General features: G+C 58.8%; 40 protein-coding genes, 1 pseudogene and 1 riboswitch. Of the genes and pseudogenes, 10 read left to right on the top strand and 31 right to left on the bottom strand.

What is annotated here, in order from left to right; translation table 11 throughout:
• Nucleotides 1-186 precede the first annotated feature (186 nt).
• Together BUB44_RS10725 and BUB44_RS10730 are read right to left on the bottom strand one after the other, a co-directional pair.
• Nucleotides 187-861, bottom strand: coding sequence for an SOS response-associated peptidase (locus BUB44_RS10725; RefSeq protein ID WP_341349376.1), 675 nt, complete (start codon nt 859-861; stop codon nt 187-189).
• A 16-nt stretch (nt 862-877) separates the two neighbouring features.
• Nucleotides 878-1,522, bottom strand: coding sequence for an alpha/beta hydrolase (locus BUB44_RS10730; protein WP_073166165.1), 645 nt, complete (start codon nt 1,520-1,522; stop codon nt 878-880).
• Nucleotides 1,523-1,716: 194 nt separating this feature from the next.
• On the opposite strand from BUB44_RS10730, the gene BUB44_RS10735 reads away from it, so the two are divergent.
• A complete protein-coding gene (locus tag BUB44_RS10735; protein ID WP_073166168.1) occupies nt 1,717-2,769 on the top strand; it encodes a polysaccharide deacetylase family protein in 1,053 nt (350 codons plus the stop codon).
• Between the two features lie 23 nt (nt 2,770-2,792).
• On the opposite strand, the gene nadE is transcribed toward BUB44_RS10735, so the two are convergent.
• The gene (gene nadE / locus BUB44_RS10740) at nt 2,793-3,701 is read right to left on the bottom strand and encodes an NAD(+) synthase (RefSeq protein WP_073166171.1); all 909 of its coding nucleotides are present in this window, start codon (nt 3,699-3,701) and stop codon (nt 2,793-2,795) included.
• A 142-nt stretch (nt 3,702-3,843) separates the two neighbouring features.
• Nucleotides 3,844-4,671 carry an SPL family radical SAM protein gene (locus BUB44_RS10745; RefSeq protein ID WP_083543210.1) on the bottom strand — a complete coding sequence of 276 codons (828 nt, stop codon included), beginning with the start codon at nt 4,669-4,671 and terminating at the stop codon, nt 3,844-3,846.
• 144 nt (nt 4,672-4,815) lie between these two features.
• On the opposite strand from BUB44_RS10745, the gene BUB44_RS10750 reads away from it, so the two are divergent.
• Nucleotides 4,816-5,382: a ferritin-like domain-containing protein gene (locus BUB44_RS10750; RefSeq protein WP_073166176.1), complete on the top strand. Its 567-nt coding sequence runs from the start codon at nt 4,816-4,818 to the stop codon at nt 5,380-5,382.
• A 30-nt stretch (nt 5,383-5,412) separates the two neighbouring features.
• Here BUB44_RS10750 and BUB44_RS10755 read toward each other — a convergent pair whose 3' ends face one another.
• Nucleotides 5,413-5,871 carry a DUF441 domain-containing protein gene (locus BUB44_RS10755; protein ID WP_073166267.1) on the bottom strand — a complete coding sequence of 153 codons (459 nt, stop codon included), beginning with the start codon at nt 5,869-5,871 and terminating at the stop codon, nt 5,413-5,415.
• A gap of 91 nt (nt 5,872-5,962) precedes the next feature.
• Nucleotides 5,963-6,304, bottom strand: coding sequence for a hypothetical protein (locus BUB44_RS10760; RefSeq protein WP_073166179.1), 342 nt, complete (start codon nt 6,302-6,304; stop codon nt 5,963-5,965).
• A 324-nt stretch (nt 6,305-6,628) separates the two neighbouring features.
• Here BUB44_RS10760 and BUB44_RS10765 point away from each other — a divergent pair, with 324 nt between their 5' ends.
• Nucleotides 6,629-7,114, top strand: a complete 486-nt coding sequence (locus tag BUB44_RS10765; RefSeq protein ID WP_207545652.1) for a flavin reductase family protein — start codon at nt 6,629-6,631, stop codon at nt 7,112-7,114.
• Between the two features lie 99 nt (nt 7,115-7,213).
• Here BUB44_RS10765 and BUB44_RS10770 read toward each other — a convergent pair whose 3' ends face one another.
• From BUB44_RS10770 to BUB44_RS10780, 3 genes are all read right to left on the bottom strand, one after another.
• A complete protein-coding gene (locus BUB44_RS10770; protein ID WP_073166193.1) occupies nt 7,214-7,768 on the bottom strand; it encodes a flavodoxin family protein in 555 nt (184 codons plus the stop codon).
• 109 nt (nt 7,769-7,877) lie between these two features.
• A complete protein-coding gene (locus tag BUB44_RS10775) occupies nt 7,878-8,675 on the bottom strand; it encodes an arginase family protein (RefSeq protein ID WP_073166195.1) in 798 nt (265 codons plus the stop codon).
• Between the two features lie 91 nt (nt 8,676-8,766).
• Nucleotides 8,767-9,534 (bottom strand): sulfite exporter TauE/SafE family protein, encoded by a 768-nt coding sequence (locus BUB44_RS10780; protein WP_114362164.1) that lies wholly within the window; start codon nt 9,532-9,534, stop codon nt 8,767-8,769.
• 223 nt (nt 9,535-9,757) lie between these two features.
• Between BUB44_RS10780 and BUB44_RS10785 the strand changes: the two genes are divergently transcribed.
• Together BUB44_RS10785 and fbp are read left to right on the top strand one after the other, a co-directional pair.
• Entirely contained in the window at nt 9,758-10,303 is a 546-nt protein-coding gene (locus tag BUB44_RS10785) for a pyruvate kinase alpha/beta domain-containing protein (protein WP_073166197.1), read from the top strand.
• A 160-nt stretch (nt 10,304-10,463) separates the two neighbouring features.
• Nucleotides 10,464-11,558 (top strand): fructose-1,6-bisphosphate aldolase/phosphatase, encoded by a 1,095-nt coding sequence (gene fbp, locus BUB44_RS10790; RefSeq protein WP_027357326.1) that lies wholly within the window; start codon nt 10,464-10,466, stop codon nt 11,556-11,558.
• Between the two features lie 114 nt (nt 11,559-11,672).
• Here fbp and cobT read toward each other — a convergent pair whose 3' ends face one another.
• From cobT to BUB44_RS10805, 3 genes are all read right to left on the bottom strand, one after another.
• Nucleotides 11,673-12,740 (bottom strand): nicotinate-nucleotide--dimethylbenzimidazole phosphoribosyltransferase, encoded by a 1,068-nt coding sequence (gene cobT / locus BUB44_RS10795; RefSeq protein WP_073166198.1) that lies wholly within the window; start codon nt 12,738-12,740, stop codon nt 11,673-11,675.
• An 87-nt stretch (nt 12,741-12,827) separates the two neighbouring features.
• A riboswitch (cobalamin riboswitch) is annotated at nt 12,828-13,032 on the bottom strand.
• Between the two features lie 64 nt (nt 13,033-13,096).
• Nucleotides 13,097-13,624, bottom strand: coding sequence for a DUF2148 domain-containing protein (locus tag BUB44_RS10800; RefSeq protein WP_073166200.1), 528 nt, complete (start codon nt 13,622-13,624; stop codon nt 13,097-13,099).
• A gap of 22 nt (nt 13,625-13,646) precedes the next feature.
• Nucleotides 13,647-15,140 (bottom strand): DUF342 domain-containing protein, encoded by a 1,494-nt coding sequence (locus BUB44_RS10805; RefSeq protein WP_165611038.1) that lies wholly within the window; start codon nt 15,138-15,140, stop codon nt 13,647-13,649.
• A 299-nt stretch (nt 15,141-15,439) separates the two neighbouring features.
• Here BUB44_RS10805 and BUB44_RS10815 point away from each other — a divergent pair, with 299 nt between their 5' ends.
• Nucleotides 15,440-15,739: a TFIIB-type zinc ribbon-containing protein gene (locus BUB44_RS10815; RefSeq protein WP_027357331.1), complete on the top strand. Its 300-nt coding sequence runs from the start codon at nt 15,440-15,442 to the stop codon at nt 15,737-15,739.
• 71 nt (nt 15,740-15,810) lie between these two features.
• Here BUB44_RS10815 and BUB44_RS10820 read toward each other — a convergent pair whose 3' ends face one another.
• Nucleotides 15,811-16,083: a YgaP family membrane protein gene (locus BUB44_RS10820; protein WP_083543208.1), complete on the bottom strand. Its 273-nt coding sequence runs from the start codon at nt 16,081-16,083 to the stop codon at nt 15,811-15,813.
• Nucleotides 16,084-16,215: 132 nt separating this feature from the next.
• On the opposite strand from BUB44_RS10820, the gene BUB44_RS10825 reads away from it, so the two are divergent.
• The 3 genes from BUB44_RS10825 (at nt 16,216) to BUB44_RS10835 (ending at nt 20,861) form a co-directional block, all read left to right on the top strand.
• The gene (locus BUB44_RS10825) at nt 16,216-18,042 is read left to right on the top strand and encodes an NADH-dependent [FeFe] hydrogenase, group A6 (protein WP_073166206.1); all 1,827 of its coding nucleotides are present in this window, start codon (nt 16,216-16,218) and stop codon (nt 18,040-18,042) included.
• A gap of 103 nt (nt 18,043-18,145) precedes the next feature.
• Nucleotides 18,146-20,128 carry a glycoside hydrolase family 15 protein gene (locus BUB44_RS10830; protein WP_073166217.1) on the top strand — a complete coding sequence of 661 codons (1,983 nt, stop codon included), beginning with the start codon at nt 18,146-18,148 and terminating at the stop codon, nt 20,126-20,128.
• A gap of 76 nt (nt 20,129-20,204) precedes the next feature.
• Nucleotides 20,205-20,861, top strand: a complete 657-nt coding sequence (locus BUB44_RS10835; RefSeq protein ID WP_242655959.1) for a Crp/Fnr family transcriptional regulator — start codon at nt 20,205-20,207, stop codon at nt 20,859-20,861.
• A gap of 66 nt (nt 20,862-20,927) precedes the next feature.
• Here BUB44_RS10835 and codY read toward each other — a convergent pair whose 3' ends face one another.
• From codY to dprA, 7 genes are all read right to left on the bottom strand, one after another.
• Complete coding sequence (gene codY, locus BUB44_RS10840; RefSeq protein WP_073166222.1) at nt 20,928-21,713, bottom strand: GTP-sensing pleiotropic transcriptional regulator CodY; 786 nt, start codon at nt 21,711-21,713, stop codon at nt 20,928-20,930.
• Between the two features lie 15 nt (nt 21,714-21,728).
• The gene (gene hslU, locus BUB44_RS10845; protein ID WP_073166225.1) at nt 21,729-23,135 is read right to left on the bottom strand and encodes an ATP-dependent protease ATPase subunit HslU; all 1,407 of its coding nucleotides are present in this window, start codon (nt 23,133-23,135) and stop codon (nt 21,729-21,731) included.
• A 29-nt stretch (nt 23,136-23,164) separates the two neighbouring features.
• Nucleotides 23,165-23,695 carry an ATP-dependent protease subunit HslV gene (hslV, locus tag BUB44_RS10850; protein WP_027357338.1) on the bottom strand — a complete coding sequence of 177 codons (531 nt, stop codon included), beginning with the start codon at nt 23,693-23,695 and terminating at the stop codon, nt 23,165-23,167.
• A 65-nt stretch (nt 23,696-23,760) separates the two neighbouring features.
• The gene (gene xerC, locus BUB44_RS10855; protein WP_073166228.1) at nt 23,761-24,663 is read right to left on the bottom strand and encodes a tyrosine recombinase XerC; all 903 of its coding nucleotides are present in this window, start codon (nt 24,661-24,663) and stop codon (nt 23,761-23,763) included.
• A gap of 18 nt (nt 24,664-24,681) precedes the next feature.
• A complete protein-coding gene (gene trmFO, locus BUB44_RS10860) occupies nt 24,682-25,995 on the bottom strand; it encodes an FADH(2)-oxidizing methylenetetrahydrofolate--tRNA-(uracil(54)-C(5))-methyltransferase TrmFO (protein WP_073166231.1) in 1,314 nt (437 codons plus the stop codon).
• Nucleotides 25,995-28,241, bottom strand: a complete 2,247-nt coding sequence (topA, locus tag BUB44_RS10865) for a type I DNA topoisomerase (RefSeq protein ID WP_073166234.1) — start codon at nt 28,239-28,241, stop codon at nt 25,995-25,997. Before topA ends, trmFO begins: the two co-directional genes overlap by 1 nt.
• Before the next feature lie 85 nt (nt 28,242-28,326).
• Nucleotides 28,327-29,433: a DNA-processing protein DprA gene (gene dprA, locus BUB44_RS10870; RefSeq protein WP_073166237.1), complete on the bottom strand. Its 1,107-nt coding sequence runs from the start codon at nt 29,431-29,433 to the stop codon at nt 28,327-28,329.
• A gap of 131 nt (nt 29,434-29,564) precedes the next feature.
• On the opposite strand from dprA, the gene BUB44_RS10875 reads away from it, so the two are divergent.
• Nucleotides 29,565-29,930 carry a hypothetical protein gene (locus BUB44_RS10875; protein ID WP_073166240.1) on the top strand — a complete coding sequence of 122 codons (366 nt, stop codon included), beginning with the start codon at nt 29,565-29,567 and terminating at the stop codon, nt 29,928-29,930.
• Here BUB44_RS10875 and BUB44_RS10880 read toward each other — a convergent pair.
• The 11 genes and pseudogenes from BUB44_RS10880 to BUB44_RS15580 all read right to left on the bottom strand — a co-directional run.
• A complete protein-coding gene (locus tag BUB44_RS10880) occupies nt 29,927-30,529 on the bottom strand; it encodes a DNA polymerase domain-containing protein (protein ID WP_207545653.1) in 603 nt (200 codons plus the stop codon). The two genes, BUB44_RS10875 and BUB44_RS10880, sit on opposite strands and share 4 nt — an antisense overlap.
• Before the next feature lie 12 nt (nt 30,530-30,541).
• Nucleotides 30,542-32,086 (bottom strand): recombinase family protein, encoded by a 1,545-nt coding sequence (locus tag BUB44_RS10885; RefSeq protein WP_073166243.1) that lies wholly within the window; start codon nt 32,084-32,086, stop codon nt 30,542-30,544.
• Nucleotides 32,083-32,253, bottom strand: coding sequence for a hypothetical protein (locus tag BUB44_RS15425; RefSeq protein WP_165611039.1), 171 nt, complete (start codon nt 32,251-32,253; stop codon nt 32,083-32,085). Before BUB44_RS15425 ends, BUB44_RS10885 begins: the two co-directional genes overlap by 4 nt.
• A 167-nt stretch (nt 32,254-32,420) precedes the next feature.
• Nucleotides 32,421-33,284: an anaerobic ribonucleoside-triphosphate reductase activating protein gene (nrdG, locus tag BUB44_RS16055; RefSeq protein WP_114362169.1), complete on the bottom strand. Its 864-nt coding sequence runs from the start codon at nt 33,282-33,284 to the stop codon at nt 32,421-32,423.
• A 44-nt stretch (nt 33,285-33,328) separates the two neighbouring features.
• Entirely contained in the window at nt 33,329-34,825 is a 1,497-nt protein-coding gene (locus tag BUB44_RS10900; RefSeq protein WP_114362171.1) for a C-terminal helicase domain-containing protein, read from the bottom strand.
• 312 nt (nt 34,826-35,137) lie between these two features.
• Nucleotides 35,138-36,280 (bottom strand): DEAD/DEAH box helicase family protein, encoded by a 1,143-nt coding sequence (locus BUB44_RS10910; protein ID WP_073166253.1) that lies wholly within the window; start codon nt 36,278-36,280, stop codon nt 35,138-35,140.
• Between the two features lie 13 nt (nt 36,281-36,293).
• Complete coding sequence (locus tag BUB44_RS10915; RefSeq protein WP_073166256.1) at nt 36,294-37,319, bottom strand: DUF6094 domain-containing protein; 1,026 nt, start codon at nt 37,317-37,319, stop codon at nt 36,294-36,296.
• Between the two features lie 420 nt (nt 37,320-37,739).
• Nucleotides 37,740-38,645 (bottom strand): Rpn family recombination-promoting nuclease/putative transposase, encoded by a 906-nt coding sequence (locus BUB44_RS10920; protein WP_073166279.1) that lies wholly within the window; start codon nt 38,643-38,645, stop codon nt 37,740-37,742.
• A gap of 137 nt (nt 38,646-38,782) precedes the next feature.
• Entirely contained in the window at nt 38,783-38,947 is a 165-nt protein-coding gene (locus BUB44_RS15440; protein WP_165611040.1) for a hypothetical protein, read from the bottom strand.
• A gap of 235 nt (nt 38,948-39,182) precedes the next feature.
• Nucleotides 39,183-40,826 (bottom strand): IS200/IS605 family accessory protein TnpB-related protein, encoded by a 1,644-nt coding sequence (locus tag BUB44_RS10925; protein WP_073166259.1) that lies wholly within the window; start codon nt 40,824-40,826, stop codon nt 39,183-39,185.
• 383 nt (nt 40,827-41,209) lie between these two features.
• Nucleotides 41,210-41,427, bottom strand: a pseudogene (locus tag BUB44_RS15580) (hypothetical protein); the annotation flags it as partial.

Consider the following 41,427-nt stretch of genomic DNA (forward strand, 5'->3'; position numbering starts at 1 on the left):
TAGCCTCTTATGGGGTTCTTGTTCATCGGGCCGTGGTTTTGCCGCCGGCGCACCGATCCGATTCCACCTCGCGATGGACACCCTTGCCTTTGGCTAGCAGACTCGTGCTGCCTCGCCTGCACCGGACTTTCACCACCAAGTTAACGCCCATGCCGGGCGCACACAGAAACCCCGCCGGTAGCGGGGTTATATCCTTCTCTCCTCCAGGATGAGCCCGGGCATGTCATTTCGGGGTGAGTTAACCAGCTTTGAAACGGGATAGATATGCAGCTCCCCCTCGTAAGGGCGGAGGATTCCCTGCAGTGTGCGGGGATCCCCCGCCTGGAGCCATTCAATGTACTCCCGCTCTTCGGTAAGAATGACGGGCATCCTGCCGTGGATCTCCTTCATGGCTTCACTGGCCTCAGTGGTAATGATGGTAAAAGAAAACACACTTCCCGCCGGGGAATCCCACCTGTCCCAGAGGCCGGCCAGGGCAAACACTTCTTTCCCGGGAAGCACTATCCTGTACGGGGTGCTCCTTTTTCCTTCCCTTTTCCATTCGTAAAAACCATCGGCGGGAACCAGGCACCTCCTCCGGCAGCGGAAGGAATTCCGGAAAGAAGGTTTTGCCATCACCGTTTCCGCCCGCGCGTTGATGAGCCTGCTCCCCGGAGAGGCGTCTTTCGCCCAGCGGGGGATAAGGCCCCACCGCATAACCTTGAGAAGTCTCCTGGAGTTTTCTTCAACCACAACGGGAACTTCCTGTCCCGGGGCAATGTTGTACCGTGGAGAGTATGGGATATCAAAGGGGACATTGAACGCTTCGCTGATTTTCTCCGGAGCAGCAGTCAGGGTAAAACGCCCGCAGATGATGGACAACCCCCTTTTTCATTATTTAACTGCCCAATATCCGGGCGAAGAAATCGGCCACCTTCTCTCCTACCAGTTCTTCATATCCCCGCCAGAAATGATCGACCCCGGGTACCATCTCAACCACCTTCGGTTCGGCCATGCCGGCAGTTTCTTTCAAAATGTATGAAGGGGTTATCATATTATCCTCCTCCCCGCTGACAATCAGCTTCGGCCTGGTGCAGTGTTCAAGCACGCCGGCGGGGATGACCGGGGAGACAGCCGCAACAGCCCGGACCAGCTCACCGGTACACCCCACGGCCAGGGCCACCATTCCCCCAAAGGAATAACCCATGATGCCGATGCGGGATGAGTCGATCTCCTCCCGCCCGGCAAGGGTCGAAAGGGCTGCCCGCGCGTCTTCCTGCTCACCCACCCCGCCGGCAAAGCTGCCCTGGCTGCGGCCCACACCGCGAAAGTTAAACTGCAGGCTGGCTATCCCCCGGCCGGTTAAAGCCCGGCTGACGGCGAGAATGACGTTATTATCCATATTGCCGCCGTAAAGAGGATGGGGGTGGCAGAGCACTACCCCGGGAAAGGGGCCGGTGCCACCCGGCAGGTCCAGGCAGGCTTCCAGGACCGGGCCGGAACCGGGCAGCTCAATATGCAGCTCAATACTTGTCTTTTTCATGTGATCCTTCCCCCTGCTATCCGTGGTAATCTCCACTCCTTCATTTTTCCTTCCATTCCGGCAACAAGGCATGGTTCTTGAGAATGGTTCTCCCTTCAACGCATTTTTCTCAATTATACTCTTCCTCATCTTACTTGTATATGTTTATTTACCGCTGGTATATTTTCCATAGATGTTTGGGTGGAGGAGACAAAATGAACATTACGGGGTTAGCAGGGATAATAAAAACCATACTCCTCCTTCTTTTTATCCCGGAACTGTATTTTTACCCCGTTCCCGCCCACCGGGAGGCGGCCTTTATTCATCCGGGCTATGAAAACCGCGTGGCTGTACTCATGTACCACCACATCAGCAATACTGAGCACGGCCCTGCAGTCATTACCCCCCGGCTGTTCCGGGCACAGCTGGACATCCTAAAAAAAGAAGGTTACCATGTTATCTCTTCTGAAAGATTGGCCCGGTTCCTCTCCGGGAAGGATACAGTACCTCCCAGGGCCGTGGTTATTACTTTTGATGACGGCTATGAGTCCTTCTATACCTGCGCCTACCCGGAACTGAAAAAAAGAAATATGCAGGCTACCTGTTTTGTGATTGTAAAGTCTATAGAAAACACAAAAGCTACAGGTAATAAAAATAAGCTGGCCTCCAGACCTGCCTGGAAACAGATTCCCAAGGTGACATGGGCACAAATGCGGGAAATGCAGGCCCACGGGATGAGTTTTTATCCCCATTCCTATGATAGCCACTACCTGGCCAGGGTTTCTCCGGGCGTACCGGCCAGCCGTCACATGAAACCCGCCCTGGCCGGGCCAATCTGGCTGGATAAACAGAACCGGCGGGAAACGCAGGCCGAATACGAAGCCCGGGTAAAAGAGGATCTTCTCAAAGCAAAGGAAGTAATGGAAATAAATTTAGGACGACCTGTGGACCAGCTTTGCTGGCCCTACGGAGTAGACAGCCCTGCCGCACTCAGAATTGCCCGTTCACTGGGTTACAAATATTTCTATTACACCGGCAGGGGGATAAATGACTCCTGTATCAGGGACGGCCGCATCAGGCGCATTAATGCGGGGAACCCCCACGTTACTCCCGAGGTTCTGGTCCGCCAGATTGAAAAATTTTCCCTGCTGGACGAGGTACAGCAAAACTGCCGCCCCTTTATACCGCTGGACCCGGTAATAATGGAACCATTTTTCGTTACATTAGATTATTACTTATCACCGGGCCCTGAAATACAGCCGTTATAAAAGCCAGTTTTGAAAAAAGTGATTCAAGGTAGCTGCAAGCCAGGCAGATCCGGGTAGGGAACTTCCTGCCGCCAGGGTGCGGACTTTTTAATCAGGCCGTCCACATAGGAGATCTTATCCGGGGAAACGTTCAGCTCCCCGGCCAGAACATCGCGATCCACCCCCTGCTCCAGGCCGGCCAGCACGGCGTCGAGCAAATCGTAAGTAATACCCAAAGCCATTTCGTCGGTGATACCGGGAATCAAGTCAGGTGTCGGTGCCTTAGCAATTACTTCCTGCGGTACACCCAGGTGTTTCGCTAGCTGGCGTACGTGGGTTTTATAAAGGGGCAAAATGGGAGCCAGATCAGCAGCCCTGTCGCCGTACCGAACGAAAAAACCGGTAAGGTACTCGGTACGGTTCAAACATCCGGCTACCAGCAGCCCGTGTTTCTCCGCAAAATGATAAATGGTTACCATGCGCAGGCGGTGCTTGATTCGAAAAAAGGCTATGGCCTCCCGGATAACCTCGCTTACTTCTCCATCCTCCATGGTCAGTTGAAAGGGCCGGGTATTCCTCATGCTGGCAATTCCCTGAACAGCCATGCGGTTAAGAACCGAGTTTTGCACGGCCTGGGGAACTGTGCCCTGGTAAGTTCCCAATTCTTTTAAAGCCGGTTCAAGATCTATTTCCACCAGTTTTATGCCCGCTTTTTCGGCTACGGCGCGGGCGTGTACACGGCTGATCTCTGCGCTGTCCCGTTCCGGAAGGTAAAGCCCGGTTACTTTCTCCGGTCCCAGCGCGGCAACACTTAAAAAAACCACCGTTGCCGAGTCCAGGCCACCACTTACCCCAACGACTACTCCGGAACTTCTGGCGGCGGCTACCTGTTCCCGGATAAAATTAACGATTGCTTCCCCGGTGCTGGCAACATTCAGCTCTGGGATCCCCATCAACAGCATTCCCCTTTCACTTGAAAATTCAACTCCAGGCAAACTCCTGCTAAAACCTTATTTTGCCCTGAAAATCCACCTTTATCCGGAGATATTGCCCCAAAATAATACTCCGCCAGGCCATGAACAGCCTGGCGGAGGACTATATCCTCAAGTTATAATCATATTTTTGCGAAAGGGCGGCCAGCTTGCCGGAAAGCGTTTTCAAATAGCCGCGGGGATCGGCAAGATACCGCTCCAGGGAAGCCAGCACCCGGGGAAGCCTGCCCCGGCAGGCAGCTTTTAAACGGGAGATGGAAGCAGGGTATGGATTTAACGAATCAAGATAGACCTCCTTAACGCCGGCTTCTTTCAGCCCGGAAATGAGGCCTTCCAGCACCCCGGGAGCATCACTTACCCCCGGGATAAAGGGCGCGATAAAAGCCCAGACATAAAGGCCCTCCCCGGCAAGCCTTCTTGCAGCCCGGAGGCGCACCGCGGGCGGTGAGGCCCCGGGTTCCAGCACAGCGGCCACCCTGTCCTCCAGGGTAGTTATTGTAAAGCCGATGGAACAATATTTCAGCTTCTTGAGCACATCCAGGTCCCGCACCACCAGGCCCGATTTGGTGAGCAGATCAATCTCCACGTCCGGCTGCTCCTCCGCCAGAACCTCCAGAGAAGCCCGGGTGAGGCGGAATTTTTCTTCCGCCGGCTGGTAGGCGTCGGTAACGGTACCGAGGAGAATCCTGCCCGTAAGGCTTCTTTTCCGCTTTAACTCCCGCCTTAAAACCTCCGGGAAATTGACCTTGGCGGCCACGAATTCTCCCCACCTGCCGAAACGGCTGGCAAAACGAAGCACTGTATCGGCATAACAATAGAGGCACCCGTGGGAGCAGCCGGTATACGGGTTCAGGCAGTAACGGTAACCGGGAATACCGGTTTTATTAAGAGCCGTTTTGCAACTGGTCGGGTTGATTATAACTTTTGACATTTTGATACTCCGTTCTAAAAAACCCGGCAGAAATATAGCGCTCCCCCGGGCCGGAATCCGGGATTGAACCCGGAGGAAATTCATATGCCGGACCCTTCCACCATATATATTAACTAAATTCCGGCGAAGGGGAGGTTATTTTTTATGTGTATGTCTCCTGCTGTTTACAAATGCGCCTATCCGGCTCCCTACCCCGAAATAAGGGTAGTGAAACAAAACCCTTACTACGCCAGGCTGCTGCTGGAGGATTACGCCGGGGCAGTCAGTGAAACCAGCGCAGTAATGCAATACACCTACCATCACTTGTTGCTGGAAAAACAATATAAAGAAGCTGCCGACCTGCTGGAGTGTATATCCCTTGTGGAGATGCATCACCTGGAAATGCTGGGATCAATCATTCTCATGCTTGGAGTAGAACCCCGTTACCGCGTATTAACCGTTACCAACGAGGAAAAATACTGGGACGCATCATACATATATTACGGCAGCGATCTATGCGATCGCATATCTGCAGACATCGCCGGCGAGTGGGCAGCTATTACCAACTACCGCAAACACCAGCAAATAATAGATGATCCCTATATAAAAGAACTGCTGGAAAGAATTATTATGGACGAATTACATCATATTAACCTTTTCCACCAGCTAATGCAAAAATATTGCTGGCACCAACTGCCCCAGAGGGTAGCTTCCCTGTCGAACCAAACCTGAAATGAAGATCGAAAGTCATTTCACACACTTTTATCCTCTACTCAGCAGCTTGATACACAGGGCCAGGAGTCCCGAAGTGATCAGGGGGCCCACCGGCACCCCGCCCAGGAAGGAAGCCGCGACAACAGTGCCCAGGATCAGCGCCGGCATCACATCCGCATGGCCCTGCACCGTCAGGAACTGCAGCCCCTGGCCGCCGAGATAGGTAGTAAACATGGAAAAAGCAAAGGCCAGCAGGCCCACCCAGGAGATAAATACGCGGCCCAGCTCCTGGAAGGCTATATCCCCCCTGGCCAGGGGGATCAAAATGGAGGCGGTGAGCAGCACCAGCCCCCAGAAAACCCCCCTTTTTTCAATGAAGGGGAACAGGTATTTATCCGCCTGCAGGAGCCTGATTAACAGCAAAGAGCCGGCAGCCACGGCCACTGTATTGGCCCGGCCCACCACTGCCACCACCAGAATGGCCAGGAGAATTAACGCAGGTTCCATACTGCTCGCCTCCCCTTTACCGGATGTTTTTTCTTTCTGCCTGCTTCTTTCCACTTGTCCGTCCATATAGTTCACCTGCACCACTGGATTTTTAATTACCCGGTGAAGGGGAGGGGGAGCCGAACCTGGCCAGCTTCAACCAGAGCACGGCCGCCGTAAGGAACATGATCAGGGCACCGGATAGGTAGGGAATGTTTATATGGACATCATACAGGGCACCTCCGGCCACCGGTCCCAGAATCAGCCCCAGGCTGTTGGCGGACTGCAGAAGCCCCAGCGTCCCGTATTCGGAGTCCCGGTTGAGAAGCAGTATTTTTCTTAATACTCTTTCATTTACTGCCATTGCCTTCCTGGTATCGGCTTCGAACTTCCTGGCATAGAAACCGGCCATGGCATTCATTGTCAGGCCCGGTACCTGCTCTACAATGGCCACTGCTGCATCCCCCGCTGTTCAACGGCATTATCTGGTTCCATTACCTGATTAACTTCTTGAATAATTAGAGCACAAAACAATTATAACATAAAATTTCTCCTTTAAAGACCTGCCCAATATTTACCGGGCAAGGTAAAACCTCCGTCCGCATAACTTCACCAATTTTCCACGGATAAAACCCGGCCTTTTCGCTAATATAAGTTCAGGAGCGGGCAGGGGCGGGATGGCAATATTGTCATACCCGTTCCTTAATCCCGGCGGGGTGTTTTTCAGGAAGGAATTGCCTCACTTTTTACGAATATCATCTGAGGAGGTGAAAGCTGGATGAGCAGTGAAGCAATGGCTGCTGTAAGAAGCCTGGTCTGGCCCGTATGCCTGGTGGGAGCAATGGAAGACGGCAGGCACAACGTCATGACCGCGGCCTGGATTTCCCAGGTTTCCCACAACCCCCTGCTGGTGATGGTCTCCATTGCACCGGGCCGCTTTACCCATGATATGATTGTCCGGACGGGCGAGTTCATGATCAGCATTCTCAGCGCCGAACAGCAGGAAGTATCCAACTTCTGCGGCTCACGCTCGGGCAGGGATGTGGACAAGATCGCCCAGTTACAGCTCAAAACAGAGCCGGCCAAGGTAATCAGGGTGCCCCGCATAAGCGGCTGTGTGGCCAACCTGGAATGCCGGCTCGTGTCCCGGCATACTGCCGGCGACCACACCCTTTTCATCGGTGAAGTGGTGGCCGCGGACACGGCCGGGGCGGAAAAACAACCCCTGGTCATGTACCGGGGTAAAACGGTAAAGTTCTGCTAGGTGGCTCCACGGAGACATTGCCGTCCCGGCCCCGGGGGCAAGCGGCAGCAGCAAAAGGAGGAGGGACCCCGCTGCGACAGGGGTCCCTCCTTTTTCCTCCTAGCAGGCACCGGCCAGCTCCCGGCCCAGCCGGAAGGCTTCCTCGAGCAGGGCGGGGTTGTTTCTCACCGCGCCGGGGGCATTCATCCCGTTACCGCCGGTCACGCCCACCACCTGCATTCCCAGCATCCTGCCCACATGCCGGGCCAGCCCCTCGATCATCTCCCGGTCATTGCCGCCACCCTGGGAGTAAACCATGGCAAATTTTTTCCCCGGGGGAAGCGTGCTGCTCAGGTCGGGACCCAGGAAAGCAAAAAGGCGGTCCAGGAACAGCTTGGTCTGGGCCGTAACGTAGCTCATGTAAACCGGCGAGCCGAGAACAATCCCCCCCGCTTCATGCAGGGCCCGGTACAGGGAAGCCATATCATCATCCTGCCGGCAACGGCCGTGTTCCTTGCAGTGGTTGCACGCCTGGCAGCCGCGGATGTTCATCTCGTTCAGGTAAAACATTTGCGTCTCCGCGCCGGCTGCCGCTGCCCCGGCCAGCACCCTTTCCACCAGCGTCTCGGTATTACCACCCCGCCTGGGGCTTCCCACAATACCCACTACCTTCATGCTTCCCTCTCCTCCTTATCAGGATTTTATCGCCAACACCGCCGGACCCGGGACCGGGCGGGCGGCAGGCGTCTATTTAAAAAAAAGCTGCGGCGCGGCAAGCTGCCGGTCAGGCCGGCAGGCCCATATGCCGGTTCATCTCCCGCCTGCCGGCACTCCCTCCCGCCCGGGATATACCGGCCGCGTGCTTGAGCAGCCGGCACAGGGCCAGGTTGATTTTTTCATGATGAGCAATTAACCTCTGTTCCTCCACGGCCGGCCAGGGGCCGCGCGGGGTCAGCTCCCCGCAAACGTCCATCCCAACCACCCGGCGGTGCTCCAGGCACCAGCGCAGGAAGGCAAAGACTTCATTTACGGTCATCTCGCCCGCTCCCCAGTCGGTGGCCGGCGCGCTGAAAACATCCTTATCTATGCTCACATAGATGCCGGCCGGCCCCAGAAGCGCCTCCCAGCAGCTCTGGCGCCGGGCAAGCATGGAACGCCACCTCCCGGGCGTTATCACCTGCACCCGGGCCGGCAGCGGCGGGAGCTTCCCGGCCACACCGATGACCACCACCCGCTGAACCGCGGGGTGCTTCACCAGTTCCCTGATCCAGGAACCGCAGCTCACATACCCCTGCGCAGGGGGAAAACAATCCAGGTGCCGGTCAAAAACCAGAACCTGCACCGGACCCCCGGCAGCCCGCCGGGTAATTAAAGGCAGCGCCAGGTGATGGTAATTACCGCTGCCCAGAAAAACAAGCTCCGCCGGAAAAATTTTTAAGCGCCCGGCCAGAAGGTCCAGCGTTTCCCGCGAACTCATGTACCGGAGGCCGCGCATATCCACCCGCAGCCGGCAGTCGGCCTCACGGGCCAGAAGGGGCTGCCAGGCAAACGTTTCACCCGTCTCCAGGATTCCCACGCGCATAATTCACCCACCTCCTACCATTAAAACTGGTATGACGTCAGGTGAACCAGCCTGTACAAATCCTGCTGCCCGGCCCCTGGCCTGGGCTCACTCAGGCGGCAGCCTGTCCTTCAGTACGGGGCTTGGGCGCCCGCAAGTACCTCACCCCGGTCCAGATGAGCACGGCCGAAAATATAACCCGCAGGGCCGCTTCGGGCAGGAAATGGGCCAGCGAGCCGCCCAGGTAAGTGCCCGCCAGGGTGCCCGCGATCAGGCCGGGCAGGATATTCCCCGTGACATTGCCCAGCCGCCAGTGGGAATAAGCACCGGCTATGCCCACGGGAACCATGGCCAGCAGGGAGCAGCCCTGGGCCATGTACTGGGTATAACCGGCCAGCAGGACCATGGAAGGAACCATTATGGTCCCCCCGCCGACCCCCATCATCCCGGAAAGAAAGCCGGTAAAGATCCCCGTGGCCAGGAGGATGACTGTTTCCACCCAGCCCGTAACCGGCCGGCCCACGTGGGGCAGGTAGGGTTTCAACAGCAGCAGCAGGGAGACCACGATTAAAAACCCGCCGAAGGCCCTTTTAAGCTTCCATTCCGGAAGGGCACTGGCAAAGTGAGCTCCCGCCCTGGCGGTGAACACGGCGGTGGATGCCAGCAAAATGGAAGCCACCAGATCCACCGAACCGTTTAAGGCATAGGTTATGGCCCCCATGATCCCGGTAAAGACCAGCGCCACCAGGCTGGTACCGTGGGCCGTGTGCTGGCTCAACTTCAGGATGCTCACCATCAGGGGGATCATGATTACCCCGCCGCCCAGGCCCACAAGCCCTCCAAAAAATCCCGCCGCCAGGCCGATCAGAACGCCAATCAATCTGCCACTCCCTTCCACCGGTTATTTTTACATTTCATGTTTTCACTCTCCTTAATCATCCTATCAGTCCACTTCCACATAGCCCGAACCGGGAGGGCATATAAATAATTATACCTCCTGCAGGTAATTCTGGCCAGTCCAACGGCCCCTCAACTTGCCAAAAGCAGGGCCGCTGGTCTAAAATAGGGAAGGTAGCCAAGCTTATGCTTAAGGAGGTAAGAAAATGTACTGGTCCCAGAAAGGTCCTGTGAATACCGATGAAACCATAGCCCTGGCCGTAAAGAGGGCGCGGGAACTGGCCATCGACCACGTTGTCGTGGCCTCCTGCAGCGGGGAAACGGCCAGAAAGCTCATCGGCAAGGTGCCCAACGTGGTCTGCGTAACCCACCACGTGGGTTTTGCCGCTCCGGGAGAAGACGAAATGCCCCCCGCCGTGCGGGAAGAACTGGCGTCTAAAGGAGTGCGCCTGCTCACCACCACCCACCTCATGGGGGGGCTGGACCGGGGGGTGCGGAACAAGTTCGGCGGCGTCTACCCCGCGGAAATCATCGCCCAGACCCTGCGCATGCTGGGGCAGGGTTTGAAGGTATGCGTGGAGATTGCCGTCATGGCCCTGGACGCCGGGCTAATCCCGGCCGGCAAAGAGGTGGTGGCCATCGCCGGCACGGGAACGGGTGCCGATACCGCCGTGGTCATTCTCCCCGCCCACGCCAACCACTTCTTCGACACCAAGGTAAAGGAGATCATCTGCAAACCCCGGGAATTTTAATCCCCAATAAATAAGATAACACAATAGACCTTAAAAGTAGAATTGTGTTATAACATTTTGCTTTTTAGATTAAAAAATTTTTTGCTGCAGCAGGAAAAAGTCCAGACTTACAGAATAAATAAATGCAAGTGGATCATTTTTTTGTACGGGGAGGATTTTCATGGGCAAAAAAATTACCGTTACGGTCATCAAAGCGGATGTCGGAGGATGCGTCGGACACTCAAGCGTCCACTCCGCCCTGATCGAAAAGGCCCAGGGCATGTTGAAGGGCAGTTCCCTGCTGATTGACTCGTATGTTGCCCACGTAGGCGACGATATCAACCTGATCATGACCCACGAACTGGGCCGGAATAACGGTGAAATTCACCAGCTGGCCTGGGATACCTTTGTAGCCTGTACGGAAATAGCCAAAAAGTTAAAGCTGTACGGAGCGGGACAGGACTTGCTGGCCGATGCCTTTTCCGGCAACATCAAGGGCCTGGGCCCGGGAGTTGCGGAGATGGAGTTTGAAGAGCGCAAGAGCGAACCCATAGTGATCTTCATGGCCGACAAGACCGAACCGGGAGCCTGGAACCTGCCCCTGTACAAAATCTTTGCCGACCCCTTTAACACCGCCGGGCTGGTCATCGACCCCAGCATGCACGACGGGTTCATCTTCGAAGTCCGGGACCTGATCGAAAACACGCGGGTTAACTTCTCAGCCCCGGAAGATATATACGATATGCTGGTCTTCATCGGCGCCCCCGGCCGCTACTGCATCAAGCGCGTCTTCCACAAGAAAACGGGCGAAATCGCGGCTGTATCCAGCACCCAGCGGCTCAACCTGATGGCCGGCCGCTACGTGGGTAAGGACGACCCGGTGTGCATCGTGCGCTGCCAGAGCGGCATGCCGGCCGTGGGCGAGGTGCTGGAACCCTTCACCAAACCCCACCTGGTCAGCGGCTGGATGCGCGGCTCCCACAGCGGCCCGCTGATGCCGGTCAGCATGCAGCAGGCCACCCCATCCCGTTTTGACGGCCCGCCCCGGGTGGTCGCCCTGGGCTTCCAGCTTGCCGACGGCAAGCTCATCGGGCCGCAGGACTTCTTTGCCGACCCGGCCTTCGATCAGGCGCGGCAGATGGCCAACGAAATCGCCAGCTACATGCGCAGCCTGGGACCCTTCGAGCCACACCGGCTGCACCTGGACGAAATGGAATACACCACCATGCCCCAGGTGCTGAAAAAGCTGAAAGACCGCTTCGAAAAACTGCGCTAGATAACCGGTTGACCTGCCGCTTGCATTTCCGCCCGCCGGACAGCAGCGGGCTGTATCCCGCGGAAAATTATACGGGCCCCGGAAAAGCCCGCCGGCTTTCCAGGGCCTTTCTATTTACTTCAATATCTTCTCCCCATCCAGCGCGGTCAGGCCCGCCTCGCTGAAGCTGGCCATCTGGTTGATTATCCGGCAGGCCGCTTCCACCAGGTGCATGGCCAGGGCTGCCCCGGTCCCCTCCCCCAGCCGCATGTTCAGGTGCAGCATGGGCACCAGCCCCAGGTGCTCCAGGATGAGACGGTGGCCCCGTTCCCCCGAAAGGTGGGAAGGAATTAAGAACTCCCTGGCCCGGGGCTGCAGGGCCACCGCCACCATGGCGGCGGCTGTGGTGATAAAGCCGTCGATGACCACCGGCACCCGCCGGGCGGCCGCCCCCAGGATAACCCCGGCCAGGCCGCCGATTTCCAGCCCGCCCACTTTGGCCAGAACATCCAGGGGGTCGGCGGGATCGGGACGGTTCACCTCCAGCGCCCTGGACACCACTTCTATTTTCCGCTGCAGCACTTCATCGTTGACCAGGGTCCCCCGCCCGGTGACCTCCCCGGGGTCAAAGCCTCCCAGCGCCGCGGCAATGGCGCTGCTGGGGGTGGTGTTGCCAATGCCCATATCGCCGAGGCCGACCAGGGTGGCCCCCCGGTCGATTTCCTCCTGGACCACCTCGATGCCCACCTCCACCGCCCGCACCGCTTCCTCCCGGGTCATGGCCGGGCCGCGGGCGATGTTTCCCGTACCCGGGCGTACCTTCCTGTTCAAAACCCCGGGGTAATCCACGGGCACGGCCACCCCCACATCCACCACCACCAGGCGGGCACCAGCCAGCCGCCCCAGCACGCCTATCCCGGCCACCCCGTTGAGAAAAGCCGGGAGCTGCTGGTGGGTGATCTCCTGGGGCGCCACGCTGACTCCCTCGGCCACCACCCCGTGATCGCCGGCCATGATGATGATCACCCGGTCGCCAACCACGGGGCGGGGGTTGCCGGTAATACCCGCCAGCTGGATGGCCAGCTCCTCCAGCCGGCCCAGGCTGCCCGGCGGCTTGATCAGGCTGTCCAGCCGCTCCCGGGCCTCAGCCATGGGCCGCTCGTGCAGCATCCCCACCTCGCCTATGGTTTTTTCCAGCAGCAATTTCACCAACCTCCCTGCAAATTAATGGATCTGGCTAAAAATAAAAGTCCACAGCCCATCAAGGCCGTGGACTTTACCATCATCCAGCGGTGGCAAAACCGGCAGGCAGGTCTCCTGGCTCAGGATCCTCGCGGCCACCCGCCTTCCCGGCGGCACCCGGCAGCGGGTGCCCTGCCAGTGGCATCATCCCGGTGGCCGCTCCCCATTCACAGTGGCGGGACCGCTCAGGATTCGCACCTGATTCCCTATTCTCCCCCGCAAAAGCGGGGGCACCTGCCGGTGTTCACATATGCCCTTTGCTGTAAATATGCTTTTCGACGTACCCCCTGACTTTTCCTGCTGTCCGGGAAATTTTTTCAACTTTTTACCGGCCGGTCAAAGTAAATATTCTTGCCCGTGGCCGAAATGGGAATACCCACCACAATGGGGCCCTGAAGCAGGCCCATCTGGCGGGCCACCGTCCCCACCCGGTACATGATCCGGTTGTCGGCATTGAAGAGGCTGGCCGTTTTCACCGCCGAGCCCAGGGCAATACCCACATCCAGCAGGCGCCACGCGCACAGGGGCCCGGGAAACTCCGGCCCTTCATGGCTCTGCAGGTCCTCGCAGCGGCTGAAACCGCAGGCCCCGCAGTTCAGGCCCAGGGGCTTGTTCTCCGTCAGGGAGATGAGGACCACCGCGTCGGAGCGGCGCACATTATCGGCATCCCGGTCGAAGTTCACCTTCCCCCGCTCCTTCCCGAACCGTTCCATTTCATCGGCCAGCCGGGATAATTCTTCCCCCGATAAAATCCTGACGCCCACGTAATCCTGGCCCAGCCCCTTGGGAGCGGTACGGGCTGCCAGGGCCATCAGTTGAGCCACCATGAGCATAGCCTCGCGCATAACCATCACCCTTCCCCGAAAACTATAATTTTCCCGGAATGATATCCAGCTCCCCCTCTTTGTTGAGCACAACTTTAATGGAACCCGTTGCCTGTGCCAGGACCTGGCGGCGCTGCCCCACCTGCACCACGGACCCCGGGAAAGCCCGCTTCACCCTGATCACCCCGGACGCTCCCACCCGGACCACCGGGGGCGCCCCCAGGGCGCTGCCCAGCTCCTCCACCTCGGCGCTGCCGTCACAGAAAATCTCCCCGCCCTTGAAGGAACCCCTGATCACCACGTCCCGCCCGGCGCTGATGGTGGTATTGACGCACCCCCGCCGGGTCACAAAAACGCTTCCCGAACTCTGGATGGTGGAATTCATGGCCGAGGGGAGTACCACATCGGCCGGGTTTTCCGCGGCCTCCTGCAGCAGGGCGACGGCGGCTTCCACGTCCCTGACCACCTGATCGAAATTCTTCACCGTCAGGGGGTTCAGACCAACCAGGCAGTTCAGGGAGCGGCCGCATCTGGCCACTTCCTCCGGCACCATCGCCCTGACGGCGGCAATTTCCCGCAGGGTGTTTTTCACCAGGGGACGCAAATGCTTAAACCTGGTATCCATCAGGGCCATGAGAACCCGCCCGAAATCCAGCCGCGCCGGGCTTTTCCCCTGCCGCTGCTTCACCTGCTCCAGGGCCGCCCGCAGGAGGTCCAGGCCGGACTTTATATCCCGGAACATGAAGGATAGCTTCAGGGCCCCCGGAAAACCGGTGCCGGCCCGCAGCCTGCTGCCGATTACCCCCCGGTGAACGTGCATCTTCCGGCCGCTGACCACGGCCGCCCGGGTCACCAGGCCGGTGATCTCCACCGCACCCGTTGCCTCCACTTCCATGGCCTCACAAACATCGCCCAGTATTTTCAGGTCCCCTTTGAATCTAATATTACCACTTTTAATGTTCACATCCCCCTGATGAACCAGGAGGGGATCAACATAAAAAATATAAGTGTTCCCGGCTTTTCTGTACCAGGGCCGCCCGCTACCCGCGGCCACCACCCGGGTGCCCCCTTCCTTCAGCTCCACCCCTTTCCCCGCCTGCAGCTCCAGCAGTACCGGCGGCGGGGGTGGGAGAACCTCGCCGGTCACGGACCTGCCCGGCTGCCCCGGCTGCGGGGGATGCTTTACAGCCAGCAGGGTCCCGGGCTCCACGGAAACAATGGTGCTGGTCTCCCGGAAGTCAACGCGTTCTTCCCCTTCCCCGGCCCTCCCGGGGGGAATCTCCTCCTCGAAAAAAATCTCCAGCCGCTCGTCCACACCGGGCTGCGGCGGCTCCCCTTCCGCCACCAGCAACGGCTCCGGCCGGGGACCGGCGGCAAAGGAGGCCACCACCTCCTCTTTAATGCCCCAAACCACCCCCGCCGCCTGCAGTGCTTCGCGGACCGCCTCCTGCTCCAGGACGGCAACGCCTTCCGGGGCGGAAATATAAGCCCTCAGCCCGTCCTCGCTTATGGTTACCTTTAAATTTTCGCCGGCCACCATTTCCTCCCCCAGTACAGCTTGCTTAAAATCACCCTTATAACTTTATTCGGAAGATCCCGGCCAAAAATAAGAAAGCGGCCTTTTTTCCCTGCAGCAACATTTACGTAAATCCTTCCACATCTGCACAGGGATCTCCTGCCAGGGGTGCCGCTTAATGCCGGAAAACGGCGGCAAGCCGCGGCTACCTGCGGGCCCCGGAAGCGGCAAATTTTTGTCTGCCGGGGGAGGAATTTTTTCATTCCACGCGAATAACCATGATAAAGGCCCATTTGCTTCTTCAAGGGGAGGGGAAGGCAATGTATTACCCGGGGGAAATCAGGACGCCCGGACTGGAATTAATTCTTATTTTACTGCGCGTGGTTTATTTTGCCGGGATGCTCTTTTTAATTGCCGGGCTGGGCGTTGCCCTGCAGGCGCCCGCCGTAATTACCGGGGTGGTGGCGGGTATTGCCGCCTGGATGCTCCTTTCCAGCGGCCTCTTTGAGGTGACCACCTACCGCTGCCCCAACTGCGGACATCTCAAGCGAACCGTTAAAAATTTCGGCTCCTACCGCTGCTCCAGCTGCGGGCAGGAAAGCTACATCCAGGGCATGTAAAAAAACATGGTCCCCCCAGCGGGGACCACATTTATTTTCCGCTTCCCGGGCGGCTGCCCGGGGCTGCGCCGTCAGGCCAGCCCCGCCACATCCGGGGGGACGGTCAGGGCCTCCCCATCATCCCCGGCCTTCCCGGCAGCGGGGAAGCTTTCCTTTTCCTTATCTTCCGGCAGGGAGCTTATATTCATAAGGTCGTACCACAGGCAGTAGCCCAGTACCCCTTCCAGGGCCCAGAAAATCCCCAGCGCCCTCAACAGCGGCGGCCTGGCCAGCGCGGCCAGCGCTGTACCTCCCAGGATGCGGGCCAGCCGGTCCACCGGCCCCACGTTCTGCTTCCTCCACATTCCATTTCACCCCGCTTTTTAGCTTGCACGCCCGGAAAACAAACTATGCGAAAGCGCATTAAAAACACCCCCCGGTCAAACACTAAGGTCAGCCAGATTTAACGCAGCACAACTGCCAAGGAGGGGATACGTGTGGAAACGGCCCCGATTCCCGCCGGCCAGTGCCAGCCCGTCCCGCAGCCGGGGGAGAAAAAGGTCAAAATATGGATTAACGATCAGCCCGCGGAAGTACCTGAAGGCATGAATTTGCTGGAGATCTGCCGCTCCCGGGGCATTGAAATACCCAGCCTCTGCTACCTTCCCGGAATTCACGAGGCGGGAATCTGCCGGGTCTGCCTGGTGGAGGTGGAAGCCAACGGCCGGAGATCTCTCCAGGCGTCCTGCGTTTACCCGGCCAGTGAAGGCATCAAGGTGTACACCCACAGCCCCCGGGCCAGGCGGGCCCGGAAAAGGGTGGTCGAGCTGCTGCTCTCGGAACACGGGGGGGAATGCCCCACCTGCGTGCGCAATCTCAACTGCGAGCTGCAGCGCCTGGCCGATGAGATGGGCATACGCAGGGTAAGGGTCACCGGGGAGAGGCGCCGGTACCCCGTAGCCAATAAAAATCCCTTCATCATCAGGGACTACAACAAATGCGTGCGCTGCCGCCGCTGCGAGGCGGTCTGCCGGGAGGTGCAGGGTGTCGGCGTCCTGGGGCCGCGCAACCGGGGCTTCGACCTGGTCATCGGCCCGCCCTTCGGCAAGGACCTGGGCGAGGTGGACTGCATCAGCTGCGGGCAGTGCGTGATGGTCTGCCCGACAGGCGCCCTCACCGAAAGGGAATACATCGATGAGGTCTGGCGGGCCATTGAGGACCCGGACAAATTTGTGGTGGTGCAGGTGGCCCCGGCCATCCAGGTCACCCTGGGGGAGGCCTTCGGCCTGGGCACGGGAACAATTGTCAGGGGAAAGCTGGCCGCCGCCCTGCGGCGCCTGGGTTTTGACCGGGTTTTCACCACCGAACTGGCCGCGGACCTGACCATTGTGGAAGAAGCCCACGAGCTGCTGGAGCGGCTGAAGGGACACGGCAAGCTGCCCCTTATTTCCTCCTGCAGCCCGGGGTGGGTGAAATTCTGCGAGCATTTCTACCCCGAATTCGTGGATAACCTGAGCACCTGCAAGTCCCCCATGGAAATGTTCGGCGCCCTGGCCAAAACCTACTACGCGGAAAAAGAAGGCCTGGATCCCCAAAAGATGGTGGTTGTGGGGGTCATGCCCTGCACGGCCAAGAAATTTGAAGCCGCCAGGCCCGAACTGGTCACCCGGGGCCTGCGGGATGTGGACTACGTTTTAACCACCCGGGAACTGGCCCGGATGATCCGCCAGGCGGGGATCCGGTTTGATGAGCTGCCCGACGAGGAATTCGACCAGCCCCTGGGGCTGTCCACCGGAGCCGGCGCCATTTTTGCCGCCACCGGGGGGGTCATGGAAGCGGCCATACGCACCGCCTACGCCCTGGTGGAGGGCAGGGATCTCCCCACCCGGCTGGAGTTCAAGGAATTTCGCGGCCTGCGCGGCATCAAGGAAGCGCGGTTAAAACTAAAGAACCAGACCCTGCGCCTGGCCGTGGCCCACGGCACCAGAAACGCGCGGCGCCTGCTGGAACGGCTGAAAAGAGGAGAAAAATTCCACTTCATTGAGATCATGGCCTGCCCGGGAGGATGTGTGGGAGGGGGCGGCCAGCCCATCCTGGGGCGGCTGAACCGGCGGGAAGCGGATATGGTGGAGCGCCGCATGCAGCGGGCCCAGGCCCTCTACAAAATCGACATCAATAAAAAATTCCGCCGCGCCCATGAAAACCCGGCGGTGCAGCAGATCTACCGGGAGTTCCTGGGCCATCCCCTGAGCGAGAAAGCCAGGGAAATCCTGCACACCCACTATACCCCCCGGAAAAGGGCCATGCGCCAGCTCCTACACTAAAAAACACAAAAAAACATTTTTCGTTGCCAGAGAAGGAATAAACCGGTAAACTATTAATATATCACCGGGCACCGGTGAAAAATTTTCTGCCGGAGGTTAACCCATGCGTCGCAAGTTGCTTCCCCTTCTCCCCGGCGCCGTTATCGGCAACGGCCGCATGCTGGCCACCCTTAAAAGCAGCGGGGAACTTTACCGCCTGTTCTGGCCCCATATAGACCAGGCCCAGCATCTCGGCCAGTTCTTCACGGGTATACGGCAGGTGGCCCCCACCCCGGAAGGGGTGTGGTGGCTGCACGATGCCCCCTGGTACGGCGAGCAGCGCTACCTGAACGAAACCCCCGTGGTTCTCACCACCAGGCGCAGGGACCACCCGGGCCTCCTGGTGGAGCAGGCGGACTTTATCCTGCCGGAAGAAGACGTGCTCGCCCGGCAGTACCGGGTGACCAACCTGTCGGACCGGGCACGCTTCTTTAATCTGGTGATCTACTGCACCTTTCTCATTGACGAGTCAGCTTTATACGACACCATGTACCTGGAATTCTCCCACCGGGCACTGATCCAGTTCCGCCGCAACATCTTCCTGGCCCTGAAGCTCCCCGGCTACCCCCTGGTGGGCTACCACACCGGCCGGCGGGACACCCCCGGCGACCCCCTGGCGGCGGCCGGCCGGGGTGAGTTCTACGGCGAGTCCTATACCCTGCGGGCCGGAGCCGGGGCCCTGGCCTGGGAGCTGGGCGAAATCCAGCCCGGGGAAACCCGGGAGGCAACCCTTTACCTGGCCGCGGCCTCCACGGAAGCCGCCGTTCTCGAGCAACTGGCCAGGGCGGCCGCCAGGCCGGGGCAGGAATGGCGGGAAGAAACGGAGGATTACTGGAAACGCTGGCTGGAACAGCGGCCCGCGGCCGGGAACGGGGGAGCGGAAGAAGCCGCCTTCCGGCGCTCCCTGATGGTTTTAAAGCTCCTCACCAGCAGGGAAACGGGAGCCAGCATCGCCGCCCCCGAATTCGACCCCTTCTACACCGGCTGCGGCGGGTATGGCTACTGCTGGCCCCGGGACGGTATGTACACGGCCCTGGCCCTGGACGAGGCCGGCTACCACCGGGAAGCCAGGGATTTTTATCTTTTTGCCGCCCGGGTGCAGAACGGCGACGGGAGCTGGCAGCAGCGCTACTTTACCAACGGCTTCTGGGCCCCCACGTGGGGAAAGCAAATAGATCAGGCCGGCGCGGTTTTATGGGGCTACCACCACCACTTCCAGCTGACCGGCGACCATGAATTCCTGCGGGAAATCTGGCCTTCCGCTTCCCTGGGGGCCGGCTACCTGGTGGAACACCTTTCCCCCAACGGCCTGCCCGAGCCGGGGCTGGACCTGTGGGAAGACAACTTCCTCCAGAGTACCTATGCCGCGGCGGCAATTTACGGGGGGCTGAAGGGCGCGGCGGCCCTGGCCGGCATCATGGGGGCCACCGGAAAGGCGGAGGAATGGGACAGGGCAGCACAAAACATACGGGAATCCATCCTCAGCCGCCTCTGGAACCCCGACCGGCAGTGCTTCCTCCGGGGCATCAACCGCCGGGTCGGCTCCTCCGACTACCACTGGGCCCTGAACCGGGGCGAGAAGGCCTGGAGGGACAGGGACCCCGAGGGGCTGTACGAAATTTTCTGGCTGGAAAAGGACGCCCGCATTGACGCCGCCGTCCTGGGGTTAGTCTTTCCTTTTGGCGTGCTGGAGCCGGGCCACCCCTTAATGGACGCCGCCATAAAAACCATATCCCGGGTACTGGGCAATGAACGGGTGGGCGGGATCCACCGCTACGAGATGGACTGCTACCAGGGCGGGAACCCCTGGATACTGACCACCCTGTGGCTGGGTATTGTCCACGCCCTGCGGGGAGAGGAAGAGGCGGCCCGCGCCCTCTACCGGTGGGCCCTGGACAACGCCGCCCCCACCGGCCTGCTGCCCGAGCAGGTGGACAGGGAAAGGGGCGGCCCGGCCTGGGTGCTGCCCCTGGGGTGGTCCCACGCCATGTTCATCCTCCTGCACCTGGCCCTGGAGGGAAAATTATCGGGCCAGGAAAGGGTCTGAAAAGCCGCCGGAGACAGGCGTTCCGGAACATGAAAAATCGATGGGGTGATCTGTATTGCGGGGAGATATAGAACCCTTGAGAAACATACCCATTTTTGCCGGGCTTTCCGATGAGCAGCTGGCGGAGATAGCCCGCCTGGTACTGGACAGGAAGTACCGCCGGGGGCACATCATTTTCATGGAGGGGGAGCCGGGGGAAGCGTTCTACATACTGAAATCCGGGCGGGTGAAGATTTACAAGCAGGATGAGGAGGGCCGGGAGCACATCCTGCACTACATCAACCCGGGCGAGGTTTTCGCCGAGGTGGTCCTCTTTGACGGCGGGGAATACCCGGCCTGCGCCGCCGTGGTCGAAGACGCCCACGTGGGTCTGATCCGCAACCGGGACATGGACGCCCTCATCCTCAAGAACCCTTCCATCGCCCTGGCCCTGCTCAAGGTCATGGCCCGACGCCTGCGGGTGTCCCAGCGGCAGATCATGGAGCTGGCTTTAAAAGATACCACCCGCCGCCTGGCCAGCGTGCTCCTGGAGCTGGCCGCGGAACACGGCGAGCCGGAGGGGGACGGCATCCGCATTACCATGCCGCTGACCAACCAGGAACTGGCCAACCTGGTGGGGACCTCCAGGGAGACGGCCAACCGCATCCTCGGTGAGCTGCGCCGGGACAGGGCCGTGGCCGTCAGCCGCCAGGGCATTGTGATTTACAGGGAGCGCCTGAAAACCTGGCTGTAAAGCCATCCAGAAAAAGAAAACCACGGCCTTGTGGCTGTGGTTCTTTTTCTCCAATTACCTATCCCGTTAATGTTGCTTGAGCCTTTCCAGCTCCTCCAGCAACCTGTCATTCAACACCCGGATGTAGGTGCCCTTCATACCCAGGGACTTGGACTCAATAACCCCGGCACTTTCAAACTTGCGCAGGGCGTTCACAATTACCGATCTGGTAATGCCCACCCGGTCGGCAATCTTGCTGGCCACCAGCAGGCCCTCGTCCCCGTCCAGCTCCTCAAAAATATGCTGCACGGCGTCCAGCTCGGAATAGGACAGGGTGCCCAGGGCAATCTGCACGGCAGCCCGCTTGCGGGCCTCCTCTTCCATGCGGTCGGCCCGGGCCCTCAGGATCTCCATGCCCACTACGGTAGCCCCGTATTCGGCCAGGATTAAGTCCTCGTCGGTAAAGTTCACCCCAAACCTCGCCAGGATAAGGGTTCCCAGCCGGGAACCGGCGCCCACGATGGGAACCACCGTGGTCACCTTGTTATTGAACTTGCACCGCTGATTGTGACTGAAGACGCATGCATTCTCAGTCTGACAGAAGTTGGCCTGCGTTTCGCTAATGCGCAGGAGGTTTTCATTGTACTCCTCGGGGAAACCCTCGGGAGACTCCACCATTTCCCGCATGATATCGCAGGTAAAGTTCTTCATAAAAGCATAACCGAGGGCCTTCCCCCGCCGGTCAATAATATAGACATTACAGCCTATATTTTCACTCAAGGTGACGGCCATCTCTTTATAATCTACCGGGTAACCGGCGGACTTCTGCAGCAACTTGTTCAAAGCTCGGGTTTTTTCCAGAAGGTTGCGCATGCCTGCACTCCTTTCTTATAAAATGTAGCGACTCAGATCTTCGTTCTTTACTATGTCGCCTAGCTTCTGCTGGACGTAATCCCGGTCGATGGTAATTGTCTGCCCCTGCAAATCCGGCGCATCAAAGGAGAGATCCTCCAGCAACTTTTCCATGATGGTGTGTAACCGCCGGGCACCTATGTTCTCCGTCTGCTCATTTACAGTATAAGCTATTTTCGCGATTTCGACAAGAGAATCTTGTGAAAATTTTATGTTGACGCCCTCAGTGGCCAGTAACGCCGTATATTGCTTGATTAAGGCGTTTTCCGGCTCTGTAAGGATCTGGAGAAAATCCTCTTCCGTCAGGCTGGACAGCTCCACCCGGATGGGGAAGCGCCCCTGCAGCTCGGGGATGAGATCCGAGGGTTTGGACATGTGGAAGGCCCCGGCAGCAATGAAAAGGATGTGGTCGGTCTTCACCGGGCCGTACTTGGTCATCACCGTGGACCCCTCCACAATGGGCAGGATGTCCCGCTGCACCCCGCCCCGGGAAACATCGGGGCCGGCTCCCCCTTCCCGGCTGGCAATCTTATCGATCTCGTCCAGGAAGATGATGCCGTGTTCCTCCGCCCTTTTGATGGCGTCGGCAGTCACTTCGTCCATATCGATTAACTTCTGGGCTTCCTGCTGGGTGAGTATCTTCCGGGCTTCGGCCACCGTCACCTTGCGCCTGCGCTTCTTTTTGGGGAAGATCCCCCCCAGGATATCCTGGATGTTGATGCCCAGCTCCTCCACCCCGGAGCCGGTAAACACCTCCAGGGTGGGAATGGTATTATCCTCCACCTCAATTTCCAGGTACTCGTTCTCCAGCTCGCCCCGGGCCAGCTTCTGGCGCAGGGTCTCCCGCTCAAACTGCACCCGCTTGATGCGGCTCTCCTGCATGGGATCCGCTTCCCCGCCCTGCCGGGCGCCGCCAAAGGCGGTGCCCCAGAGGGCCTCCAGGGGATTGCGGGGCGTTTCCTGGCGGGGCATGGGGGCAAGCAGTTCAATGATCCGCTCCTCGGCCATCCTGGTGGCCCTGTCCATCACCTTTTCCATCTTTTCCTGGCGCACCATGCGGATGGACGTTTCCACCAGGTCGCGCACCATGCTTTCCACATCGCGGCCCACATAGCCCACTTCCGTGAACTTGGTGGCCTCCACCTTGATAAAGGGAGCCTTCACCAGCCTGGCCAGACGGCGGGCAATCTCCGTCTTCCCCACCCCGGTGGGGCCGATCATCAGGATGTTCTTGGGCACCACTTCGTCCCGCAGCTCCTTGGGCAGGCGGCTGCGGCGGTAGCGGTTGCGCAGGGCGATGGCCACCGCCCTCTTGGCCTCCCTCTGCCCCACCACATATTTGTCCAGCTCGGCTACAATCTGGCGCGGAGTAAGGTCTTCCATCCCGTTTCTCTCCTTAAAAAAGAATAGGATTACAGCTCCTCCACAGTAATCCTGTCGTTGGTGTAAACGCAGATCCCCGCGGCAATCATCAGGGCCTCCCGGGCAATTTCCCCGGCCGGGAGGTCCGTGTGCCTGACCAGGGCCCTGGCCGCGGCCAGGGCGTAAGGGCCTCCCGACCCGATGGCGGCAATGCCGTCATCGGGCTCGATGACCTCCCCGCCCCCGGAAAGCACCAGCAGGTGCTGCCGGTCGGCAACCACCAGCAGGGCTTCCAGGCGGCGCAGGAATTTATCCATACGCCATTCCTTGGCCAGCTCCACGGCGGCACGCTGGAGCTGCCCGGAATGGGCTTCCAGCTTGCCTTCAAATTTCTCGAACAGGGTGAAAGCATCGGCCACGGAACCGGCAAAACCGGCAATGACCCGGTCTTTATATAACCGGCGGATCTTCTTCGCCTGGTGCTTCATGATGGTGTGCTGGCCGAAGGTCACCTGGCCGTCCCCGGCCATGGCCACCCTACCGTCCCTGCGTACCGCAATAATGGTCGTACCGTGAAACATAAGCTACCTTCCTTCCCCGGGCATCAACATAATATTGTATACTTCCCGCCTGCAAAATGCAACCTTCAGGCCCTGGGATGGGCGCGGCGGTAAACTTCCTTTAAACGCTCCCTGGTAACATGGGTGTAGATCTGGGTGGTGGACAGGCTCACGTGCCCCAGCAGTTCCTGCACGGCCCGCAGGTCGGCCCCGTTGTCCAGGAGGTGGGTGGCAAAGGAATGGCGCAGCATGTGGGGGCTCACCCGCCGGTTCAGGGATACCTGGCGCACATATTTATCGATAATCTTCCTCACTCCCCGCGCCGAGAGCCTCCGGCCGCGGTAATTGAGGAAAAGGGCCTCCCCCGAACCCGCGGACACCAGGGCCGGGCGGCCCTTTTCCAGGTAATTTTCCAGGGCCTGCACGGCACAGGCGCCGATGGGCAGCAGCCGCTCCCGGGCCCCCTTGCCGGCCACCCTGATGAACGCACGCCCCAGATCCAGGTCGCCCAGGTTCAGGGCCACCAGCTCCCCCACCCGCATGCCGCTGGCATAAAGGGTCTCCAGCAGCGCCCGGTCCCGCAGGCCCAGGGGGGTGTCCACCGGCGGCGCCTCCACCAGGACCCGGCACTCATCGGCAAAGAGAAAGCGGGGCAGCCTGCGCTCGATTTTCGGGGAGGACAGGCTGGCCGCCGGGCTGGCCGGCAGCACTTCCTCACGGGTTAGATAACGGAAGAAAGAGCGCCAGGTGGCCAGCTTGCGGGCAACGGTGGCCCGGGCAAACCCGCAGGACTGCAGGTGGGCCGCAAAGGCCCGCAGGTGCTGGCGGCTGATATCGCCGGGCAGGAGCCGGTGATCGGGCTTCCCCAGGAGGCGGGAGAAGAAATCCAGCCCCTGGAAGAGGTCCCGCTGGTAGTTGTCCAGGGTATGGGGAGAAACATTCTTCTCCAGCTGCAGGTAATAAAGGAAACCATCTATGTAAGGGTACAAAACATCTCCCTCCCGCCTTTAAATACCTTTTTCCCGCTTCCACCTTTCCAGTGTCTTAAGCGCCCGCCCGGCCAGGGCCAGGTTGCGCCGCCGCCGGTCCCGGATGTGTTCCTCCAGGGGGGGAAACAGGCCGAAGTTGACATTCATGGGCTGAAAATGCTTCGGGTCCGCGCTGGTGATATAATGGGCCAGGGAACCGTGGGCCGTTTCCCGGGGGAAGACCACGGGCCGCAGGCCCCGGTAAAGCCGGGCGGCATTGACCCCGGCCATCAGACCGGAAGCGGCCGACTCCACATAACCCTCCACCCCGGTCATCTGCCCGGCCAGGAACAACCCGGCCCTTTTTTTGCACTCGAAGGTGGGCGCGAGCAAAACCGGCGCGTTGACATAGGTGTTCCGGTGCATGACCCCGAAACGCACGAACTCCGCCTCTTCCAGGCCCGGGATCATGCGGAAAACCCTTTTCTGCTCGTCCCATTTGAGGTGGGTCTGGAAACCCACCAGGTTGTACAGGGTGCCGGCGGCATTGTCCTGGCGCAGCTGGACCACCGCGTAGGGCTGCTTTCCCGTGCGGGGGTCCACCAGGCCCACAGGCTTGAGGGGCCCGTAGCGCATGGCGTCCTTCCCCCGCCGGGCCAGGACTTCGATGGGCAGGCAGCCCTCAAAATTCACTTCCTTCTCAAATTCCTTGCGGGAGGCCCTTTCGGCGGTGGCCAGGGCCTCCTGGAAACGCTCGTATTCCTCTTTGTTCATGGGGCAGTTGATGTATTCCCCCTCCCCCTTGTTGTACCGGGAGGACAGGAACACCTTGTCGAAATTGATCGATTCCCGGGTGACAATGGGCGCCACCGCATCGTAAAAGTAAAGGTAGTCCTCCCCCGTCAACTCCCGCAGGGACCTGGACATGGCCTCCGAGGTCAGGGGGCCGGTGGCCAGCACCACTATCCCCTCCCCGGGGAGGGCGGTGACCTCCTCCCGGCGGACCTCCACCAGGGGGTGGCCCTCCAGCACCTCCGTAACCGCCCGGGCGAAACCCTCCCGGTCCACGGCCAGGGCACCGCCGGCCGGCACCCTGTGCCTGTCGGCGCAGGCCATGATCAGTGAATCCAGGAGGCGCATTTCTTCCTTCAGCAGGCCCACGGCGTTTTCCAGGGCGGCCGCCCTGAGGGAATTGCTGCACACCAGTTCGGCAAAAAAGCCCGTATGGTGGGCCGGCGTGAATTTATGGGGGCGCATCTCGTAGAGAATCACGGGCACGCCCCGCCGGGCCAGCTGCCAGGCTGCTTCCGCGCCGGCCAGCCCGGCGCCTATAACCGTAACTGCTTCGACCATCAGCTTCTTCCTCCAGTTTCTCCGGTTGCCGCGGGGCCGGACTCTTTTCCCGCCATAATTGATAACGTGTCGCCGTCCCAGGGCTTAAAGGAAGGCTCCTTTTCTTCCGCCGGCTCGCTCCCGACCGCCACATCCCGGGCAGCTTCACCGTTGGAGCCCGCCTTTTCCCTGGTGACCCGGTACCGGCACTGTTCATTGATGCATTCCAGTACCTCCCGCTCACCCCGGCCCCTCTTCACCACCAGCATATCCCCGCAGCGGGGGCAGTTTTCACCGGCGGGCTCATCCCAGACCATGAAATCGCACTCCGGGTAGCGGCTGCAGCCGAAAAACCGGCGGCCTTTCTTGCTGCGCCGCACCACCAGCTCGCCCTTCTTGCACCGGGGGCAGGGTACCCCGGTGGTCTCCAAAAGGGGCCGGGTGTTCCGGCACTCGGGAAAACCGGGGCAGGCCAGGAACTTCCCGTAGCGGCCCGTCTTGATGACCATGTTCCGGCCGCACTGCTCGCACACTTCCTCGCTGACCTCGTCGGCCACGGCCACCCGGCCGATTTCCTCCTCGGCCCGGGCCAGGGTTTCCTGAAAAGGACCGTAAAAGTCCCGGACCACCTGCACCCAGTCCATCTCCCCCTCCTCTATCCGGTCCAGGCTCTCCTCCATCTGGGCGGTGAATTCCACATCGATGATGTCGGGGAAGTGCCTCTTCAAAAGGTCCACCACCACCATCCCCAGTTCGGTGGGAACCAGCTGTTTCTTCTCCCGCACCACGTACCCCCGCCTGATAATGGTCTCCAGGATGGGAGCGTAGGTGCTGGGGCGGCCAATCCCCTTTTCCTCCAGTGCCTTGACCAGGGTGGCATCGGTATAGCGGGGAGGGGGCTGGGTGAAGTGCTGTTTGGGCGTCAGGGACTCCGCCTCCAGAGCCTCCCCCTCGGAAAGGGCGGGCAGAACCCCTTCCTCTTCCCTGGCCTCATCATCCCGTGACTCCTCATATACCCGGGTGAACCCGGGGAACGTGACCACCGACCCGGAAGCCCGGAAAATATAGCGTCCCCCGCCAATATCAACGCTGGTGGTTTCAACGACGGCCGGGCTCATCTGGCTGGCCACGAAGCGGGACCAGATCAATTTATAAAGTTTGTACTGGTCCGGCGTGAGGTACTCCTTCACGGCCTCGGGCTCCCGCTCCACGAAGGTGGGCCGGATGGCCTCGTGGGCATCCTGGATCCTCCCCCGGGCCGCCACCTGGCGGGGCTTCTCCGGGACATATTCCGGGCCGAACTTCCCCCGGATGTAATTCCGGGCATCCTCCACGGCCTGCGCGGCCACCCGGGTGGAGTCGGTACGGATATAGGTCACCAGGCCCACGGGGCCCTCCGGGCCCAGCTCCAGCCCTTCATACAGCTGCTGGGCCACCATCATGGTCTTGCGGGCCGTGAAATTGAGCTTGCGGTAGGCCTCCTGCTGCAGGCTGCTGGTGGTAAAGGGCAGGGGGGGCTGGCGTTTCTTCTCCCGGCGGGTTATCCTGACCACCCGGTAGGAAACCCCCCGCAGCTCCTTTAAAATTTCCTGCACCTGGTCCTGGGTCTTAATCTCAACCTTTTTATCCCCGGCCTTGTAGAGCCTGGCCTCAAAGGGATCCTTACCCCGGCGGGTGAAGACGGCCGTCAGGGTCCAGTATTCTTCCGGGACAAAGGCGGTAATCTCCTCTTCCCGGTCGCAGATCAGCCGCACCGCCACCGACTGCACCCGCCCGGCGGAAAGGCCTTTCTTCACCTTGCGCCACAGGAGGGGGCTGAGCATGTAGCCCACCAGCCTGTCCAGTACCCGGCGGGCCTGCTGGGCATGAACCCGGTTGTAGTCGATGGGCCGGGGTTCCTTGACGGCATTCTGCACGGCCTGCCTGGTGATCTCATTAAACTCAATGCGGCAGGGAGAATTTTCGTCGATTTCCAGCACGCTGGCCAGGTGCCAGGCAATGGCCTCCCCCTCCCGGTCGGGGTCGGAGGCCAGCAGCACCCGGTCGGCCTTCTTGACCGCGGCCCTGAGCTCCTTAATGATCTCCCCCTTGCCCCTGATGGTGATGTACTTGGGCGTAAAGCCGTGCTCCACGTCCACCCCGAACTGGCTCTTGGGCAGATCCCGCACGTGCCCCATGGAAGCTTTAATGGTATATTTTTTGCCCAGTAATTTACCAATGCTTTTGGCCTTGGCAGGTGATTCCACAATAACCAGCGTTTTGGACAAAGACGTCCACCTTCTTTTTTTTCGATTTAACCATATATATTAACCGCGCGCATCTTTTTTAAAAATGTATGAATTATTACCGGCTTTAGAACCGCAAGGACCTCCCGCTCCTGGCGTAAAGCCGCCCGGGAAACTGCCTTACCAGACCCTTGACTTCCAGAAACATGAGCGCGGAAAGCACCTGCTGCACAGCCAGCCCCGTTTTTTCCACCACCACATCCACCGGCAGGGGCTCCGTGGAGAGCGTCCCGTAAACGGCTTCCTCGTCGGCGGTAAGCCGGGGAAGGGCCGGCGACTGCCGCTCTCCGGCGGGGAAAAGGCAGGTCATCCCCAGCTCCTCCAGGATATCTTCCGCGCCCTCCACCAGCCGGGCACCCTGCTTGATTAACTGGTTGGGGCCGCGGCTCTGGGGGCTGGTTACCGGGCCGGGAACGGCCATAACCTCCCGCCCCTGCTCCAGGGCCAGGTCGGCGGTAATGAGGGCACCGCTTTTTTCCGCGGCTTCCACCACCACCGTGGCCCGGGACAGGCCGCTGATGATCCGGTTGCGCACGGGAAAATGCCAGGCCTCGGGAGGGGAACCGGGAGGGAACTCGCTGACCACCGCCCCGGAGCGGATAATCTCCTCCATCAACCGCCTGTTTTCCCGGGGGTAAACCACATCCACACCGCACCCCAGCACAGCCACCGTCATCCCCCCGGCCGCCAGGGCCCCCCGGTGGGCGGCGCTATCAATTCCCCGCGCCATGCCGCTTACCACGGCCAGCCCCGCCCGGGCCAGCTCCTCACCCAGTTTTTCGGCCACGGCCAGGCCGTAAGGGGTGGGCCGGCGGGACCCCACCACGGCCACCGCCTGTTCCCCCAGCCGGGACAGGCTGCCCCGGACAAAAAGGGCGGGCGGGGGATCAAAAATATTCCGCAGCAGGCGGGGATACTCCCCATCCTCGATGGTAACGTATTTTATATCCTGTTCCTGCAGCCGGGCCAGCTCTTCCCGCAGGTTCAGTTCCGCGCGGCGGTGCACCAGGCTGCCGGCCATCCCCGGCTCGAGACCGCCCCGGGTGACCAGTTCCTCCCCGGAGGCCGCCCAGGCCGCCCCGGGGGACCCGAATTTCTTCACCAGGCTCCAGACGTACCTGGCGCCGCCCGGCAGAAGGTACTGCCAGCCCAGCCAGTATATTTTCCCTTCCAACAGTTTCACCCCTGGTTGAAAAAGGCATTCGGGAAGCGGCGGGTAAATTCCTCCTCTACCCGTGAATATATACTACCAGGATCAACCGCCGCGATAGCAACAAAATACCACGCCTGCAAGGAGATGGCAAGATGGGCAACCTCATAAATAAGCTGACCGCCCTGTTCAAAAAAAGGTTCCGGGGCCGTGATTCCCGGGATGCCCTCCTGCTCCTCCGGCAGGACGTGGAGCAGTTGAAAAAAGAGGTCCTCCTGCTCAGGGAACTGCTGGAAGGCCGCTGCTGGCATATAGATAAATTTCACGTCGACCGCATGGAAGTGGAACAGTTCAACATCAACCTGGAAAGCATCAATGTGGACCAGCTGGGAGGGGCGCTGAACGTGGGGATAACCCACAGCTGCCCGGTGGGCGGGGGAGGCCCGGCAGACCCGCCGGACCCGCCGGATCAACCCGGGGAAAAGCAGGGCTACAGCTTGACCTTCCGTCCCCGACCTTAACCCGCCGCCCCGGCCGCCACCTTTAAAACGCCGTCCAGGTCCTGCTCCAGCACCAGGAGATCCCGGAACAGGTCCCCCGTTTCCTTCAAACGCTCAAAGATGGTGTTCATGTTGAAATCCGCCGGGTCCACCTCCAGGCTGCAGACCTCATCCCAGCTCAAGGGGGTGGAAACGGGAGCCCCGGGCAGGGGGCGCAGGCTGTACGGGAAGGCCATGGTTTTGCCGCGCCCGTTCTGCAGGTAATCCAGGTAGACCCTGTCCTTTCTCCTGGGCACCGCCCGTTCCAGGGTGGTCCGGGACGGGCAGGCCTCATGGACCAGCCGGGCGATATACTCCATGGCCCGGGTGACGTGGGGGAAGGGGTAAACGGGCCGGAGGGGAATGAACAGGTGCAGGCCCCTGGCCCCGGAGGTCTTGACAAAAGCCTGCAGGCCGAACCCGGCCAGGGCCCGGTGCACCAGCAGGGCCACCTGCAGCACATCCCGGAAGGTCGCCCCTTCCGCCGGATCCAGGTCCATGACGGCAAGATCGGGGCACTCAATGTTGTCCCGGGTGGAAAGCCAGGCGTGCACTTCAATGCAGGCAACTAATGTTGGCAAAGGGGGCACATATTACTTCCGTCCCTTTTCCACAGCCACCGCTGCTGCAGCGGGTGCAAAAGCGGCATAGACAGTAACCTGGAAATCTCCACCACTCCCACTTACCGTCACCTGGCGGACCAGTGTCCTGACCAGGGCGCGTTTCTGGTCAAAGCTGAGGGTGTCTAGCATTTCCAGGCATTCCTTAGCGCGGCGGCACACGTCCTTTATCCTGGATTCGTCCGCTGCCGAACGGAGCAGTGCCGCTTCTATTTCGCGCTTGCGTGCTTCCAACCGGCGTTCCCGCTCCCTGAGCTCGTTCAGCAGTTTTGTCGAATCACTGTCAAGGTCAGCCAGGCCGGACGCCAGCGCCCGGAGGATGTTACTCCTGCCCTTCCGAACTTCAGACAGACGTTTCTCTACCCGCTCCAGGTCGGCCCGTAAATTTTCCGGTTCCATACCATTTTTAAGTTCGGCGGCCAGGGCTTCGGGGTCGTTCAGCCAGGAAATCACCAGATCCCATACGGCAGCCTCAACTCCGTCCGCACGCAGCAGCTTCCTGGGCCTGCACCCCTGCTTGTGCGGGTCGGTGTAATCCCGGCAGCAGGTATAGTAGCGGTCCTTTTTGCCCGACTTCCGCCTGTGACAGATCCCATGCATGGGGTTACCGCAATCGGTGCAGGTAATTATGCCCGACAGCAGGTAGTTTTCCTTCGACCAGCCGGAGTATTTGCGCCGGGCTTCAGCCAGCTTTTCCTGCGCCCGCTCCCATGTGACGGCATCCACCAGGGGCGGTACGGGGACAAATATCCACTCGGAAGTCTTCCTGTCCTCCACTTTCTTTCTGGTGCCGCTGCTTTTCTCCCACCTGGCGCGGTTGTAAACCATCTCCCCTTTGTAGGCTGGGTTGCTCAATAACCTTTTGACCGCAGAACGGTGCCAAAAAGAACAGCCTTTTGGGGAGGGTATACCCATGTCTGCCAGCCGCTCGGCTACGGCACCGGGACCAATGTCCTCCGTCGTGAACCACCGGTATATCTGCCGCACTACTTCGGCCTCGGCGGGGTCCTCAACCAGCTTCCCGTTTTCCTGGCGGTAGCCGTACGGTTCCTGATATATCGGCAGGCCGCCCATCCTGGCCTTCTGGAGCTTGCACCGCACCATTCTCTCCCGAATTTTCTCCCGCTCATACTCGGAAAAAGCTCCCCTGATGGAAGAAAAAAGCCTGCCTTCCGGGGTGTTTTTCCATTCGTGGTCCAGGAACTCCAGCCTGACACCGGCCTTTTCAAACTCTTCCGTAAGCAGAAGCTGGTGTGCCAACTTGCGGGAGAGACGATCCATGTCGCGCACAATCAGGACGTCAAGACGGCCCTCCCTGACCCACTCGCGCAGCCTGGTAAGCCCCGGCCTGTCCAGGGCAGCCCCCGACTGTCCGAGATCGGAGAACACATGCACTTCAGCTTGTTCCCCAGCAATTTCCAGAGCCCTTCTCCTTCCAGCTTCTTCCTGTTCGGCTATACTGTAGCCGTGCCGTGCTTGTTCGTCCGTACTCACCCGGACGTATATGCCTATCCTCAAGCCTGCTTCGCCCCACTTTCAGGTTCTTTCTCCACGGTTTCTTTCAGGAAAGAGGCTAGCAGCGCGTAGGCACTCTGCAGCACGGTCTCTCCCGCTGCAAAGTCATACACTACCTGCACTTTCAATTCCTCCTTTTTTGGCTTCTTGGCAGGTTTTTGAACCAACATTATCTCCCCCTTTTAAATTTCACCTTTTAAGTAGTCTTATCCTGCCCCACATAAAACGGAATAAGACGTAAAAAAAACCAAAAATCTCTCCTGCAGTGGACTTTCACTACCAAGTTAACGCCCATTGCGGGCGCACATAAAAAAAAGCACGGGACTGTTCCCGTGCTTTAAACCGCAACCCGCCTCGGCGGTGCTTCCGCCGCATAGATTTCCTGTTCCCATAAAACCACCCTACCAGTCCCAAGCGACTTCCTCACGTCAATGGGCCGCTGGTTCCGGCTGCCCCGGAAGGGCAGGGACAGGTCTGCCTCCGCCTGCACAAACCGTCCGTCCACCACCACGTCGGTAAGGGCAAGCAATCGCTTCACCGCCGGGTCCGGGTGAGCTAACAATTCCTCCCACGTATAACCCGTGTAAATCCAGAGGTTCAAACCCAGCGACTTGATATGCTGTGCCACCTCCACCAGGGCCGCCGCCTGGCAGAACGGTTCTCCGCCGGAGAAAGTAATCCCGGAAACGAGAGGGCTTGATGGCAGGGAAACCAGGACGTTAGCTATGTCCACTTCCGTACCGCCACCGAAATCCCACGAGCCGGGGTTCTGGCAACCGGAACAGCGGTGCGGACACCCCTGAACGAAAAGCACGTCTCGTAGGCCCGGACCGTCTACCACCGACTCATAGACCATTCCGTTCAGGCGGAGCTTGATGCCGGTTTCCTGAACAGCCTTCCCTTGCAGAGCGACAAGGTTGTGGTGGGTTACCCGGTCCCGTAATTCTGCCAGCTTGGCCGAGTTCCAGCTGTCTGTTTCGGCCAGGTAGCCGGTTATGCGCCGGATCCGGCGGATGGGAGAAACTTCCCAGGATTTGATCACGTAATCTTCTCCGTCGATGCTGATTTCTACTTTTGACAGGCGTTTCCCCGCCCGGCTGAAACGGGTTATTTCCTCCATCGCCAGCGTCCGGGCCCCTTCTTCGGAAACACCAGGACTATAAATAATCTTTACGCCGTTAACGTGGGTAACGTCGAACATGATTAACCGCCTCCTTCTGGATATCCCTGTTAAATAGGGGCGGGTCACATACCCGCCCCAAACAACAGGTCCTCCAAACTGAGCTGCCTGTACCCTTTTGGAGCTTTCGGTACGCGCTTCCTCCGGCGCTTCGGTAGGAACGCCGCCAGCTCCAGGATGGTCGGCCGCCTGACCTCTTCCGTTTCCTCGATTTCGTCCACCGACAGACCGCAGAGTTCGAGAGTCTTCCTGGCCAGCTTTTTCTGCGCTTTAGAGAGAACCTCCAGGAACTTCGATTCTTCCACCAGCTCCAGTTTCTCGTCCAGATCTCTTTCGGCCAGTTCCTTCCACTTTTCAACGACTCCCTCATCAACAAGGCAGCCGGCAATGTCCGCCGCCAGGGACGAGGTAAGGTCGCGCCCGAACTTCGCCAGTTCCGACCGGTCAAGCCTTCCCTCGGCAAGCATGGCGTGGGCACGCTTGATCATGCAGTATTCAAACTGCGCGGCCTGCTGGGTACTTTCGTAGACCAGATAGTACACCCGGCATTCCCGGGTCTGGCCAATCCTCCACGCCCTCCTGGACGCCTGGCGGACGGTGTTTATGTCGTAGTTCAGTTGATAGAAAATAATTGTCGGCCAGGGGAGCAGATCCAACCCCACTTCCACCAGGCGCATGTTGCAGATTATAACTTTGGCCCCTTCCTCTTCCTTCTGGGCCAGCCACTCCACCCGCTTTTCGGGCGAAACGTGGCTCTCCAGGACGTGCGCCTCTATCCCGTGAGTTTCCAGGACTTCTTTTAAGCGGTGGTGCACCCCGTAGGAGTCGGTGTAGTTGCAGTAAATCACCACGCCCCGGTCTTCCGCTAAGTTTTCCCGGACCAGGCAGACCAGTTCCCTCTCTTTGGCGTGGTAATAGTCGTCCGGGAAAGCCGGAGCGTACACCACACCCAGAACTTTTTTGCCCCTGTCTTTCACGGCAACCTCTGCGCCCAGGTCGGGGCGGTCGGCATAATTTATCGTTGAAGGGATAAATTTCGCGAACGCCCCGGGCGAACCGCTCATGTAGGCGCTCATGCAGAGGTCGTAGAGTTCCCGGTGGAATTCCCTGTACTTTTCCATGTGCTCGGGGTCCATCTCCACGAACACGGGGATTTCTTTCAGCTCCACCAGGGGGAGTTCCAGGTCGCCCAGTTCGAGAAACGCCGCCCGGTGGAGGAGGTGGTTCACCACCAGCTCCGGGGCTATGCCAGGTTTCTCCCTGGCCTGGTCGCCGGACTTCTTGCGCCTGGTGACTATTCCTTCGTCCTCGTCGGACGAACGGATGACTTTCTCCAGGACGCCGTACTTTTTCGCCCAGGCCACGGTGCTGGTTTTGTGGTTGAACCCCTCCCTGATGAGGGATTTCGGGTCGGTCCTCCAGAGCAGCTCTTTTATACTGGAGGACATCCCGTTGATTAAGGTTCCCGTCAGGCACAGGGTCTTCTTCGCCGACTTTAACATCTGGGCGAAGGCGTCGCCCCTGCCGGAGTCGCGGGCCTTCGTCTGGTGCACTTCGTCCATGATGAACAGGTCGAAGTGCTTCTTCAGCTTCTTCAGGATAAAACTGACGAACCAGCGGGGCCTGTTGGGAGTCTCGTTCCTGGACTTCAGGGCGGGCCTCCACAGGGGAGTTCCGCAGGAGGGACATTTCCTGTGCTTGGAGGGGAGCTTCCATTTAGGGATGAACCCTTCCGGAAGCCCGTTAGGCTGGAGATTTCTGCACTCTTTCGGAGGCTTTCCGCAGGCGAGATCTTTCCAGGTTAAAAAGGGCCGTTCCCCTTCCTTTGCCTTGACGTAGATGTTTTCCAGCGGTTCCCCGCAGTCGGGGCAATGTCAGGCGTATTCTTTTGTGCTCCTGACCCTCTTCCATATCCCCGAAAACCAGGGTTCGGGTCCCAGTTTCGCCCTGTCCAGGCCGACCAGGACGAATTCCAATCCTTTGGGCCTGTGACCTTCCCTGACCATACGGAGATACCTCGCCGCATCCTCCGTGCTCCTGATCACGAGCACTTTCGCGTCGGGAAGCGTTTCGGCAATCTCCTTCTTCTCCCACTTGGGTATCGTCACTCCAGGAGCACACAGGAGGACGGTCATGGGTCCTTTCTTTTTCTCATAGAGCACGTTGCACACGCCCAGGGCTATTATGGATTTCCCCGTGCCCATGTCACCACAGGCCACGGCCATGTTCTGCTCTTCCAGGGTGTTGACCAACCCCTGGATGACGTGGGCCTGCGCCGGGAACGGTATCCTCTCCATCCGGCCTATGGCCGGGTGGAGTTTGTCCGTCTCCGGGTCGTGCCTCGGGCGGACGATTTTAATCCGTTCCGAAAGGACCCGGGCGTTGGCCTTCAGGTATTCCCGCATCGTCCACGAAGGGTCAAATACACCTCCGGCGTCGGATTCGGGAATCTTTAAAAGACCCTCCTTCAGTCCGCGGGTTATCGCTTCTTTCAACGTTTCGTCCGTAAGTTTGTCATGGTTGGTGTAACCATTTACGGCAGTTATCTTAGCCACCTTCAAGTCCTTCCACACATCTATGAACGGGTTCCTGACCATATTGAGTTCAGCATAGGTCAGGATTTTGTAATAGTCTTCTTCCCACTCGGGCGGTACAGGGAATTTAGCCGTTAAATACCTGCCGACGGCCTTATCGATATCCCCGTCCTCCGCCACGATAAGGGGGTTCGGAGAATTTTCGCTGAACACTGCGGACTTGTGCAGCACCACGCAGTGGTACACATCGCCCGTTTTTGATTCAATCCTCCTGTACTGGCCCCCGAGGGTGTCGAGGTATATTCTCCTCCCCGATTCGTCTTCGATGACGATTTCCCTGCCTTCGATTATGTTCGCCGACAGGCCCCAGACAGCAGAGGAAGTGCCGGCGAAGCTGGCAATGTAAAGATAACCTGCAAGGTACCCCGCAAAATGAAGGACGCACTCGAAAGTGCGCCCCGCTCCGCTGGAGTATATCTTCAACTTTTTCGCCTCCCTACTCCAGTTCGTAGATTCCTTCTGGGGTGAAAACCCGGATTGTGGTCCTGGGCCGTTCCGTCTCGATGACTTTTTCCCCTTTTTCTTCCGGGATAACCTGCCTGTCCACGACCTTTTTCGTCATGCCCACCAGAAGGTGGGTCCCCATGTTGCCCCCGATCGCACCCGCGGCTATCGCTACAGCATCGTGGGCGGGTTTCAAGGGCAGAACGGGAGGTTTTAAGCTTGACACTTTTCTGGGCATCGGGAGAAGGTATTTGATTTCTTCCCATACGGGAGATCTCACAATGTCCCCGGCCACCTCCAGGGGATCCGTGACGGAACCCCGGAAGGTGATTTTTACGGCAGGAGATTCGGGTATGAGATACGTCACGCCGTCATCAGCGTCCAGCACGGGAAGTCCTTCTTCACGGGAAAGCTCCTTCAGCCATTCCCTGATTTCCCGCGCTTCACTCCCCTGCCTGGCCTTAGTGCGCCTTACCCCGAATACCACTATCTGCTTGAATACCGGAAAGTTTTCGTCGGTGAACCTGTACACTGCCAGATCGTCAAACCTGGCGGCCAGGATCGGAGCAGCCTGGGCCAGGACGTACTGCGGGATACAGTACCCCAGTACCCCGCCGTTCATGAGCTTGCCGCTCACGGGGTCGGTCAGGTCGCGCAGGAACGTGACTTCCGCGCGCTCCCCACCCCGCTCGTTGTAGGGCGGGTTCAGCCACATGAAGGAAAACGCCTTCGGCGTCACCCGGGCTTCTTCGTAGCCGCACCTCACCACACGGTCGAGCTTCGAGCGGCATTTTCCCGCCCTGGTGGCCTCTATTTCTATACCATAGCTTGTAACATTGCCACCTTCCGACTTCAGGTGGTCGGAGGCCATTTTCAGGGCATCCCCTTCCCCGGCGCAGGGATCGATTATGTTAACTTTTGTACCGGGTTCTACCCTGAGCTTTTTACAGACAAGTTCCATTTCTTTCGGCGGAGTGGGATAATACCCGCCTTTAGCTTCAGATGCCAGTCGTGCCATGTATGAGGGGCGGATCTTCCAGCCCGCCCCATTTCCTCCTTTCAGTTGGAATGGTTTGGGCCGGGAGGCCCTACTTTATACGGCGGGAGCGAAAGCGGTAACCATGCTGACGCGCCTCCCGCCGCAGCGCTTTTCGGCACTCATCACATAAGTGCAAAACATCAGAACTTCCCCATTTGTCGTATATCACTTCACAGGCGTATTCCGCCCTGCTGTTGTAACAGCTTGGCGAAAAAATTCTCCTGCCGCAAACAAAAGCGTTATCACATAACATTTCATTTGGGGCGGACCCTCCCGGCCCGTCCCATTCCTCCTTTCGTGGAAATGGTCTGCGGGCCGGTAGGCCCTGAAAATGACAAGGACGGTCTCTTTATAGGACCGTCCTTAACTTACAATTTTTATTTTGCCCGTAAGGGAGTGTTACTGCGGCAGCACACGGGCTATAATCTCGCCAGCTTCTTCCGGCGTCCCAGCGTCAAGCAGGCTGTCAAAAAGTCCATCAAGGGTTTCAATGTCCTTGATCTGCCGTATCTTATCTTCATAGTCGATCCCAAACTTCTTCTTCAGGTACCGGATAACGGCGTCCTGGGCTTTGGCAACCATACCTTCCGCTCTACCTTCTGCTTTCGCGCCCGCCACCATGGAGATTTCGTCCCGGATGGCTTTCTCCCGTAACTCATACAGGCGGCGCTCCAGCTCGCTCTTTCTGAAAACTTCTTCAACGGTCAGGGCCTTCTTGATCGCTGGGTTCTTTTCCGCGATCACCCTCAACCCCTCCCCTTCCAGGTTGTTCAGGTACATCAGCCACGCTTCCAGCGGGTCGTCCGGGCTCCATTCGCGTCTCCGCACCTTGTTCAGTTCCAAAAAATGAATTTCCAGGTGGTCGTTCATCGGTTCCCCGGTCTCGATGTCCCGGATACGGAAGACGTGGTGGTACCGCTCGTCGGCAAACCAGTCGAAGGCCAGGATGTTGATAGTGACTGTCCTGCGCAGCTCCGAAAACTGCTGGCCGGATTTCAGCTGGCCGCCGTACAGCCGCGCCCAGTATAACAGCGTCCGCTTGTCGATGTCGAACCTGTTGGCAATCTGTATCTCGACGTTGATCAGCGACCCATCAGCCGCCTTCGCCAGCACGTCCAGCCGGGCGGCCCTGTCGAGAAGGTATTCCGGGTCGATTTCCCTGTCCAGCAGATTTACATCGGTCAACTCCCTGCCGGGCGGCAACTTGAACACGGCATTGAGAAAACCCAGCAGGGCCTCCTTACCTTCTTCAGAACCGAAGATACGTTTGAAAACATAGTCGTTGGTCCGGTTAATCCCGTCCACTCGCTTAACACCCTTTCTCCCAGTATTATACCGGGACTTGAGGGTTGCTTCAAGATTTCTCATAGCTTCCGGAGCGGACCCTCCCGGCCCGCCCCATCCCTCCTTTCTGGAATGGTTTGGACCGGTTGGCCCGTTGGTTAATTTACCTTCTTCAACCTTACGATTATTAACCTCATCCCGTGGTTATCACGGGCGACGTCTTTCGCCAGTTCTCCCCACTTCAACCCGGATTCGACGTGCCGGAGCGTCCGGGCTTCGACGGCAAACCTGCCCAGGTAGGAAGGGCCGCCCCAGTCGCGCACTCAGACATCGATTTCCGTGCCGCGTGGGTATTTCTTGATAATATCCTTCACCGTTATCATGAATTGCGGGGCGGACCTTCCCGGCCCGTCCCATCCCTCCTTTCTGAAAAATTGAACCTCCCCCCACTAAAGTGGGAGGATTCCACCAGCAATAACCGGTGGGCAGCCCCGTTCAACTAGAGCCACTTGCGAAAGAGCCTTCCGTGCGACGTGGACTGGCGTCTGAAAGACATACTCACCCTGCGCGTGGCAAGGATTTCAGCCGTTCCAGCGCCTCCTTGAAAGGAGCGCCGCCTTCCAGCTCTTTGCCCAAACGGTACAGGTGGTGGGTCTTGATCCCCTTCACCTGCTTCTGGAGATAGGCCCAGTGCGCCCAGTGGTGCCGGCGCCTTATCTTCTCCGGTAAGGCCGCCGACAAGACCGGTGGGACCTTCTCCTTGAACCCCATCCCCCGCCGGGCGATAACTAATGCCGCCGCAACGTGAATGGGGATACCTCTCTGCGCCATGTATTTCAGCTTGCCCACGACCGAGGTGTAGGCCGGCTTCACCTTGAAAACGGCCACGCCCTCCCTATCAGCCCGGGCGATTATGGCGTTTGTCAATGTCCGATAAGCAAACAGGGTAATTTTCCGGTTCCTTTTCTTGTTTCCGTACTTCAATCGGAACTTCGAATCAGTGGTGTCCAGGTCCTCAATGATGATGGGCTTCTCTTTAAGCTTGGCCACCTCCACGATATCGATGGCCACCCGCTCCAAAACCTTGACCGCCTGGCCCTTCGTTAAACCGTCCAGATTGTAAGGAACAGTTAACCAGTCAACAAGGTTCCCGTGCCGGTCTGTTTCCGCCAGAGCCGCGTGGTCATAATTCATGTCCAGGCCGATCACGCCGTCGCCCTTGTAGTAGTTGATGTAAGGGTTTTTGGGCACGTCCACGGTAACTTTAAAAACATAGTACTCCCCGTGGTCCTCAATGGCCCAGGCAATCGGCTTTCTCCTTTCACTCTGGAAGACGAGGGCGGCATCCACTTCTTCCTGGCCGTACTTGAAAACAACCGGCACTTTCACTGCAGTCCCGTCCGGCAGGTCGAAGGTGAGTGTTCTTGTCCTCACGTCGTATTTAAACACGAAGTTGCCGTACTTCGCATCCAGCCGGCCGGATATGCGCAGGGAGGAGTACCGGGCTTTCCACCACTCTTCCAGCCACAGTTCGTGGTCGTTTTTGTACTTCTCCACGGTAAACTGCTTTCTGAAGAGATCCTTTGTACCGAAAACGCAGCCCTTCAAAAAGCCGCTTTTGAGCTTTTCCAGCTCTCCTTCGAGACAGGTAACCGAATATTCGATAAGTTTTACCCGGTTTTTCAAACTCTTTATTTCCGGGCGCAGGTACCGGTGTTCGAAGTCATAGGTATTGAAAAAAACAAGGGACTCCTTTTTGAAGTCCACACTGATGACGCCGGATTCGTGCTTGACGATGTTGGAGCCGCGCCAGGTCTTGAACCTGCCCTTCTTTACCGCAGAAAGCAGTCTTTCTAAACGATTGATCCGCTTGTTTAACTCTTTTACCCTATCTTTTTTAACGTCGATCTGTTCCTCTTTGCCGGCAATGTACATTTTCTGCAGCTCTTTTTGGGAGGTTATCTGTGCCCTGGCTTCTTGAACGGCAGAGTTGGCCCAGTAGTCGTTGAAACCGAAGAGCTCTTTTATCTGGAGGTGCACTGAAGGGTCGTGAGTTACCCTGCAATTGTGTTCAGCCAAAAGCATCCTGTACGCCTTATGCTTGGCCCGGTTGAAGTCAATTAAGGCGTTGGTAATGGAGAATACCTGCTTCGTAGTAAGCGTATTTTTGTAGACCCGGTTGGAAAAGTATGTCTTTTCCATGAGTATGCACCTCAGATAGATTCTACAGAATAGGCAGTGTTAGTACAAGTGTTTGGAATACATGAGTTTGCCGCCTTTCATCCCCCCATTGAAATGGGAGGTATTCTCGGCGGCATTAATAAAGCCCCACCAGCCTAAAAAAGGCACAGTGAGGCTTTTGGTCCCGTGTTTTTTTCACTTTCTCCGGCCTCTTAAAAGAAGCCGTAAAAAGAACACTTTTCCTCCGGTATCTTAAAAGTACCGGCAATCAAAATTAATATACGACGACTTAATTTTACCACACCAGTTATCAAAAAACAAGTCTGGGTTAAGGGTGGATAGCGTCAAGTCACTGTAGGAAATAAATCGAAAAGGAGTTACGAGTGCCAACCGCCACATGGGCTTTAGGCTGATTTGATTGCACGTAAAATCTGAGCAAGACTAGTGGTCGGCCCTTTCAACGCTGGAATATTGCCCAACGTCTCAAACGGTGGCCGCTCCAGCAATTTCCGCTGCTGTTGTAGACTTGTTTGGCATACTTTGAGAACAGTTACCGGTTTCCCGAGTTGTTTAAGGTATTGCTCTTTTATGTTAATGCCGTTGGCTTTCAATACTCGAATTC

Origin of the sequence: Desulfofundulus australicus DSM 11792 (genome assembly GCF_900129285.1) — a bacterium.
Lineage (GTDB): Bacteria > Bacillota > Desulfotomaculia > Desulfotomaculales > Desulfovirgulaceae > Desulfofundulus > Desulfofundulus australicus.

Bases quoted from the DNA above. Each gene is read 5' to 3' on its own strand.
- BUB44_RS10730 (WP_073166165.1), bottom strand. From the start codon at position 1,522: ATGAAAAAGACAAGTATTGAGCTGCATATTGAGCTGCCCGGTTCCGGC.
- BUB44_RS10735 (WP_073166168.1), top strand. From the start codon at position 1,717: ATGAACATTACGGGGTTAGCAGGGATAATAAAAACCATACTCCTCCTT.
- nadE (WP_073166171.1), bottom strand. From the start codon at position 3,701: ATGGGGATCCCAGAGCTGAATGTTGCCAGCACCGGGGAAGCAATCGTT.
- BUB44_RS10745 (WP_083543210.1), bottom strand. From the start codon at position 4,671: ATGTCAAAAGTTATAATCAACCCGACCAGTTGCAAAACGGCTCTTAAT.
- BUB44_RS10750 (WP_073166176.1), top strand. From the start codon at position 4,816: ATGTGTATGTCTCCTGCTGTTTACAAATGCGCCTATCCGGCTCCCTAC.
- BUB44_RS10755 (WP_073166267.1), bottom strand. From the start codon at position 5,871: ATGGAACCTGCGTTAATTCTCCTGGCCATTCTGGTGGTGGCAGTGGTG.
- BUB44_RS10765 (WP_207545652.1), top strand. From the start codon at position 6,629: ATGAGCAGTGAAGCAATGGCTGCTGTAAGAAGCCTGGTCTGGCCCGTA.
- BUB44_RS10770 (WP_073166193.1), bottom strand. From the start codon at position 7,768: ATGAAGGTAGTGGGTATTGTGGGAAGCCCCAGGCGGGGTGGTAATACC.
- BUB44_RS10775 (WP_073166195.1), bottom strand. From the start codon at position 8,675: ATGCGCGTGGGAATCCTGGAGACGGGTGAAACGTTTGCCTGGCAGCCC.
- BUB44_RS10785 (WP_073166197.1), top strand. From the start codon at position 9,758: ATGTACTGGTCCCAGAAAGGTCCTGTGAATACCGATGAAACCATAGCC.
- fbp (WP_027357326.1), top strand. From the start codon at position 10,464: ATGGGCAAAAAAATTACCGTTACGGTCATCAAAGCGGATGTCGGAGGA.
- BUB44_RS10800 (WP_073166200.1), bottom strand. From the start codon at position 13,624: ATGCGCGAGGCTATGCTCATGGTGGCTCAACTGATGGCCCTGGCAGCC.
- BUB44_RS10815 (WP_027357331.1), top strand. From the start codon at position 15,440: ATGTATTACCCGGGGGAAATCAGGACGCCCGGACTGGAATTAATTCTT.
- BUB44_RS10820 (WP_083543208.1), bottom strand. From the start codon at position 16,083: ATGTGGAGGAAGCAGAACGTGGGGCCGGTGGACCGGCTGGCCCGCATC.
- BUB44_RS10830 (WP_073166217.1), top strand. From the start codon at position 18,146: ATGCGTCGCAAGTTGCTTCCCCTTCTCCCCGGCGCCGTTATCGGCAAC.
- codY (WP_073166222.1), bottom strand. From the start codon at position 21,713: ATGCGCAACCTTCTGGAAAAAACCCGAGCTTTGAACAAGTTGCTGCAG.
- hslU (WP_073166225.1), bottom strand. From the start codon at position 23,135: ATGGAAGACCTTACTCCGCGCCAGATTGTAGCCGAGCTGGACAAATAT.
- hslV (WP_027357338.1), bottom strand. From the start codon at position 23,695: ATGTTTCACGGTACGACCATTATTGCGGTACGCAGGGACGGTAGGGTG.
- trmFO (WP_073166231.1), bottom strand. From the start codon at position 25,995: ATGGTCGAAGCAGTTACGGTTATAGGCGCCGGGCTGGCCGGCGCGGAA.
- BUB44_RS10875 (WP_073166240.1), top strand. From the start codon at position 29,565: ATGGGCAACCTCATAAATAAGCTGACCGCCCTGTTCAAAAAAAGGTTC.
- BUB44_RS15425 (WP_165611039.1), bottom strand. From the start codon at position 32,253: ATGTTGGTTCAAAAACCTGCCAAGAAGCCAAAAAAGGAGGAATTGAAA.
- nrdG (WP_114362169.1), bottom strand. From the start codon at position 33,284: ATGTTCGACGTTACCCACGTTAACGGCGTAAAGATTATTTATAGTCCT.
- BUB44_RS10900 (WP_114362171.1), bottom strand. From the start codon at position 34,825: ATGGACGAAGTGCACCAGACGAAGGCCCGCGACTCCGGCAGGGGCGAC.
- BUB44_RS10915 (WP_073166256.1), bottom strand. From the start codon at position 37,319: ATGGCACGACTGGCATCTGAAGCTAAAGGCGGGTATTATCCCACTCCG.
- BUB44_RS10925 (WP_073166259.1), bottom strand. From the start codon at position 40,826: ATGGAAAAGACATACTTTTCCAACCGGGTCTACAAAAATACGCTTACT.